Source organism: Aquiflexum gelatinilyticum (genome assembly GCF_024813435.1).
GTDB classification, from domain to species: domain Bacteria; phylum Bacteroidota; class Bacteroidia; order Cytophagales; family Cyclobacteriaceae; genus Cognataquiflexum; species Cognataquiflexum gelatinilyticum.
The window spans coordinates 346029-403699 of record NZ_JANAEZ010000004.1; the positions used below are offsets into that span (position 1 = coordinate 346029).

Sequence of the window (57671 nt, forward strand, 5' to 3'; positions counted from 1 at the left end):
ATGCCACAATATCCATTTCCTCTCTAACCTGTGTTCCAAACACAATTTGGACAAGCATCAATAAAAACCCTATGACCAAGATCCCAAACAGCTGGCTTGGTTTTTCTGTATTCACTTGAGTATCATAGATCAATTTATAAGATTGGAAATGAACATAAAGCAGAATACATACTATTACCAGAGCCAACATCATATGAAGGGTAATCATCCATGGCAATAAGTTGGTAGAAACAACTATAGACCCAATCCAAGCTTGAAACAAAACCAAAAACAGGTTGAATACAGACAGGATCGGGATGGATTTTTTGAGTGACCAAAGAGGAACTGATTTAACTACAGTAAAAAGGACCAAAATACCAATAATGGCACCAATCAGCCTGTTTACATATTCGATCCAGGTTTTTACAGGGTTAAATTCTTGCTCAACCAAAATGGATCTGTCATTTTTGATTTGGTAGGCTTTTTCTTGAAAACCTAATTTCTCAAGTTGGGTGGCAAACTTATTGTTCTTTTCTACTCTTTTTTTAGAATAGATTTCCTGATAATTAGATGGGAGCTGATCCACACTTGTTGGTGGAACCCAGCTCCCAAAACATTTAGGCCAATCAGGACATCCCATACCTGACCCGGTACTTCTGACTATCCCACCGACAAGTATCAGAAAATAAACAGCTACCACAGTAATCAAACTGATTCTTCGGAAGCTGTTTATTTGATTAAGATTCTTTTGATTCATTTGCTACAAGGACTTCCTCTTCGTCTGCAATGATTGCTTTTTCCAATTTCACCAATTCCTGCTCATGAGGTAGGTTGGATTCAGGAGTTGCAGACAGCGGAACAGTCTGTGGAATAAAATCCTCAGCCGCTCCAGGCTTTGAGTAGTCGTATGGCCATCTGTATACAGTTGGTATTTCACCAGGCCAGTTTCCATGCTTTGGATGAAGAGGAGTAGTCCACTCTAGAGTATTGGATCTCCAAGGATTCAAAGAGGCTACCCTTCCTCTATACATTGAATAGAAGAAATTGAACAAGAAGATCAATTGCGCACCAAAAGTAATAATGGCGGCTACTGAAACAAACATATTCAAGTCAGTATACATATTGGAGAACTCAAAGTTAGTCCAGCTATAATATCTTCTTGGGAAACCTGCGATACCGATATAATGCATTGGGAAAAACACCATATAAACACCGATAAAGGTTAACCAAAAATGGATATATCCTAATCTTGCATCCATCATCCTTCCAAACATTTTAGGGAACCAATGATAAACACCTGCCATCAATCCAAAGAAAGATGCTGAACCCATTACCAAGTGAAAGTGAGCAACAACAAAATAGGTATCATGCAATTGAATATCAATAGCAGAGTTACCAAGGAAAATCCCTGTCAAACCACCTGAAATAAAGAAAGACACCAAACCGATTGAGAATAACATTCCCGGAGTAAAGATCAAGTTACCTCTCCAGAGTGTAGTGAGGTAATTGAAAACCTTCACAGCTGAAGGAATAGCAATAATCAAAGTTAAGAACATGAATATTGATCCCAAGAAAGGATTCATGCCTGAAACGAACATATGGTGAGCCCAAACGATAAAAGATAAAATCGTGATGCCCAACATAGATATAATCATTGCTTTGTAACCAAAAATAGGCTTTCTTGAATTTACAGAAATAATTTCTGAGGTAATACCAAGAGCAGGCAACAATACAATATAAACTTCAGGATGGCCTAGGAACCAAAACAAGTGTTGGTAAAGCACAGGGCTACCGCCCGTGTTTGGAAGAGCTTCGCCCCCGATATAAATGTCTGACAAATAGAAACTTGTACCAAAGCTCCTGTCAAACACCAAAAGCAATGCAGCTGAAAACAATACAGGGAATGAAAGTAGACCAATTACAGCCGTCAAGAAGAAAGCCCATATTGTCAAAGGAAGTCTTGAAAATGACATTCCTTTTGTTCTCAGGTTGATCACTGTGGTTATGTAATTTATACCTCCCAACAAAGAAGACGCAATAAAGAATGTCATTGCAATCAACCATAATGTCATTCCCAACCCTGAACCAGGCATAGCTTGTTCTAGAGCTGATAAAGGAGGATAAACAACCCAACCTCCTGATGCAGGACCAGTTTCTATGAACAATGAGGTGAACATGATTACACCGGAAAGAAAAAAGAACCAGTAAGATAGCATATTCATGAATCCTGAAGCCATATCTCTTGCTCCGATTTGAAGAGGAATCAAGAAGTTGGAGAATGTGCCACTCAAACCAGCAGTCAATACAAAGAAAACCATGATGGTACCATGCATTGTCACGAGAGCCAAATAAAAATTAGGATCCAGTTTACCGGCATCATCTATCCATCCTCCAAGTAATGGTTTTAACCAATACAATTCCATATCCGGAAATCCGAGTTGTAACCTGAAAATGATTGATAACAAGCCACCAATAATTGCCCAGAATATACCTGTCACAAGGAATTGCTTGCCGATCATTTTATGATCAGTACTGAAAATATATTTTGTTATAAAATTATCGTGATGCTCATGTTCATCATGGTGATCATGAGTACTAGCACTGTGAGTAGCTGTATGAGCTGTTGCCATAATTATAATGTTTAATTACTTGTATTCGCTGATGGTTATTTCAGCTAATTCTTTCAATTCAGGAGATAAATTCTCAACAAGCGCAGGGTTATTGACAATATATGGTTTTTGTTCTGATAACCACTTTCTGTACTCCGCAGGCTCAACAACGTTGATGACTCTTCGCATAGAAAAGTGTCCTTTTCCACATACTTCGGTGCATGCAATCTCATATTCAAACTCAGGGTCATTTAATTCCGCTCTCATTTCTTCAGTAGTTTTGGTAGCGACAAACCAAAATTTCGTCGGCATTCCAGGAACAGCATCCATTTTCAACCTCATGTGAGGTGCGAAAACAGAATGAAGAACATCACGCGCTCTGATTTTGAAAAGAACAGGTTCACCTTTAGGTATAACAACTACTGGTGTATTAAAATCATCATGTGCATTTTTGTCAGAAAAATCCACACCTGAAACATTTGATGCATTGGTTAATCTATAATCGTTAGCCCCAAGCACATTGTCCATTCCTGGATATCTCACTTCCCAAGCAAACTGATAACCCAACAACTCTACAACATGCGCATTTTCGGGCGCAGGTTTGGTAATGTCAGACCAAGCTTTCCAACCTCCAATTACCAACAAAGCCAATACGATTGCAGGCACTACAGTCCAGATTACCTCTAGTTTATTGTTATCAGGATAAAAAGCCGCTTTTCTATCTTCTTTATACTGGTACTTGTATGGAAACCAGAAAAGAAGAATATGGGTAATAATGAAAATAACTCCGGTAACAGCCATCGTGATCCAAAATAACTGGTCTGTTACTGCACCATGCTCTGAAGCCAAAGGAGGATTATAATTATCAAATTCTTTGATAGAATACCAAAACATCAGAGCGCCTGAACCCAAAAGAAATAGAACGAACATGATTGCGTTCACCTTATTACTTCCAGAGGCAACTTTTTTATCACTACCCTTTACTACTGAAACAAGGGATTGTATTCTATATACCATCCATATTATGGATATGAGCAATAAAATACCAACTGCGATTAGAAATCCGTACATAATTATTAGTTTATCGGATAATTAAATATGATGATGATAACTTTCTTCCAACATTGGATGGTTTTTAGCAATGAGATTTCTTTTAGATAGGTTGTTTAAAACAACATATGTTACAAGAGAACCAAATACCAATAACATTCCTACTTCCATTAAGCCAAATCCACCATTGTGACCTAAAGTACCTGGCTGAACCATCAGGAAGAAATCAAACCAATGACCGATGATGATTAAGGAACAAATAAGCTTTAGAAATATTCCGTGCCTTTTTGCGTCTCTTGTCATAAGAACAAGGAAGGGAAGGAAGAAGTTTAGCACTAGATTTACAAAAATGAACGGGCTGTACACATCACTTTGAAGTCTCTCTATAAAATAAACTGATTCCTCAGGTATATTGGCATAATAGATCAACAAGAATTGCGAAAACCATATATATGTCCAGAAAATTGAGAATGCAAAAACAAATTTTCCAAGGTCGTGAATATGGTTTTCATTGACCATTTCCAAGTATCCTCTTTCTTTTAAGAAGACAGTCACCAAGGTCATTGCAGACAATCCGGCTACAAACCATGAAGCAAATACATACCATCCAAACATTGTGGAAAACCAGTGAGTGTCAATAGACATAACCCAGTCCCAAGCAGAAACAGAGGAAGAAACAGCAAAGAAAACAAGGAATAGCGCAGACCACTTTCTGATCTGAAACCAAGTCTGATTTCCAGGATTGAGATCTTCCTGATAAGATAATTTTCTTAATTTATTGAAGAACAACACCCATGCTGCGAAGAAAACAACCATTCTAATGATAAAGAATGCAGGGAACGTCCCTTTTTCAAGTGGCCAAAAGAAAAAAGCCCCTTTTCCATCGATAATTTTATCATATTCAGGACTGTTTACGTCAAAGAGCTCTTTATGTGTCCAATGGAATATATCATGACCTAAGATTGCATAACTAACTATCATGATAATGCCGGCAAACGGCAACCAATAGCCAAAAGAAAGGAAAATCCTCAATAATGGTGCTGACCATCCTGCCTGTGCAGCATATTGGATAGCAAAGAAGAAAACACCAATCACAGCAATACCTGTAAAATAGACATTATTAATCCAAAGATTGGCATAAAGTCTTTGGTACCAATGAAAGGCATGGCCTCCTTCAGCATGTGCATCACCATGGCCTCCGCCTAAAGCAGCTGTCAAGATACCTGCAGTTAGGATAACTGCACCTATGATCAAAATTGTAAATATTGTCTTTTTCAGCCCTGCTGTAAAATCAAATTTTTGATCCAAATTATAGTTTGTAGTACTGTGACCCATGATTATTGCTTCTGAATTTCTTGTTTAACATAGTGAACAATTTTCCAAATTCTTTCCTGAGGAATCTGAGAACCATGCGCCCCCATTCTACCTTTTCCTTTCATGACTACATGGAAAATATGGCCTTCAGGTAGGTTAATATAGGCACCCCCTTTAAGGTTGGCCACACCACCGATAACTTCTCCGGCTTTTCCGTCTCCCTCACCACCTTGTCCATGGCATGCTGAACAATATTGTGTATACAATACCTTACCTTCAGCTAAAACCTGAGGAGTAAGCGTTACTGGGTTTTCATTCAAAGCAGCAGCTTCTAATTCAAATTGCTTTAATCTGTATGGGAGAGAACCATCTTTGGACCTTGGCACAGTGTTGGCAACAGGTTCCCGCATATTCATTCGGTTGGGATTATTGATGTTACTATTGAAAAACTCTCCTTTTCCGTCTTCTCTAGTAGATAACCATGCCCCTTCATCCTCATTCACAATCTGTGAAAGTGGTTCGTATGCTATAGAATTATACATTTGAGGTGCATATTCATAACCGGGATCCTCACCGGAGGCACCACAGGAAGCAAGTCCTAAGACTGCTCCAAGAAATGCAAACGTGTATATAGAACGTGTAATTTTCATATATCTATTTACCTATTCAAAACTTTTAAAATTAACTTCAGAAGCACCGGAATTTTTCAAAACATCAGTTAATTGATTTTCTGCCATTGAAGAATTTACAGCTAAATCAATTGCCATAACATGCTTATCATCTGTGATTCGGATGTCAAATATTCTTGGCTGACCCCAAGGTTTTAGATTACTTGCTATCATGAAAACACCAACCATTCCAAATGCAGCCAATAAAACTGTAAGTTCGAATGTTACAGGAATAAAATCAGGCACTGCAGCATGGTCTTTACCACCAATGATCATTGGCCAGTCAAATTTCATCATATAAAACTGCATGGTCAAGGCAAGTGTAGTACCCAGCATACCAAATAAGAATGCTGCAATTGGAAGTTTACTCCTTTTGTATCCCAAAACATCATCAATACCGTGCACAGGAAAAGGTGAATAAACCTCATGAATTTTCACTCCGCTGCCTCTAACTTTTGATATTGCATCCAACAAAACATCCTCATCGTCATATACGCCTAGGATGAAATTTTTATCTCTTTCCATGCTTTATTTTGTTACTTTTTCTGAGGTTGATTTCACAATAGATTTAATTTCAGCCATGTTGATTACTGGGAAGAACTTCGCAAAAAGGAAAAATAATGTGAAGAACAATCCGAAGGTGAACAGATAAACCCCAACATCTGAGATGGTTGGATAGAACATTGCCCAAGATGATGGAAGATAATCTCTATGCAATGAAGTCACGATGATCACGAATCTTTCGAACCACATACCGATGTTTACAACTAGAGACAATAAGAAAGTGGCAACAATTGAAGTCCTGATTTTCTTGAACCAAAATAGTTGCGGAGAAATTACGTTACATGTCATCATAGACCAATATGCCCACCAATAAGGACCAAACATCCTGTTCATAAAGGCATATTGCTCTGCTGCAACCCCTGAATACCATGCAATGAAGAATTCAGTAATATAAGCAATACCTACAATGGATCCAGTGATGATAATGACAATATTCATCAATTCAATGTGGCCTATGGTGATGTAGTCTTCCAAATGGAATACTTTTCGGGTCACAATCATCAATGTCAATACCATAGCAAAACCTGAGAAGATCGCCCCTGCAACAAAGTAAGGAGGAAATATGGTGGTGTGCCATCCCGGAATCACGGAGGTGGCAAAGTCAAAGGATACAATCGTGTGTACTGAAAGTACCAATGGAGTTGCTAAACCAGCCAATATCAAAGCAACAGATTCATACCTGCTCCAAGTCTTGGCAGCGCCATCCCATCCAAAAGATAATGCACCATATATGGTTTTTCTGATACCGGATGCCCTGTCTCTTATTGTAGCAAAATCAGGGATCAAACCAATATACCAAAACACCAAGGACACAGAGAAGTAAGTTGAAATCGCAAACACGTCCCAAAGTAGAGGTGAATTGAAGTTTACCCATAGTGATCCAAAGGTATTTGGAAGTGGCAAAGCCCAATAAGCACCTAACCAAGGCCTACCCATATGTATAACAGGGAACATTGCGGCACAGATTACGGCAAAAATCGTCATTGCTTCTGCTGCCCTGTTGATGGCCATTCTCCACTTCTGCCTGAACAATAAAAGTACAGCAGAGATCAAGGTACCTGCGTGACCGATACCAACCCACCAAACGAAGTTGGTGATATCCCAAGCCCAGCCAACAGTTTTATTGAGTCCCCACATGCCGATACCTTCCCAAAGAGTTGCTACCAATGCAATGGATCCTAATAACAAAACCCCTACTGAAAATAAAAAGGCTAAAAGCCATCCCATACTGGGCTTAGCCTCTACTTGCCTTGATATATCATGAGTGACGTCTTTCAGAGTTTTACCGCCTGTAATCAGAGGCTGGCGTACGGATGAAGTAACATGCATATCTTATAAAATTATTTATTACGCTTCTGATTTATCCTTATTTCTGATTTTGGTAAAATACCACACGTTAGGGCTCACATTGATTTCTTCCAATACGTGGTAAGCTCTTTCTTCATTTACTTCTTTCATTGCTGAAGTTGTGTCTTCTTGAATTTTGAGCATTTGAGTGATTTTACTGTTGGCATCATTCATGTCTCCAAAAACAATAGCAGTCGTAGGACATGCCGAGGCACAGGCTACGTTGATTTCACCGTCTTTAACTTTCCTACCCTCTCTCTTGGCAGTCAATTTACCTGCTTGAATTCTTTGAACACACATAGAGCATTTTTCTATGACACCTCTTGCTCTGACTGTTACATCAGGATTCAATACCATCTTGCCCATGTCGTCGTTTTGTGCCACGTTAACAGCAGCAAAATCTTTGTTGTCATGATACTTGAACCAATTGAATCTCCTTACTTTATATGGACAGTTATTGGCACAATACCTTGTTCCAATACACCTGTTATAAGTCATTTGGTTTAATCCTTCTGAGGAGTGGGTTGTAGCAGCAACCGGACATACTGTTTCACAAGGGGCATTGTTACAATGCTGACACATCATCGGTTGGAAGGTAACCTCTGGATTATCTGCCGCAACTTCCAATTCTTTATTTGAGGTAGCTTCAGCTGGGGAGCTATAGTACCTGTCAATCCTAATCCAGGCCATTTCTCTTCGGTTAAGCACTTCCTGCTTTCCTACTACAGAAACGTTATTCTCAACCTGACATGCGATCGTACAAGCACCACACCCGATACAAGAATTCATATCAATTGCCAATCCCCAATGGTGTTGGCTATATTGGTGTCCTTTCCAAAGTGAAATTTTAGAAGGTTTGACAAACTCCCCTTCTTTGTAAATTTTTGGCTGATATCTGCCTGCAGATGCGTCTTCTTTATATTCACCTAAGGTAGCTTCTTGAATCACAAACTCTCTTCCCATGTAAGTTTGATGGGTTTGTGTTTGTGCAATTTTATAAACCTCAGAAGTCAATTCGATAGAAATACCGTTAGTTACATCGAAATTTGTAAAGCCTTTTGAGCTATCTACCAATTCATAGGCATTCACTCCGACTCCATCTGCTACCCTTCCTGCTTTGGTCCTGCCATATCCTAAAGCCAAACCAACTGTTCCGTCTGCTTGACCAGGCTGAACCAAAACCGGTACTATAAGAGATTTACCTCCTACTGTAATTTTTGCTTTCTTAGTCTCACCTTCAGACATCTTTAAGCCATTCTCATTGGCCCATTTTTGAGAAACGGTAAGATAATTATCCCATGTAGCTTTAGAAATTGGGTCGGACATTTCCTGAAGCCAAGGGTTGTTTGCAAATGTTCCATTGCCAATTCCAACTTTGGTATAAATGGCCAATTCTGTGCCTGCACTCTCTGCTTTGTAAGCTTTTGCTACATAAGAGGCTGCGGAAGCCAAATCAGCTACATTGGCAACAGGTGTTGATTCAGATGGAATAGAATACACCCCGTTGAATAGTGATCTATCCCAAAATTCCTGAAAATTTGCAGTTTCAGTTTGATCTGCAAAAAGGGTTGTATTCCAGTTTTGCTGCAAGAAATCATAATAATTGGTTGCAGCGCCTGCCCAAACTAAAAATGTATCCTGCGCTTGTCTCGAATCAAATAATGGAGAAATCGCAGGTTGGCTTAAGCTATATTCTCCTTTTCTTGGATAGAAATCATTCCATGATTCAAGATAATGGTGATCAGGAGCAATGTATTGTACCATGGAAGCTGTCTCATCCATAGTGGAGTTGGTGGCCACTGACACTTTCGCTTTGGCAATTCCTTCAGCTACTTCAGCCCCTTTGGCAAAATCATAAACAGGATTACAGTTGTAGAAAACAACTCCTCCTACCCTGCCTGCCTTCAAATCAGTCACAAATTGATTCATTTTGGAATCGTCTCCTTTTCTGAAATAGGATGGCTTGGAAAAATCTACGGTAACGCCATTGTTTTCGAGTAAGTCATTGATGGCGTTTACAACAACCTGCACATTAGGATCATTTGAACCTGATACCACGATGGACTTACCTTTGTTAGCCCAAAGTTCCTTTGCAGCTTTATCAAGGTGAGCGATTTCAATTGCACCACCTGAAACAGTAGCTGCTCCGGCTTGCTTTGCAATGGCATTGTATAATGCCAATACTGCAAGTCCGCTTTGAGAAGGTTTTATCGGTGTTCTATAATCCGCATTGGCACCGGTAAGGGAAAGATTGGATTCAAATTGGAAATGACGGGACATGACCGGCTTTTCTTTCGAAATTTTTCTACCCTGTCCATATTGCTTAGCAAACTCTATGGGAGAAATCCATGTTCCCAGAAAGTCAGCTCCAAAACTCACGATCACATTGGCTTTATTGAAGTTATAGCTTGGAAGCATTGCTGTTCCATAAGACGTTTCAGCAGCCTTGGTTATTCCATAATTGGAAATAGGATCGTAGGTGATGACTTCCGCGCTACCAAATACCTCGGCAAATTGCTGAAGAACTCTTTCAGTCGATGGAGAAATTACTGTATTGGTAACAATTTTAACTGTACCCGCTGATGCCAATTTGGCTTTTACTTCAGAATCGATAGTTGCCCAATCTGATTTCGTCCCATTGATGTATGGGCCAGCAAGTCTTTGTTTGTCGTACAAAGAAAGAACTGAAGCTTCAACTATGGCACTGATGCCTCCTTTGTTTATAGGAGAAAGTTCATTACCATCTATTTTGATAGGTCTTCCTTCCCGGGTTTTTACTACAATAGAGGCATAATCACCGCCGGAAGAAAATGTTGAAGCATAATAATTAGGAATGGATGGATTGACGTCAACAGGTTTGTTGACATATGGAATTGCCTTTCTCACTGGAGCTTCACAAGCGGCCAAGGATGCAGCCGCCAAACTAAAACCCATCAATTTTAGAAAATCCCTCCTAGATGCACCTTCTTCATTTCCTAAGATTGTTGGCATTTCAGGAAATTCCTTCTCTGCATTCTTAACAAATTCAGGATCATTTGTTAATTGCTCTAAACCTTTCCAATAGGTCTTTTTATTTTCTGTCATTGTATATTCAAGAAAAGTAAGTTCTGAATTATTTTTTAATTAATAATGGCACTTTGCACATTCCAATCCTCCGATATCTTTCACCTTGAGTGCTTCTTTGGAATTGCTGTGTAACTGTACCAATTTATCGTAATATTCATTCCCTTTGGAATTGATGTCTGTCTGCCGGTGACAGTCTATACACCAACCCATTGTAAGCGCACTATGCTGATAAACTACCTCCATTTCTTGAATTGGTCCATGACAAGTCTGACATTCTATTCCGCCTACAGCTACGTGCTGCGCATGGTTAAAATATGAAAGATCCGGAAGGTTATGGATACGTACCCATTCAATTGGCTGATTATTATCAACCGCTGCATAAATTTTTGCAATTTCAGGAGAGATACCTTCTTTACCGCCAACATTTTGAATATGTGTATGACAATTCATACAAATATTAGCAGACGGTATATTGGCAGATTTACCGATTTCAACACCTGTGTGACAATATTGACATTCAATCTCATATTGTCCTGCATGAAGCTGATGAGAAAAAGCGATAGGTTGCTTTGGACCATATCCCTGCTGAACACCTATAGTCAAAATCTCATCAAGAGCAGTTTTTACAGTAAATGCGATTACAAGTGTTGTGATTATAACTACAAAACCATCGGATTTGATCAGTTTCTTAAAATCAAATTTTTGGTTGATGTATTCTTCATCAGCAGCATCAAGTTTTTGGCTTCCCAAATATTTGGTCAAAATAGATATGATGAGCCCTAAAACAATCAAAATTAAAAGTAATACTACTACGAGTACAACCAATATTATGGTAAGGTATTCACTTGGAATCCCTGATCCTCCCGTAGCACCTGCTTGAACGCCATCGGCAGGTGCCGCAGCTGCAGCTGGGTCAGCTTTATCACCGTATTCAATATATGCCAACAAATTCATCAGGTCGGTATCCGAAAGGAATTCATGTGCCGGCATTACCAGATTATTGAATTGGCTTGAAATAGCGACCGCTTCGGCATCTCCTGAAGCGATCAGTGCTTGTGAATTCTTGATAAACTTTTTGGTCCACTCTATAGAATGCCGGTCGGTAACACCTCGTAAGGCGGGTCCCACATTCTTGGAATCAAGCCTGTGACAAGTCCTACAGTTTGCATTGAATACGGTCTTTCCTGCAGCAATCGCCTCCTCACTGTTGGAAACATCGGGATTTACCGCATAGACTTGTGTCCCTGACAACTGGAAGAATAGCAACAGTAAGAGGCTAAATCTTAAAGGAACACTTAATATTGAGCGATTGATCGACATATTTATTACTTATTAAACAGTTTAAAGCACGTTTTTTGATAAACACTGCAAATGTACTATCGCAATTCTATTTTTCAAACTTGAATCAATTTGAATTGACAACCATATTTTTATAATTATAATTAATTTAAGTATTTGTATTTCAGTGTATTAAACAGTATTTGCTTTAGGCGTATTCAATTTAGATTCATTATAAATAAAATTATATTTGGATTAATATTACCATGACTTAAGCCGGTTAAAAATCTTCAAGTTTCTTTTTCAACTTTTAATAATTCAAACTTTCGAAAATTTGAGTTTTTATTAAAAAAAAATTAAAAAAAGTTTGTCAATTTAAGGTTTAGTGATTTTATTTGTTTTTATATAAGGTCGAGTGGCCGAGTGTTAGGCGTTAGTCGGCAAGACTTTCTACGGTGGTTCAAATCCATCCTCGACCTCAAATAAAGAACGTTTTAATCACCCAAGATAAACCGTTCCATCAAATTTTATCATAAAGCCTTTTGGCCAACTGTGTTGGATTAAATTCTTTTCTCATTTGTCTGAAGGTCAATAGTTTTTATAAGGTCGAGTGGCCGAGTGTTAGGCGTTAGTCGGCAAGACTTTCCACGGTGGTTCAAATCCATCCTCGACCTCAATACAGGAATGGTTTTCAGTCCAATCAAAATTCCTTCCCATCTTTTAAAAAAGGCTTTTTAGCAAAGTTGTATTTCGTTTATTTCCGGATTCAGGTTTCTATTAAGTCAAATGGTTTTTACAAGGTCGAGTGGCCGAGTGTTAGGCGTTAGTCGGCAAGACTTTCTACGGTGGTTCAAATCCATCCTCGACCTCAGAAGCTTCCCACAATTGGGAAGCTTCTTTTATTTTATCAAAAAATGAAATTTTATTAGAACCAAAATTAGGTTAAACTCCGTTTGATTTAATTAGTAGAATCCCTACATTTGCATTCCGTAAAAAACGGTCGAGTGGCCGAGTGGCTAGGCAGAGGTCTGCAAAACCTTGTACAGCGGTTCGAATCCGCTCTCGACCTCACAAAAAAAGCATCCTTGAAAAGGGATGCTTTTTTGTTTTTCAACGTTAGGCATCCCCAATGTTCAATAAAATTGCAATAATGAATAATTCAACGGATGGTTTTCTATTTACCCACTAGTTGCACTTTATAAATCCTTAAATAATCTTCTTCCTCTTCCTCGTTTGGCGCTTTTTCCATCCAAAGAAACCCGCCGCCTGAAGCAAAACCGCTTAAATTAACTCCTCTGGGAAAATCAAGGTTTCCAATTACTTCCAAAGTCTTTTGGTCCAATATCAAAATTCCCTTATTGACTTCACTTTCAATTTTTTCATAGAGCTGTTCAGCTTCCGCTTCACTTCCAGAACTATAAAGCGCTTCTAATTCCTTCATTTTTTCCTCGGGAATTCCACCATAGTATTGAACCAAAATTTTGCCTTCTACAACATGTATGTTTCGAATAGCAGGTGTGCCACCTTTTATAATAACCGTACCTTCGGCAAATTCAGCCCTTGGCGTTACAGGCAGTTTGCCAAAGCCGGGTAAATCAAGCATGACCACCGTATCCAACTCTGCTCCCTCAGGACTCAGGTCATATACATTCAACCGCAGTTCCCCACCCAAGGAAATATAAAGTTTGCTTTCGGCAGCCTCTAATGCCGGAGCATAATCACTTTCAAAATAGCCATTTCCATCCAAAAACTGACTTCCTTGCTCAAAGGGTATAATTTCAATGAATTTCTCTTCCTCAATATCGATAAGTTCCAAAGCCCTGAAGCTGTCATAAAATTTTTGTTCTCCAGGAAAAGTCTCCCGAGTTCTGACAGATTTGCTAAGCAAATACTGCTTTCCATGAAGTATTGCCGTTTCCATTCCTTTACCCGAAAAACTCATAAATCCAGCACCTCCCAAAGACTCAGGATGCGCAAGTTTTTTAATCATATTGCCGTCTAAATCATATATAAAAATCCCATTCATCCCGGCCAGGGCGAGTTGATCTTCATTGACGAAACCGGGGGATTCCATCAGGAATCCATGGGAATCAGGGGTGTCTTCTTTTTTCGAAAACTGGCTCAAAATAGCTCCTGAGCTGTCCGTGATAATAAATTCGCGGTTGGCAAAATCATAGAAGACAATCCGATCCGCTTTTGGGCTGACATCAACAATAAGGGGATCTCCCAAAATATTTAGATCCAACGAATCAATAACCTCAAACGAATAAGTGGTAGGAATTTCTTGCTCCTTTTTTTCTGGGTCCGAACAGGAGCAAAAAATTAGGAGGACGAGCGTATAAAGTTGGAGATGTTTCATAACTCAATTTTAAAAAATAATTTTTAAAAATCAATTTTATTTTTAGTTCATTTTATTCGAATTTGATCTATCCATCCTTTTGCTCCAAATTCAGACCAAGCAAGAAATTGTGATGGGCATAAAAAAAGTGTCCACCTTTCGGCAGACACTCTTCTATATTTAAGAATGAGCTAAGATCTCATGTCTTATATCTCATATCTCAAGTCTTACTTCTTTCCGCCTTCCATCTTCTCCTTCAGCTCAGCCAAAGCATCGATGTCACCGAAAGTTGATTTCTCTGCAGCAGCAGGAGCCTCAGCTTTTGGTTCGTCAGCTTTTTTCTTGCCTTTCTTATCAGCTGCTTTTGCTGCTGCAGTTGCTGTAGCTTTAGCATCTTCCTTGAAAGTAGCAGTGTGGGAAAGGACAATTCTCTTATCGTCTTTAGAGAATTCGATCACTTTGAAATCCAAAGATTCACCGACTTCAACTGTAGATCCGTCTTCTTTCTCAAGGTTTTTGGAGGTTGCAAAACCTTCAAGACCATAAGGAAGCTCAAGAACTGCACCTTTGTCATTTTTGGAATTCACAGTACACTTATGTACTGATCCGATAGGGAATACTGTTTCGAAAGTATCCCAAGGGTTTTCTTCCAATTGCTTGTGTCCAAGTGCCAATCTTCTGTTGTCAACATCAAGTTCCAAAACAGCAACCGCCAATTCGTCACCGACTTTTACAAACTCAGATGGGTGTTTGATTTTCTTGGTCCAGGAAAGGTCAGATACGTGTACCAGACCGTCGATTCCTTCTTCCAATTCAAGGAACAAACCGAAATTGGTCAAGTTTCTTACCACTCCTTTATGTTTGGTTCCAACAGCATATTTGGCAGCCATGTCACCTTTAGTCCAAGGATCTTCAGTCAATTGCTTGATACCAAGAGACATTTTTCTTTCGTCTTTGTCCAAAGTCAACACAACAGCTTCGATCTCGTCACCGACTTTTACGAAGTCAGCAGGATTTCTAAGGTGCTGTGACCAGCTCATTTCAGAAACGTGGATCAAACCTTCAACGCCAGGAGCCAATTCCAAGAATGCACCGTAATCAGCCACATTGACAATCTTACCTTTCACTCTTGAACCAACTTCCAATTCAGCTGACAAGGCATCCCAAGGATGTGAAGTCAATTGCTTCATACCCAAAGAAATTCTCTTCTTGTCATCATCGAAGTCAAGCACAACAACCTGAACTTTGTCGTCAAGGTTAAGTACTTCTTCCGGATGGTTGATTCTACCCCAAGAGATATCAGTGATGTGAAGCAAGCCATCAACACCACCCAAATCGATGAATACACCGAAGTTGGTCATGTTCTTGATGACACCTTCCAATACCTGACCTTTCTCAAGGTTGTTGAGGATTTCTGCTTTTTGTTTCTCAAGGTCTTTTTCGATCAAGACTTTGTGCGAAACAACTACGTTATCGTTGGTGTGGTTGATTTTAACCACTTTTACTTCCATTTTCTTACCTACATAGATATCAAAATCCCTGATAGGCTTCACGTCGATCTGAGAACCAGGCAAGAAAGCCTCCACACCGTAGATATCCACGATAAGACCACCTTTGGTTCTTCTTTTTACAAGACCTTCGATCACGCTGTCATTGGTAAGGGCATCTTCGATGTCAGTCCATGCACGTACCATTCTTGCTTTTTTCCTTGAAAGGACAAGCTGTCCCAAGGCATTTTCCTGCTCTTCGATGAAAAGTTCTACCTGATCACCGATTTTAAGATTAGGAAGATCACGGAATTCAGATACGGGAACCAAGCCATCAGATTTGAAACCGATGTTGATGATCACGTCCTTGTCATTGATACCTACTACGGTGCCTTTGATGACTTCTTTTTCTGTGATCGTGTTCAAAGTTCCGGCATACATGGCTTCCATGTCGGCCTTTTGTTCTTTGGAATATCCGTCACCAAAACCTTTGGTGGAGAAATTATCCCAGTTAAACTCTTTTTGATTAGACATAATGTGTGATTGACCCTGACATTCCTCCATCCTAGGGTCATGGGATTGAGGCTTTTAGTTGATGAAAAGTCGCTGAGAATCAGTCTCAGAGACCCCGTTCACCCGAACGGACTGCAAATGTAAGGTTTTTTTGGAAAAGGAGAATTATTGAAAGGAAAAATGTATTTGGTTTGCGATCAAGATTCTTTTAAAAACGAAACCTCTGAAATCTCTCAGGGGACGAAGAAGTAGCTTACTTTTTTAATTTATACTTGGCCAAAATCAAAAAATCATCTCTAGTGATCTGCATGGCAAGTTTTGTGAAATTATTGTCTTGGTCTTTTAATTGATCAATGTTCTTTTCATAATGTTGGAGGATTTCTTCCGGTTCAAAAAATGAATAAAAGTAATCGTCATCCATCCTTTTGATAATACCAAATCCTAGCCCACCATCCACGTCATTCACCGATTTTGAAGAAAGATAAGGGATCTTGTCTTTCATGTCATATACAAAAAAATCAAATCCGGTTTTTTTCCTAAAAGCAGATGTCAGGTATCTTGAATTCCCAAATAGATGAGGCATGTGTATCGATATATTTTTAAATGCTTCTCCATTAAGTACTTTCACCAAATCAGGAATGGATAGTCCATATAACTTTGACAAATCATTTTGTTCAGAACCAAAATCAAGGAAAAACTTTTTTTCGATGCCATCTTTTGAGAGCATATAAATTGTATCACAAAAGTTCGAAGAAAAAAGAACCGTTTCTCCCAATTTAAAAAGATTGTTTTTTTCCCCCATACCATTTATTTTTTCAAGAAAAACCGGATCAAAAATAGGTTCTAAACTATCTAAATCAGTTGAGTAATTGTATAGAATTGCTCGGTCAATTCCTGCTCTTAGTTCCGGTGCCAAGACCTCCGGAAAATAAAACAAATACTTTTCACCATCCAGTTTTAAAAATTTATAAGGCCTGTTCCTTAATTCAATTTCATCAATAAATTCATCTTCTATACTGTACGTGATTAGGTGATTTCGTGAAACAACAATCAAATTATTGTTTGCCTCATCAAAGTCGACATCTGTAATCTGAACATATTCACCCGGTCCTTCACCGAATCTACCTATGGGATTGATAAATTTACCATTTTGGTCGTACCTCAATAAGGTATGGTTGCTCCAGAAGTCCGCCAAAATAATTCCCCCGTCAAAAACAAATAATTTGTCGGCTTTAACAAAAGGCTTATTGGGGTTTTCAAAAACTATATACTCGATATTATCTATGATTTTTGAAAGGAATTGAGGTTCTGAATCTCCGACGAGAATTATTTCTACATTTTTGTCTATTGGTTTGGAATTGCATCCGAAAAGTAAGGATCCGCAAAAAACAATGTGAAGGAGGAGTTTAAGTTTGTATTTCGACATAAAATTTTATTAAAATCAAAATGGCATTAATACCAAGAGTTTATTAACTAAAAGACAATGTACAAAAAAAATTATAAAGTCAATTCTTTGAAAATCAAAAATCTTCCTTTGGTTTTTTCCCACTCATACCTCACTTTCTAAAAAAACGAAACCCCTGAAATCGCTCTCAGGGGTTGTTTGCAAGTAAAGAGTTAGTAAATTTATTTAAGGATTGCCAAAATTACCCAAACCTTTTCGGAAATGAAAATCATTCAGTGGATTTATACCATCTATGCTTTAGCATTGTTTATCGTGTTAATGTTGGTCTTTGGATTGTTTATAGTCATTCCGCTCTTGGTCAGTCCGAGGGGTGGCAAGGTTTCCTTTATTTTTATCCGTTTTTGGGCAGGGATTTGGTCATTTTTGGTTGGCATCCGCTATGAAATCCACGGTCGGGAACAAATTGACCCGAAGCAGGCATACATCTATATTTTCAACCACAGGTCTTTTATCGATGCTCCGGTGATTCCGATGGCTATCCGTCAGGAAGTGCGGGCTATCGGCAAAAAGGAACTTTCCAAGATCCCTGTTTTCGGATTTGTGGTTTCCCGGGTGGCGGTTTGGGTAGACAGGAAAGATACAGCTTCGCGAAAAGCCTCTGTGGAGAGGCTGATGGAAATTCTCAAAAAAGGCATCTCTATAGTTGTATCCCCGGAAGGAACAAGAAACGATACCGGGCAAGCTTTGCTACCCTTTCAAAAAGGGGCTTTTAGGATGGCGATAGAAACAGGGACACCCATAATGCCGATGGCGGTCATCGGTGCGGACCGTATTATGAAGCGGGGCTCAATCTTGTTGAGGCCGGGAAAAGTCCAAGTCTATTTTTCAGCAGCCATTCAGCCCGGTTCATTCTCGGGAGAAGATGGTTTTTTGAAGTTGGCTGACAAATGCTACAACAGGCTAGAGGCAATGATTCTGACCCACGAATAATATTAGTCGACTAAAATCGCCTCCTGAGGGCCTTGAATTTTTTAATTATTGGAATAATCTTGAAATTGATTTTTCCAATTTCAACCCAATTTTTAAGACATGAATTTTCAGGAAGACTTCCTTCAAACGGTGTGGAAATACCAGTATTTTGACAAAAATTCCCTGCAGACCACCGAAGGACTTCCGATCGAAGTAAAAAAAATCGGTTACCACAATTTCCATGAAGGCCCTGATTTTTTGGAAGCCCACATCAAACTTGGCAAATTGGATCTTTTCGGACATGTGGAAGTGCACCGCAAAGCTTCAGACTGGAAATCCCACGACCACAATGCCGACTTAAGGTACAATTCTGTCGTGCTGCATGTGGTTTGGGAAGAGGACAAAACCATACTCAGAAATGACGGAAGCAAAATTCCCACTTTGGAGCTGAAGGGAAAAATCCTGCTTGATGTCATCCGCAATTATGAAAGGCTGACAAGTAACATGGATGAAATCCTTTGTGGTAATTTATTGGAAAAGATCCCTCCCATCATCCAACTTTCAATGTTGGAAAAAACCCTTGTAGAGCGGTTGGGAAATAAGTCTGCGGTACTTGTCAGGATATTGGAATCCACCAACAACAATTGGGAGGAAACCGCTTACCGCTTGCTTTTTCAGTGCTTTGGATTCAAGACCAATGCCAACACCATGCTTAAATTGGCAGAAAGCGTACCTTACAAAATTCTGCAAAAACACGGTAACCAACCGCAGGTCATCGAAGCCATCCTTTTTGGACAAGCTGATTTAATTCCCATAGAACCATTAGATGATTACAGCCTTTTCCTCCAAAAAGAGTATGATTTTTATCAGAAAAAGTACCGCCTTCAAAAAAACATCCACCACCATGAATGGATCATGATGGGCGTCCGTCCTCAAAATTTTCCTCCGCTTAGAATTGTCCAATTGGCACAGGTTTTCAACAAAAACCCAAATCTGTTTTCATCCGTCATCCACCACAATGAGCATTTTGAGCAGTTCAAAAAAGTCTTCGATATTGAGACACCTGAGTATTGGCTTTTCCATATCAAAGTCGGCATACCTTCACAGAAAAAATTAGCCAAAAAACTCAGCAAAAATACTTTGTCCCTTCTTACCATCAATTTTGTCATCCCGCTTTGGTATACCTATGGGCAGTACATCGAAGAGAGCGATTGGAAAGAAAAATGCTTTGACCTCCTTCAGGAAATACAGGCAGAAGAAAACTTTATCATCCGCAAATATGGCATCCACCAATGGCGAGCAAAAACCGCTTTTGACAGCCAAGGGATGATCGGACTTTACCATGACTATTGTAAGCCTAAAAAGTGCCTAGACTGTAAAATCGGTCAGAACCTTCTCAAACCGGAAAGGAAATGATTTTTGTTTAAAACCTGATTTGCGTACTTTTGCGATCCGAACAGGAAAAAAATGGAGAAACCAGTTATCATTCTTGGAGCGAAAGGCATCGCCCATCCAGCATTAGAGATTTTCAACAGCAACAAAGTCATTGTCTATGGCTTTTTGGATGAAGATGAAAAACTCCATGGCACAGAAATCAATGTCGTACCCGTATTGGGGAATCCTGAAGATGACGGTTTTCTGAAACTCATCGGACAAAAGTGTGAAGCATTTGTCGCCGTAGATGACAATAAATACCGTCAGTTTCTGGTCAAAATGCTCAATGAGCGTAGGAAGGTCCAACCGATCAATGCCATCCACGAGTCTTCCTATGTATCGACAGATGCGGTTCTTGGACATGGAAATTTTATCAACGGCAGGGTGAATATCGGCGCAGGCACCAAAATCGGAAGCCATTGCATATTCAATACCGGAGCAATTGTAGACCATGAATCAGTCTTGGAGGACTTTGTTCAGATCGGTGCAGGTTCTATTGTCAACTCAGGCGTTACGATCAAAGAAGGTGCATTTATCGGTTCCGGAGTCACCTTGGTATCCGGCATCACTGTTGGTAAAAACGCAAGAATCGGAGCCGGATCGGTCGTGATCTCCAATGTCAAAGATGGTGAAACCGTATTCGGGAATCCTGCAGCACCCATCAAAAAGTAATTATTGAATCTTATTAATAAACCAAAACACCCTGCCGAAACAGGGCTCAAGTTATGGAAAATCAACCCTACAGCATTCTGCTTTATTATTGCTATGCCACTATCGAAGACACGGAGGCATACCGCGAGGAACACCATCTTTTTTGTATTGAAAACAACATCCGGGGCCGGATCATCATTTCGCCTGAGGGACTGAACGGGACTGTTTCAGGATTGAAAGTAGATTGTGAAAAGTACATGGCCTATATCCATGCCGATCCGAGGTTTGCCAAAACGGAATTCAAAATTGAAGCCTTTGACAAGCATGCGTTTGCAAAAATCCATGTCCGCGTCAAGCCTGAGATCGTTCACAGCAGCCTTCGCCACCTCGATCCCAATGTCAAGACAGGTAAACACTTAGCACCTGAAGAATTCAAAGCACTTAAAGACCAAGAAGACGTGGTCATCCTCGATGTCCGGTCCAACTATGAGCATGAACTTGGAAGATTCAAAGGTGCCCTTACTTTGGACATCGATAATTTCCGGGATTTTCCCGAAAAGGTAAAAGAACTTGAGCACCTCAAAGGCAAAAAAGTTTTGACTTATTGCACAGGTGGCATCAAGTGCGAAAAAGCTTCGGCTTTTCTTTTGGAACAAGGCTTCCAAGATGTCTATCAACTCCATGGTGGCATCATCAAATACGGCATGGAAGCAGGAGGCGAGGATTTTGAAGGCAAATGCTATGTGTTTGACAACAGGATCGCGGTCGATATTAACAAAGTAAATCCAAAGGTGATTTCAACCTGCCATGTTTGCGGTACCGAATGCGACCGCATGGTCAACTGTGCCAATCCAACCTGCAATGCCCACCTTCCGATCTGTGAAAAATGCGGATGGGAAATGGAGGGCGCCTGTTCTGTTGAATGTAAAGAAAATCCTGAAAAAAGACCTTACGACGGATCGGGATATTACCAGAAAAACACCAACGGCTACAATCCTTACAAAGGCCTGATAAGACGACAGGACAAAGCAAAACAACCTCTCCATGAGCAAAAGGATCCCGGAATCAGAGTTGATCATCAATCCTGACGGAAGCATTTATCATTTGAACCTGAAGCCGGAGCATTTGGCTTCGACGGTTATTGCGGTGGGTGATCCCGAAAGAGTCTCTAAAGTCTCCCGGTACTTTGACGAAATCGAATATTCGGTCAGCAAAAGGGAATTTGTAACCCATACAGGTTATTACAAAGGAAAAAGACTCACCGTGATGAGTACCGGAATGGGTACCGACAACATCGAAATCTTTATGACCGAATTGGATGCTTTGGTCAATATTGACCTGCGAACAAGGATCCCAAAGGAAAATCATACCACACTCAATATCATCAGGGTAGGAACTTCCGGCAGTATGAGGAAGGAAATTCCCGCAGGTTCCATGCTTGCTTCGGAATATGGCATTGGGCTTGACACGTTGATGGCTTTTTACAATACAGAATACTCTCAATTGGAACAAAAAGTCGGAAGGAAAATCCAAGAAGACCTGGAACTTTCATTTACTCCCTATTGCGTAAAGGGTTCAAAAAAACTGCTGGATCTCTTGGGAGAAGGACTTTTGATAGGAAATACCGTTACCTGTCCGGGATTTTTTGGCCCTCAGGGAAGGGAAGTGAGAATAAAACCTGCCATTCCTGATATCATTGAAAAATTAGGAAATATAGACCTGGATAGTTTTAAGCTTACCAATTTTGAAATGGAGACTTCGGGGTATTATGCGATGGGAAGACTTTTAGGCCATGAAGTTTTGAGCCTCAATGCTATCATTGCCAACAGAATCACCCAAGAATTTACAAAGGATGCCTACGGAATAGTAGACAAGCTGATCCAACATACCTTAAAAAAATTGGCGGACAATTAGTCCGCCAATTTGTAGTTAGGCATTACTTTTCAAATAATAATTGTCTTTTTCAAGCTTCAAGTGATCCCAATCCCTGTAATCGATGTTTTTGATCATCTTGTTTACCGCTTCAAGGCACTCTTTTTTACCTAAATAAACACCGAAAACGGAATCATTGTTATTTACCATAAAAATCCTGCTTGCTTCAAACAACCTCTTTAAACTTTCCCATTGGGATAGTACCAAAAGCTCGTCCTCGTTACTGACTGATTGAATTATTTTAAACATTCCAAAAGTACAATGAATATTCATTTTTATGTTATTAAATAATTTGTCCAAAAATAAGTTAATATTATTATAATTTCAATACGTATTAATACTTAATTTTATGGATAAAACACTTAAAAAACCATTTTAGTATATTATTTCTTTATTTTTTTGTGCCCACAACAACAAGGAGTTATGTTTTTTGTCAAGGTCAAGTTTCTTTATAATGTTGCTGCGATGCTTATCAACGGTCCTTTCGGCTATGAATAAAATACCGGAAATATCTTTAGTAGTCAAACCATCTGCTATGTACCTGATGATTTTTATTTCAGTAGGAGTAAGGTTCACGGGTTTGTCATTTAGCTTACCACTTAAATTTTCCGGTAGGATTTTTTCATTCAAATAAGTTTCGTTTTTTGAGACCAGATCGATACAATCCAACAATTCTTCCAGATCAAAGTCTTTAGTCATATACCCTGAAATATTCAAAGATTTTGCCTGCTGATATATGTATGACTCCTTGTGGAAAGTCAGAAGGATTATTTTCGTTTGGATTTCTTTTTCATGACACATTTTAGCCACCTCCAAGCCACTCAAACCTGGCATATCCAGATCTAAAATGGCTAAATGGGGTTCTATTTCCTGAATAAATTTCAATGCCAATTCCCCGTTTGGGGCCTCTCCGATAACATCAAAATTATTCTCCTCCAAAAAACCTTTCAAGCCTTTAAGAAAAAGAGGATGGTCATCAGCAATAAAAATCTTTTGTTTCATAAAAACAGTAAAAGTTAAACTCTGATAAATGAAATTCAAAACGAGTGAATCAGTAGATTATTTGGCCGTTTTGAGAAAAATTGGTCTTTGTATACCTTTCAAATATATCAAAAAAAATGCCTAAAATCCTTTAACCTCAGAGATTCATTAGAATTTATCCAAATAATTTCAATGAACGAAATAAAATTTACTTCCAATGATTCATCCAAGAGAAATTTGGAAGGAATTGAAATAAAAAAACATCAAATTAAAGTCTCCAAAATGTGTATTGAACTATGAAAATTAAAGATCAAATCGAGGAAGCACTCCGGCAAAAAGCAATTCCTGAAAAAGCCGCTTTTTTCCCAAGGTTTTTCAAAACAGGAAAGGGTGAATATGGAGAAGGCGACCGGTTTTTAGGCGTCACAGTTCCAGAGCAAAGAATAATCGCCAAGAAATATTGGAAAGATTTGCCTGACCAAGAGCTAGAGATTATGATCAAAAGTCCCTTTCATGAGGTCAGATTGACATCTATCCTCATCTTGGTCCTGAAATTTCAAAAAGCAACCAGGAAGGCAGAAAAGAAGTCATGGGTTGATTTCTATCTCAAAAACAGGTCTTGGGTCAACAATTGGGATTTGGTTGACAGTTCGGCCCATCTCATCCTCGGGGATTACCTCTTTGACAAAGACAGAAGCATACTTTATGATTTGGCAAAGTCGGGCATATTATGGGATCAACGGATAGCAATCATGAGCACTTTCTATTTTATCAGAAAAAAAGATTTTGGAGACACTTTAAAAATCGCTGAAATACTGCTCCATCACCCTCATGACCTTATCCATAAGGCTGTAGGATGGATGATCCGTGAGGTTGGCAACCGTGATTTCGAAACTGCAAATCAGTTTTTGCTGAAGCACTATCAATCCATGCCACGAACCATGCTGCGGTATGCGATTGAGAAGTTTGACGTGGATGCAAAAGCATTTTTCATGAAAAAGGATTAAATCAGACCTAAATCCACTAACTTAGTGCAACAACAAACCCTGTCAACCATGAAAACTTCCCTCCTATTTTCGGTTCTTTTTCTTATCGCTTTCTCTTCCTTTGCCCAATCTATTCCCACAAAGGAAGTACAAATCAAAACAGCTTTGATGGCCGCTCCTGAGGATAAAAAAGAAGGGGCGACGGTTTATGGATTTGACGAAAAAGGGGAATTTGCCATTTTGAGAAAGGGGACCAATGAAATGATCTGCCTGGCTGATGACCCAAACAGCCCTGGATTCAATACTTCCTGTTACCACAATACTTTGGATCCTTTTATGGAAAGGGGACGACAGTTGAAGAAAGAAGGAAAAACCGCCAAAGAAATTTTTGACATCCGTGAGGAAGAAGCCAAATCCGGCAAACTGATCATGCCCAAAGATGGCGCGACATTATTCGTTTTGAGTGCCGATGCAGCTGATTACAATCCCGAAACAGGTGAAGTAAAAGACCCCTACCTGCGCTATGTGGTGTATATCCCTTGGGCCACAGAAGCGAGTACAGGTTTGCCCCTGAAGCCATCAGGTCCGGCTATGCCTTGGATTATGGATCCCGGAACGCATAGGGCGCACATTATGATCAATCCGCCAAGGAATTGATTTTATTACCTCTCTGGGATTTTATCCGAAGAATATTGATTCTGGAAAATCAACCCTTCCTTTCTAAGTGCCGTGAAAGAGGATATTTTCATTTTCTGGTCATCCAAAAGGTAGGCAAAAACAAAATTTTGTAACAAAGAACCCTCTTTGACAGCTAACATGGCATGACCATCATTTACCATAAACAATGTACTTGTAGGATAGAACTCTGCCAATGCTTCAAAAGATTTTGGATGAATAAGCCAGTTTTGGGCGCTTCCAATGATTAAGATTTTCCCACTATAAATCTCACCTTTATCATAAAAAACTCCAACAACAGAAAAAGGTATCTGAGAATGGGATAGCCAAAGTGGTCTGCTTTCAATATACATCCAAGAATATAATGAGTTTTTACCCTCTTCAGGCATTGTTTTATTTTCCTGAAGATTATATGTGTGTTCAAAAAACCTAACTTTTAATGCTAAAGACCTACTCCTTTCATTTGTAATCTGTTTGTTGAAAAATAAGTAAGAATAGGAGTTAAAAGTGAAAAGGCTTTGATGGTAGAAGTTGTTTTTTTCCTCAGCATTAATGTTTTTTTCAATAAAATAGGCGTAGTAGCCAAATTTAAAAAGTGATTCGGGCGAAGTGTTTTTATAAAACAAAGGATCATCAATTTCAAATTTTTTAAAACTGAGGTTCTTCTGTAAATCAAAAAGTAAAGGATTGATACAGATAACAGACTTAACTTTTTCAGGAAACATCGAAAGGTACTGGAAGATCGCAGTTGCGGAGGAGGAACCGGTAATAAAACTTACTTTATTCTCCTTCATTAAAGTGGCTCTTACTGTTTCAATATCCATTGCTATTTGGTATTGATTGAAAATCATGTAGGATCTAGACCAGTTAATTTCTCCGGCCTTTGAGACATTTTTAAAAAAGGAATCAAAATTATGCCTTCCAATAATTTTTACTACGTTAAATTTTCCCCTTAATATTTCAGACCAATCAACCTCCGGAAAATAATCATCAATAGGGTCCGAATAAATTAATATTGTCTCTATTGAAGGATCAAAATCACTCACTATCTGGTATTGAATAAAAGAATATCCTTCCGAGAGATTGTTATGGTTTAGCGGGACTCTTAATTCAAAGGATGAAAAAGCGTAAATATTGAAAAATGAAAAAAAGAAGCACAAAAACAAAATGTTAGTCTTAATTTTCATCTTCATAATTATTTGAAAATTTATATAAATGAAAACTTAAAAAATCATCTGACAGATTTGGATTTTTGGGATGAGCAGCATAGAACAATCTTAATTCCATACTTTTTAATGGGATTAAGATTATAAAATGAATCCAGCTTAATTGTCGTGCCAGTGGAACGACAATTTCAAAATCAGGAAAATTCTCTGCAAATTGAATCATCCTACGCACATTTTTCTCTGTAAAATTCCTCCCGTATTTTACCTCCAACAAAGAAGAAACAGTGGAAACTATTTGTTTGCCATATGCTGACCTCTCATTTTTGAGAATTTCATTGTTGATACGATTTCCGACTTCCCAAAACAATAAAGTCAAAGTACTATTTGCCACAATAGCAACATGCTTTTGACTTTGTTCTATAAGCCTTGACAAGTCACTGACTAATATTGAATGTTGGAAATCTTGGAGATCTTTTTTCATAATCCATCCATATTAAGGGCAATTGTTAAAAAAATCATTACTAAAGATTGTGTTTGTAAGATATAAAGAAAGGTATGTTTTGCAAAATGTTAATAACAAAGGACTATGCGAATCATGTGATGTAGAACCGGTAAAACTTGTAAAACTTATGAATTCACCCAATCAAATAATATCCTTCCTATAAAATTCTAACCTGATCAATTGCTACATTGGTGAAGGGGATAAATAATTTCCAACCAAGGAATTGGAAAACAAAAAGCCTCAGAATTTACTCAATTCGGAAGCTTTTAATTTAGAGCATTTCAATAACGCAGAATAGTCTTAATCACTTCTTCCACTTTGCCTGCGTCTTCATTTGGTTTCTGTTTCTTTTCGCTTTGGAGTTTTTGTTGCCACGCTTCTTTTCGACTTTATTGGGATTGGCTTTGGGAATGGCTTTTTTCTCGTGGAAACCGCCTTTGAAATCCGGATTCATTTTCCTCTTCTGCCCATCGATTTCCCTTTCGTAAGCCTGTTTTTCTTCAAAAGGTGTTGCCACAATCTCCACTTCTACCGGAATCTGCACAGTCGGCACTTCCATGCGGATGATTTCTTCTATTTTCTCAAAATGATATTCTTCCGCAGGATTGACAAAGGTGATGGCAATCCCTTCGTTTTCTGCCCTTCCGGTCCTTCCGATGCGGTGTACATAATCTTCATAGATCAGCGGCACGTCAAAATTGACCACGTGGCTGACCATACTGATATCAAGCCCTCTTGCTGCGACGTCTGTCGCTACCAAGATCCGCACATCCCCGGCTTTGAAATCCTCCATAGAGTTGATCCGGGTATTTTGACCTTTATTGGCATGGATGACACGCATGGACCCGAGTTTCTTTTTGTCCAGATAGCTATAGACCAACTCGGCATTTTTCTTTGACTTGGTAAACACCATGACCCTTTTGACATCATGGGCTTCCAGAATATGGATCAAAAGGTTGGTTTTGGTTTTGATATTGGGGATCAAATATTTGACCTGATGGATGGTCTCGGCGGTCGTAGCCTGAGGAGATACTTCTACCCGCTCTGGAAATTCCAGAAACTCGTAAGAAAACTTCTCTACCTTTTGGCCAAAAGTGGCCGAGAAAAGGAGGTTTTGACGTTTGGTCGGAATGATCTCGAGTATAGATCTGATCTGTGGCATGAAACCCATGTCCAGCATTTTATCAGCCTCATCCAAGACCATGGTTTTGATCTCTTTGGTGACGATATCTCCTTTTCTATATAAATCCAAAAATCTTCCCGGTGTGGAAATAATGATATCCACACCTTTTTGAAGCTTTTCGATCTGGGTTTTTGGCCCAAGCCCACCGTAAAGGGAGACGAATCTCAGGTCTGTATTTTTTCCAAAAACGATTACCGCCTCTTCGATTTGCATGACCAATTCGCGGGTTGGCGCCAATATCAATGCCCTTGGAAGCATTCCTTGGGCATATTTGATTTTCATCAGGATGGGAAGGATATAGGCGGCTGTTTTGCCTGTTCCAGTTTGGGCGATGCCCAATACATCATGCCCTGCAAGGGACAATGGGATTGCCTTTTCCTGAATCGGAGTTGGTTTGGTATATCCGGCCTCCTTGACAGCGTCTAGGAGCTGTTTGTTTAATTTAAAATTTTCGAAACTGTGAGGGCTATCGGACATGTTTTGTATTTTTGAAAGGTAAGAAACGCCAAAAATGAAATTTAATAGCTTTGATTTTCTTTAGTTTTTGAAAAATCAGCTGTTTAGGATTGGGGTTTCTTGGATCAAATTTCCCATCTCATAAAGAATATTCATGAAAAGTATTTTAATCACCGGTGCAAATATAGTGAATGAAGGCAAGATAACCCTCGCCGACATTTTTGTTAAGGACGGAATGATCTATAATGTAGGCACGGATCTGTCAGATTTTGAAGCGGATATACATATTGATGCTACTGGCAAATATGTTTTCCCGGGACTGATCGATGATCAGGTTCACTTTAGAGAACCAGGATTGACCCACAAAGCGGATATTTATACCGAAAGCAAATCCGCCGTAGCAGGTGGCGTCACCTCCTACATGGAAATGCCGAATACCGTCCCCCAAAGTACCACTATCCCACTTTTGGAGGAAAAATATAATATTGCTTCCCAAAAATCGCTGGCCAATTATTCCTTCTTCTTTGGTGCCACTAACGACAACATTGCCGAAATCCTTAAAGTCGATCCTGAAAATGTCTGTGGCGTCAAAGTGTTTCAAGGTTCCTCGACAGGAAATATGTTGGTAGACAATCCTGAAAGCCTCGAAAGAATATTTGCGGAGTGTAAATTGCTGATTGCAACTCACAGCGAAAATGACAATATCATCAAAGCCAATCTAGAAAAGTACAAAGCCGAATATGGAGAGGACATTCCTGTAAAGTTCCACCCAAAAATCCGGTCTGCAGAGGCTTGTTATGATGCATCCAAGAAGGTGGTCGCATTGGCAAAGAAGTACGGCAGCAAACTCCATGTTCTTCATATCAGCACTGCCCAGGAAGTGGATTTGTTTGACAATTCCATTCCTTTGGAACAAAAGCGCATCACAGCAGAGGCTTGTATCCACCATCTTTGGTTTTCGGAGGAAGATTATGAAGAAAAGGGAAATCTGATCAAATGGAACCCTGCGGTAAAGACTGCCAAAGATCGGGAGAGAATCCTTCAGGGTGTATTGGAGGACAGGATAGATGTCATTGCTACCGACCATGCCCCACATACCTTGGAAGAAAAATCAAGGACTTACAGCTTGGCACCCTCAGGAGGCCCATTGGTTCAGCACAGCCTTGTAGCCATGCTTGACCTCTACCATGAGGGTAAAATCGAGCTTGAGCAGATCGTACAGAAGATGTGCCATAATGTTGCCATCCTTTTTGAAATTGACAAAAGAGGCTATTTACGTCCTGGATATCATGCGGATCTGGTGATCGCAGACTTGGACAGTCCCTGGAAAGTTGAAAAATCCAACATTCTTTCAAAATGTGGATGGTCTCCATTTGAAGGTCATGTCTTCAAATCAAAAGTCACACACACAGTGGTTTCCGGACATTTGGCCTACGAGAACGGTGTTTTTCATGAGGAAAAAAAAGGTGACCGCCTAAAATTTTCAAGAAAAATTTGAGAAATGTTATTGCTTTAGGAATAGCGAAATATTACCTTTGCAGTCCAATCTGATAAAAGATCAGAATAAATTAAAATGGTGGTTGTAGCTCAGCTGGTTAGAGCGCTGGTTTGTGGATCCAGAGGTCGCCGGTTCGAACCCGGTCTTCCACCCTCAAACCCCTGTCTCGGATAGGGGTTTTTATTTTTTACTACTTTCAATGAACCCAAATGGCACAAATTTTGTATTAATGGTCAAAATTAAATTTGAAAGGCAATGTTCACATTATTCAACTCCTCGCCAAGATTTCCTAAAGTCAATCCGGTAAATCTCAAATTCGTACAGCAGTATATTATCAAGTTTGAGGAATCCCTCCGGAACTTTGAGGAACTGCAAAAGGAAGGGGCACTCTCTTAATTCAAGAATAATTCAAGGTTATGGAAACATAACCTTTATTTTTGTCCCAATAAATTTTTCTTTCGCATGCAAAAAAGTATTTTTATAGAAATCTCAAACTTTTGACCAAATGAGTTATATCCACTTTGACAAAACCCAATTAATTAACCTCAATTACTCACTTGACAGGGAAATAATTCGAACAAATAGAGGCGGATGTTATACAAGCACCACGATAATCGGCTGTAATACAAGGAAATACCATGGATTATTGGTCGTTCCGCAACCACAGATCGACGAACAGCTTCACGTCATGTTGTCCACTGTCCACGAGACAGTCATTCAAAGAGGTGCAAGCTTCAATTTAGGGATTAGTAAGTTTCCAGGAAACTATTCCCCAAGAGGCCACAAATATTTAGAGGATTTCGACACAGAACCAATACCGAAGCTCACCTATCGGGTCGGAGGAGTCTTGCTTCAAAAAGAACTCATTCTCGATACCAATAGGGATCGTGTGATGATCAAATACACTTTGTTGGAAGCCCATTCTCCAACCAAAATCAGGATCAGTCCTTTTTTGGGATTCCGAGGCTACCATAATCTCTCAAAAGAGAACAACAGGATCAACAAGGAATTTGAAAAAGTTCCAAATGGGGTAAAATTTCAACTTTATCCGGAATATTCCCCTCTTTATCTACAGCTTTCCAAAAAGAATGAATATATCTCCAAACCAGAATGGTATTTCAATATTGAATATATCATGGAAAGAGAAAGAGGATATGAATATCAGGAAGATTTGTTTGTTCCAGGGTGTTTTGAATTTGACATTGCAAAAGGTGAATCCGTAATTTTTTCTGCAGGTCTTACCGAAGCAGACCCAAGCACCCGCCAAAGGGCATTTGAGAAAGAACTTGCAAGAAGGATTCCAAGAAATAATTTTGTCAATTGCCTCAAAAACTCTGCAGGCCAATTTATCCAAAAAAGAGATGGCAAAACACATGTCATTGCCGGATACCCTTGGTTTGGATGGTGGGGCAGGGATACTTTCGTATCGGCACCTGGCTTGGTGTTGACCCAAGGTGACAAAGACACTTTCCTCGAAATCATGGATACTATGGTGGCAGACCTGCATGGCCCATTGTTCCCCAATGTGGGTAGCGGTGTGATGAGAAATCTGGCATCCATGGATGCGCCACTATGGTTTTTTTGGTCATTGCAGCAATACATAAGATTTACGGGAGATACCAAAACAATCAAGAAGAAATATCTTGATAAAATGAAAGGGATCATTGATGGATACCGTAAGGGGACAGATTACAATATCCACATGCTTGAAAATGGGCTGGTATATGGCGGTCAGGAGGGTGTGGCGCTTACTTGGATGGATGCAGTGAATTCTGATGGACCTGTTACTCCACGTATTGGATGTCCTGTAGAAATTAACGCATTGTGGTACAATTCACTTTGCTTTTACCATGAATTGACCAATGATGCTGAAATCAAAGATTTGGCTGAACAGGTTAAAAAATCCTTTACAGAGGTATTCTGGGACGAGAAAAAAGGCTATTTGGCAGATTATGTGAGCGAAGATTATAAAGATTGGGCGATCCGGCCAAATATGGTTATTGCTACATCTTTGCCGTATTCTCCATTGGAAGAAAGCCAAATGAAAAGTATATTGGAAATTGCCAAATCAAAACTTCTTACTCCAAGAGGATTGAGATCACTCGCACCTGATGATCCGGGATATAAAGGCTATTACCATGGAAACCAATATACTAGGGACATAGCCTATCACAACGGAACTGTTTGGGCTTGGTTATTGGGTCACTTTGTGGAAGGATACCTCAGGCTACATGGTAAAGCAGGGAAACATTTTGTAGAAAAAATAGTGCAGGCATTTGACGATGTCATGCCGCAATACGGTATAGGAACTGTCGCAGAGATATACGATGGAGATCCTCCACACAGACCAAAAGGTGCCATATCTTCGGCATGGTCCATCGGTGAGTTATTAAGAATGATGTATATTTTGGAAAAAGTTTAATTCGGTTTTATGAAGATATTGATGTTCGGTTGGGAATTTCCCCCACATATTTCCGGAGGCTTGGGCACCGCTTGTTACGGGTTGGTGAAAGGCTTGAACCACCACAATCAAGAAGTTATTTTTGTGGTGCCGAAATTATGGGGTGATGAAGAACCATTGGCGGATTTTGTCAATGCAAGTGATGTTGTAATTGATTATCGGGAAAGGAAATTCAAAAAGATCTGGAAAAATCTTACTTACCTTGAAGTCAGCAGTTTTCTTGTGCCATATCTCGGTCCTGAGGAATTCAAAAAGTACACTGACTTCACCATCCACGACAGAACAGATGTCGATGAAAGCGTTTTTTCTAATAAGTTTGAGTTTAGCGGAAAGTACGGAAAAGACCTAATGAAGGAAGTTTCCAGATATGCCCTTGTGGCCGCACAGATCGCAAAATCCAAAGAACATGATGTCATTCATGCACATGATTGGCTTGCATATCCCGCAGGAATAGCTGCAAAAGAGATCAGTGGCAAACCACTAGTAGCCCATATCCATGCCACGGAATTTGACCGTTCCGGGGAATCGGTCAACAAACCCGTCTATGATATTGAAAGGGCCGGAATGCACGCGGCAGACCATGTGGTGGCAGTCAGTCATTTGACCAGAAAAGTAGTAATTGAAAAATACGGAGTCCACCCTGACAAAGTCAGTGTTTTGCACAACGCTGTATTGGACGCTAGCATCATAAAATCAGATACAAGGAAGCATGTTCCTGAAAAAATTGTAACCTTCCTTGGCAGGATTACTTTCCAAAAAGGTCCTGAGTACTTTGTGGAAGCAGCCAAAAAAGTAATCGACAGGGATCCAAATGTCAGATTTGTAATGGCAGGAAATGGCGATTTACTCAATAGAATGATTGAGAGAGTGGCGGAATTAGGCATGGGTACAAAATTTCATTTTACAGGATTTCTAAAAGGCAAAGATGTAGATGACATGTATGCCATCAGCGACGTATATGTGATGCCTTCGGTATCTGAACCATTCGGCATTGCACCCCTCGAAGCTGTAAGACATAATACCCCTGTAATCATTTCCAAGCAATCAGGTGTAGCCGAGGTGTTGGTCAACGCAATAAAAGTGGATTTTTGGGATGTGGATGCAATGGCAGATGCGATTTTTGGATTGCTTCACTATGAAAGTATTTCCAAAATGTTCAAGGAACTTGGTAGCGAAGAATTGAAAAAACTGAAGTGGGAGCATGTTGCCGCCAAACTAGTAAAAGTATACGAACAGATGACCTTAAAACAATAGCCATGAGAACAATATGTTTTTACTTTCAGGTACACCAGCCTTTAAGAATCAAGCCTTATCGCTTTTTTGATATCGGTGATGACCATTATTATTGGGATGATTATAGCAATAAAAGCATTATCCGAAAAGTAGCCCAAAAATGCTACCTTCCTATGAATGCCCTCCTGCTTGATCTCATTCATCAATATCAGGGAAGGTTCAAAGTGGCTTTTTCCATTTCGGGTGTTTGCTTGGATCAATTTGAGGCCTTTGCTCCTGATGTATTGGAGAGTTTCAAAAGATTAGTCGCCACAGGTCATGTTGAAATCCTCGCTGAAACTGATGCTCACGCTTTGTGCTCGTTGAAAAGTAAAGGGGAATTCACAAGAATGGTTGGAAGACATGCCGAAAAAATAAAAAGACATTTCAACGGGTACACCCCAAAAGTATTTAGAAATACTGAATTGATATATTCTGACAAAATTGGTGGAATGGTAGCAGAGATGGGCTATGAAGGAATGCTCACTGAAGGTGCCAAGCACATATTGGGCTGGAAGAGTCCAAATTTTGTATACCAGAATTCCATAGATCCAAACCTTAAAATCCTACTCAAGAACTTCCAACTAAGCGATGACATTGCCTTCAGGTTTAGCAACAAGACTTGGGCAGACTATCCTTTGACCACAGAAAAGTTTGTGACTTGGCTCAATGCCGTGCCAAAAGAACAAGAGGTAGTGAATCTGTTTATGGACTATGAGACATTCGGTGAACACCAATGGGCAGAGACCGGGATATTTGAATTCATGAAAGCGCTTCCAAATGCGGTATTTAAGTATACTGATTTCGGATTTTCAACTCCTTATGAGGTGGTTAAACATGGAACTCCAGTAGCTAAAATCCATGTTCCTACACCAATCTCATGGGCAGATGAGGAAAGGGATTTGACAGCCTGGTTAGGAAATGACCTTCAGAATGAGGCTTTCTCCAAGCTATATGAAATGGAAAGTAGGGTCAAAAACATTGAAGATGAAGAAATCCAAAGAGATTGGAATTACTTACAGACTTCCGATCACTTCTATTACATGTGTACAAAATTCTTTTCTGATGGCCACGTCCATTCTTATTTCAGCCATTACGACACACCATACGATGCATTTATCAACTACATGAATGTATTGAGTGATTTTATCCTCCGTGTCAAAATGAAAGAAAGTGAAATGACTGAAGCAGAAGAATAAAAGAAATATTGAATCAATAATTAGAGGCTTGGTAACACAAGCCTTTTTAATTCCAGAAAACCAAAAATTATGATAAGATTACTGCTCCTATTTTCATTATTTGCTTTTTTTGGATCTTGTGTTGTTTCTACTGAGGAAAAAAAGGTTGCCGAAGAAAAAGAAGAATACATCGTCCGATACGACAGACCTGATGCGGCAATTCTCCGTGGGGTGTACATTCCAAAAAACAAAGAATATTTCTACACTTCGGGTTTGGTTGCTCCTGTCAAAGACGAGAATGCGATTCCGGGCACATATGGTCGGTATGGCAACACTTATGACCAAAGTATCGGAATATTGGAAAGAATTAAAGAAACCATTGGGGAAGGAGGATTTACTTTGGAAGATGTGGTTTTCCTTAGGGTTTATTTAGCGCCTGACAAAGATGGAAAAGTAGATTGGGACGCTTGGTTCAAAGCATATGGAGAGTTTTTTAACAATGAAGAAAACCCAAACAAGGTTGCGCGATCTACAATCGCAGTCCATTCACTTGCCAATCCAGAGTTATTGATTGAAATAGAAGCTGTAGCAGCAAAATGAGAAGAAAAAATCTGATTTATATATTTCTGATTTCTCTGTTAGTCAGTTCCTGCGCCTGCGACGGAGAGACAATAGTTAAAGGTATGATGTGGGGATTTAGCCAAATCGCAGGAGAAGGCTACATTCCTTCAGCAGAAATTATTGCTTTGGGGGAATTTGAAAGTGTAGAAGTCAATGTATCCCAAGAATACACGGATGGCGAAAACCAAGGAACAATCGAACTCAGGCTATTTAATGGAAAGAGTCCTGAAATGAGAATGAGTGAAGAAAATGTTGCCAGAAAATGTGCTGAATTGTATTCCCAAGGATATTCAAAAATTGAGGATTACAAGACCATCAAAATCTCTTTTATACAAACTGATCCTTTCAATGCTGAAAATTATGCCATCAGCGAATATACATTTGAAGTAAAAGATTTGTTAACCTCTCAAAACTCCCAAGAAAATGGAATTTGACTACAATGCGGAATTCCAGCATCCGCCTGTAAAAACAAGCGATTGGTTTTTGACAATACTGATAGCAAATATTCCCGTCATTGGTTTTATCATGCTCATTGTATGGGCAGTCGACAAAACCGGAAACACCAACAAAGCCAATTGGGCCAAAGCCAAATTGATTTGGTATGCCATCGGATTCGGATTGTTGGTTCTGTTTTTATTGATGATTGGATTTGGAACGGTCTCAGGAGTATTTGATGAAATCGACTGGAACGATTTCCAATAAATCCATCACATCAACCCGTCTCCGCTATCCGATTCATCTATTGCGCGAGAAAGAAAATCATGGAATGGCTTCATCAATTTGAAGCCTTCCACTGCTTTTTTCTTAAAACTTCCTGATGAAATTTCCACATCGGAAATCGGATTGGATACTATAAAACTCTTATGCTTGAGCAATTCAATGTAAGGGTGATCCATTTCATAACCCTTTGGCATATTTTTGAGTTTGTCTCCTTCCAATCCTGAAAAAGTCTTTTTGAACTTCGGTTCATTCAAAATGGCATCCAATTCCTTGCCTGAATAGTCAATCTCCTGTCTTATTTTTTTCAGGCTTTCGGATTCCGGCATCCATATTCCCCCTGCCAAAAAGCTATTGCCAGGCTGTACATGAACATAGTATCCCGGGCCTAGGGATTTCTTTCCCCCAACAGAGAAATATGCAGCAAAATTGGTTTTGTAGGGGTCTTTGTTTGCTGAAAATCGAACATCCCTGTTTTGTCTAAAAACACAGTCTTTTGCTTTGAAAGAAGATAAGGCCGGTTCCCAAACAGAAACTTCAGCGAGCATTTCGCCCACATCATTCAAAAATTCCTCTTTGACAGCAAGGTACCACGCTTTGTTCTCATCCATCCATGATTTATGGTTGTTTTGAGAAAGTGCCTCTAGAAATTTCAAGTATTGATTTGCCATATTCAAATTTAGCTAATAACAAGGAAGCTAGGCATAAGTTTTCCAAAAAATCAGTTAGCCAAAAAGCCTGAAAGGTAAAGTCAGGCTTTTTGGTTTAGTTTTCAATTACTTCAACATATTCTTATTAACCCAATCAATCTCCTCTTGACGGATGGTATGCTGCGTATCGGCAAAAAACAAGGTTTTTACTTCTGCGCCAAGATTTTTTATCAATTCCGCTGAAGCTTCAATCCTGCTTAATGGAACATGCATATCCTTGAGACTTGATCCGATAAAAACAGGAGTTCCGAGAAAATCACCTTTGTACTTAGCGGGATTTAATTTTTCCCCAATCAATCCTCCGGTAAATGCTATCACCCCGCCGTACTTTTTGGCGTTTTGAGAAGCATATTCCAAAGAAAGACATGCTCCCTGAGAAAATCCGATAAAATAGATTTGATCCGATCGGAGTCCTTTTTCAAAGAGATCTTGAACAACCTTGTTGATTATCTCAATAGAATTTGAAAATGCAGGTTCATTATTTGAATCCGGTGCGATAAATGAATAAGGATACCAAGTCCCTCCAGGTGCCTGAGGAGCCAATAAGGCAAATTCATCCAGATTCAAATATTGCTTCAAACCTAAGATACTTGAAGTATTTGCTCCTCTGCCATGAATCATGATCGCAACTTTGGAGGATTCATCCAAAGGTTTACCTGATCTTATTATCTCAGCCATATTGCTCAGGTTTCAGTTCAACTTTAGCCAATCTAGATTCTAGCCTTGACCTTTGTGGCTCAATCCACTCCGGCAATTTCAACAATTCCCCCAAATGTGCTTCATCTTCATCAATTGCAAATCCCGGTTCATCGGTTGCGATTTCGAACAACACTCCTCCCGGCTCGCGGAAATAGATGGATTTGAAATAATTTCGATCCTTCACTTCTGTCACATGGTAGCCATTTCGCAATAAGATTTCCTGTATCTCCAATTGGCTGTCAACGTTTGCAGTTCTAAATGCGATGTGGTGAACAGTTCCCGCACTTTGCACTCCCTGTCTCCCATTTGGATCAATGACGATGTCTACGATATCACCCGGTTCTCCCTTTGTTCCATATCGGAATCGACCGCTTTCATCCCCAATAAAACGATAATCCATAAATTGAGTGAGCAAATTCGCTGTCAGTTCTTTTGCTTTCAGATTTAATGTTGCACCGTAAAATCCTCTTATGGAATATTTCAATGGGATATTTCCATAAGTCCAACCCTTTCGATCGTCATTGTCATTGGCGATCAATTCGATCCCCATGCCGTCATGGTCTTTAAACCTGATCAATTTGTCACCAAATCTTGTCAAAGGGGTGGAAATTGGAATGTTGAATTTTGCGAGTCTATCCATCCAAAAACCCAATGCATCCACAGAAATTGAAAATGCCGTATAGGTCAATTCTCCGGTTCCTTTGGTTCCTTTTCTAGCTCCCTCAAACGGGAAAGTCGTGAACACAGTCCCGGGCGCACCCAATTCATCCCCAAAATAGAAATGATAGACATCAGGCGCATCAAAATTGATGGTCTTTTTCACCAACCTCAAACCCAAAATTCCTGTATAAAAATCCAGGTTTTTTTGTGGATTGCCTGCAATTGCGGTGATATGGTGGATTCCGGAAATTAAAGGGGACATGGCGTAAGGGTTTTTAGGTTATATTTTTTTGTTATTTGGTTAATGGTTATTGGCAATAAACCAATAACCATTAACCATTTACTAAATTACTGCTTAACTATCTGAATGTTTGCCAGAATTCTGACTTGATCACTTACTACTACACTTCCTGCTTCGGTTACGGCATTCCAAGTCAAACCGAATTCTTTCCTGCTGATTTTTCCTTCCAATTCAAATCCGGCTTTGGTCTGCCCGTAAGGGTCCTGTACAATTCCTCCAAAATCTGCGGAAAGTTCAACATCCTTGGTTGTCTCTTTTATTGTCAATTCACCTTTCAGCTTGTCGCCTTCCAAAATTCCTGTGAAAGTCATTTTCGGATATTTTTCAGCATCGAAGAAATCAGCAGATTTCAAGTGATTGTCCCGGTCTGATTGGTTGGTATCAATACTTGCGATGTGGGCTGCGAAAGAAATCTCTGCTCCTTGAAAATCATCTGAATCGCTTTCTGCTCCGCCTTCAAATGACTTGAAATTACCAGTCACGGTAGAAATCACCAAGTGCTTAACTTTGAACGATACTTCTGAATGTGTGGGGTCAATTGCCCATTTGGTTGCTGTTACTGTTGTAGTACTCATAGTTTTGTTTGTTTTATTTTTTGTTAGGTAAATATATTTTTTGAATGAAATTCATATACATTAAATGTCTATACATGTTTTAAATGAAATTTTTTTATCCCCTGAGTTTATCAAGCAAGAAATTCAACTGATCAACTTCTGATGCATCCAATTTGATCAGATTTTGATTTTGATTAAGGATTTCTTGTTGTAGTTGATTCAATAAATCCAAGCCTTTGTCAGTAATGATAATATCCACTTGTCTTCTGTCTGCGGGACATTCATTCCTAATCACCAATCCTTTTTGTTTAAGTTTCTCTACTAACCGTGAAGCATTGGACATTTTGTTGAGCATACGGTCTTGAATGGATGATACTGTAATGGGATTCCCATTCTGTCCTCTTAGAATTCTAAGGACATTGTATTGCTCAGGGGATAGTCCAAATGGTTTAAGAAAACTATTCTGTTTAGTGACGATGTAGCTATGTGTAAATAGGAGGTTGACAGTCGCTTTGTTATAAGCATCCTTAAACTCCTTTTGCTGAATCTCGTCTTCTAACCTCATTTGTATAAAATGTCTTTGTATTAAATGTATATACATACAAATATAATAAAAGGTTTCATACAACCTCAATTTTTTTAAAAATATTTTCCTTGGCTAAATAAAATCAAAACTGTTTCATCCAGTCTCCAATAAGCCTGTTGATTTCTTGGGGTTTTTCAATGCAGCTACTATGACCTGCTCCCGGCACCATGTGCAAGACCGAATTAGGGATTGACATTTGGATAAATTTCGCTTTTTCCGGTTTGGTGGCTACGTCTTCGTCCCCTACCACGATCATTGTAGGACTTTTGATTTGCCGGATTTCTTCCTCTATCCCTTTTCTGTAGATTACTGCCTCTACGGATTTGGTGATGGTTTTTTTGTTGGACTGAAGCTCTTTGATCCACTTTTTGTAAGAATCCGCATTTTTCGGATTTTCAAGCCAGCTCTGTGCAAACATAATCTTCATCACTGTTCCGGCAACAGTTGGAATAATCCCAAACCATTTGACGATTCCAGTCAATAATTTATACTTAGGCAAATTTTCTACAGGCTCTGGACTAGCTGAGGTTTCCAATAGAATCAAACTTTTAACATATTCAGGAAACCTGGCAGCAAGGCGCATCCCAACAAACCCTCCCATGGAAAGCCCTACAAAATGTACCGGTTTCCCAACCATCTTGTCAATCAATTCCATGGCATCCAAGGCAAGCATATCCATGTCATACGGTCCTGAAGATACTTCAGATTGACCTTGTCCTCGATGGTCGTAGGCGATGACTGTATAATCCTTTTTCAAAAAATCAATCTGACTTTGAAACATCTTATGACTCCAAAGCAAACCATGGGAGAAAACAATTACTTCCTCTCCTTGACCCTCTTGGATATAAAATAGCTTGGCAGAATTAAGTTGAATGTGTGGCATATTTCTATTGTACGAAGTATTGTGTCCAAAGTACCATGTATTAGACAAAAGATTTGGTTTTCCTTATTATCAATTTGCTGACTCTTTCTATTATCTATACTTTTTAACGAGTCCTGGGTCTTGGTACTTTGTACTTGATACTTTTTTCACCAATCCAATCCCGGCTGCTTTAATTTCCTGGACTCTTCCCTGTGTTTATGTTGTTGTACTAAATTACGGACGTCAAGAAGCAGTTGTTTGGCATCATATACTATTCCATCCTTCACGGTATACTTTACCCCGCCAACTCTGATAGGCTCATTGTTTTCATCTATCCGGATGGCACCAGTCCCATACAATACCTTGAGGTTTTGAAGTGGATTTTCTTCCAAAATCACAAAGTCTGCCAACTTCCCGACTTCCACAGTTCCTATTTCATTTTCCATTCCCAAAGCCTCGGCAGCGTACATTGTGGAAGACCTAATGACTTCCAAAGGATGAAATCCAGCTTCCCTCAGCAATTCCATTTCTCTGATATAGGCAAATCCATACAATTGATAAATAAAACCAGAATCAGAACCTGTGGTTACCCTTCCTCCACGGTTTTTATATTCATTGACAAAAGTCATCCAAAGGTGGTAATTTTCTTTCCATTGGATCTCCTCTTCTGTAGTCCAATCAAACCAATAGGATCCGTGGGACTCGCGGCTCGGCTTATAAAATCGCCATAAGGAAGGAAGCGTATATTCCTCATGCCACTCTGCCCTTCTCGCCCGCATCAGGTCCCGGTTTGCTTCATAGATATTGAAAGTGGGATCCAAAGTAAAATCCAGGTCCAACAGCTCCTGCATCACTTTGTTCCAATGCTCTGAATACGGCGGTGCAGCCTGTTTCCAAAGCTTTCCTGCTTCCGCAAATCTGTGCTGTTCATTCTGATAATTATAATCCAGCCTGTAATCCTGAATGGTCCTGTCAGCAAAAAGTGCTTCAGGAAGTCCATACCAATGCTCCATGGTAGTCAGTCCTGCCCTTGCAGAATGGAGAACATTCCATCTCGCCACGTCCATCTGCGCATGATGCATCGATGACCTCAAGCCGATTCTTTTGTTTTCTTCCAATGCTGCCTGCATCACTTCCGGTTTTGCACCAAAGAATTTGATACCGTCCGCTCCTTTTTTGGCGTTTTCGTTTACCCATACTTTTGCCTCTGCGGCGTTGGTAATGGGTTTTTCAGAACCTTGCCCAAAACTCGTGTAAGCCAACAGCCTCGGTGCGGTGATGGTGTTGGCTGCGGATTTTTTCTTATGGTCAAGCACCCAACCCAATCCATTACTTGCAGAGGGGTCTTTTACAGTAGTGATGCCATGCGACATCCAAAGTTTGAAAACATATTCAGCGGGAGTGCCCTGTCCTGAACCTCCTATATGCCCGTGCATATCGATAAATCCCGGCAAAAGGTAATGTCCTGCAAGTTCCATCACTTTGTCATTTGGCCCGGCCTTTGGCCTTTTATCTTCCTTGATGGGAATACCGGGATAACCTACGACTGTTATTTCAGTGATCCTGTTCTTTTGTACCACTATATCGACAGGACCGATTGGCGGTGAGCCTGTCCCATCGATCAATGTTACTCCCCGAAGGATCAACTTGTCATATGGGCCTTCCCCTTCTTTTCTGTTAGGAGAAGGCATGATCTGGGAAAAAATCTCTGAGGCAAATAAAAAGAAGCTGAAAGCAAATAGAATCAATGTTTTTTTCATGGCTGGTGGATTTGACAGGATCAAAATAATCTTTTTCCACCCAATAAAAAAACCGACCATCCCAATGAAGAGGATAGTCGGTTCTGTCAAATAGGAGGTCTATGTTTTATTCTTTTTCCTTCCTGAAAGTGTAGCGCAGACCGATATTTCCTCTAAACCCAACCATTCCAATATCAAAATTCACATTGGGTGTAGCTTCAATTAGAATTGAAAAATTCTTATGTTCTTGTATGGGTTTAAAAGTCAACCCTAAAGGCAATCCAACTCTTGCTCCTCCATTTTCAAATACGCCTAACATAACGCCTGCATGTAAATTAACCCAATCTGACCTCTTAAAATTTCTATGAAACATTCCTTCAACTCCAAGAGGAGTATCAAGTAGGTCCGTTGCGAGGAACCTTAATTCACCAAAATACTTTTTCTCATTATCTGTTCCAACTCCGATTTGACTAAATAGGCCACTATTGTACACTCCAACATGGACTTGGGCATGAGCCTGAATTGAAATAAAAAGGCCAAAAATTAAAATAATGGCAAAGGATCTGATTTTATTCATGTTTTTTATTGGTTTGATTTATATAAGACAAAAATAGTTTTTAATTCCAATCTACCAAAAAGAAAGTTGATCATCCCAACGTGGACAAAAAAAGGCCTTTGAGAATTTTATTCCCAAAGGCCAAATTTGTCTTCCGTCCCGATAAATAAAGAATATTCTGTTATTGGCAAGATTGCTGATAACTCCCGAAACTATCCCCTCAAAATCTCCATAGGAGGCATCTTCACGATTTTGCGACCATTGAGCCAGCCTAACAAAATTGTCAATGCTGTAATGGCTAAATAGACTATCAACGCTTCAGTGTATGCACCTCTAAATGGTAATTCAAATACAAACTCACTTAGCAACCATGTTGCCAAAAAGGAGAGTAAAATTCCGCTCAATGAGGCTAATGACCCTAAAAAGAAATATTCCAAGGTATTGATCTTGCTGACCAAACCGCTGTCTGCACCTAGTGTCCGTAGCAAAATACTTTCCCGCATCCTTTGGTATTTGCTGATGATCAGTGAACTGATCAAAACCAAAATCCCGGTAATGATACTGAAGAACGCCATGAATTGGATCACAAAACTGATCTTGCCGAGAATCTCTTCCAAAGTCTCTACTATCGCCCCCAAGTTGATCACGGAAATATTTGGAAACTCTCTCACAATCTCCGATTGCACATCCGCGGCCTGTCGGTCATTTTTGGTCTTGGTGATTACCACATGGAATTTGGGTGCATTGTTCAGTACATTTTCAGGAAAAAGCACAAGAAAATTCGTCGAGACTTGATTGAACTTCACATCCCGGAAACTACCCACATAAGTCGTGATGGGCCTTCCCTGTACATTGAAGATAATTTCGTCGCCTAACTTGATCCCAGTCCTCATGGCATATCCTTGATCAAAGGAAACAAATATGGAATCTTCAGGATTGGTTACTTTCCTAAGTTCACCACTTAACAATCTTTCCGAACTGATCAAAGTGTCTCTGTAGGTCACCCTAAATTCTCTATTATACAATCCTCTGGAACGTTTTTCTTCCTCAGGCAAAGTGTCATTTCCTTTTTTGGTCAATCCATTGATAGATTCCAATCCCATGGTCACAATGGGAACCTGCTGCATGATCGGAAGATCCTTGCTTCGAATCTTATCCGCGACAGCCTCCACCTGATGGGTTTGGATATCAAAAAGCAGCATATTTGGCTGATCCTTTTTGTCTGCGAACTTTGCTTCATCCAACAATTGGTTTTGGACAAAAAACAAGGTACTGATCATGGCTGTACCCAAACCGATTGTCGCAATCAGGGAAATGGTTTGGTTGTTTGGTCGGTAAAGGTTTGCCAACGATTGTCTAATTGGATACTGCAGTGAGATCGGAAGGAACTTCCGGATCAGCCACATAATTCCAATTGCTACTGACCAAAGGATCAAAAAAGCAAAAACAACAAATCCCGTAAAGCCTAGAGCTGTTTGCCAACCATTGAGCAAGTAAAAGCTAAAGCCATAGACAAACAATAGTATTCCTACGACAACTGCCCATCTCAATGGGTCTTTGTTAATCTTGGTTTCTCCTTCTTCCGGCCTTAAAGTAGCCATCGGAGATACTTTTCTGATTTTCAACAAAGGCAACAAGGCAAATAAAATAGATACCAACAATCCCGTGATTACACCAAAGCCAATACTTTTCCAAGAAATTGCAATGGTAACATCCACCGGAAGGAAGTCCGCAAAAACAGCCGGTAAAATAAACTGCAAAATGCTCCCTAAAAGTGATCCAAACAACGCCCCTGCCAAACCCATAATCACGATCTGAACCAGATAAATTTTCATCGCAGTCCAAGCGGATACGCCCAGACATCTCAGCACTGCCACTGAAGCCAATTTCTCTTTTACAAAAACATTGACTGCACTCGCCACTCCCACACATCCGAGAAGAAGAGCGATAAAAGCAACCAAACTCAGGAAATTGGATAGGTTTTCAAATGAACGGCCTGTCTGTCTTTTCCGGTCTTCAACAGTATCTGCATCCACTTTCTCTTCTTCCCATTGCTCCTCATATTTCTTCACCAAGTCATCAGGATTGGTCAAATCATCCAATTGATAATACCTTACATATTCAAGCCTACTGCCGTATTGGATCAGTCCGGTAGCCTCCACATATTCCATCGGAATATAAACCGCAGGAGCGACAGTGGCTGTAATCCCGGTTTGTCCCGGAACTTTCTGCAATTCGCCTTCTATATAAAAAGAAACGTTACCCACTTTGATGCTGTCCCCAATTTCAGCATTGAATTGTGCCATGAGGAGTTTTTCTACCAAAGCCCTTTTTCCACCCTTTCTAAACGAAGCTTCTGCTTCGGCAGGGATGGTTTCTAATTTTCCATAGAAAGGAAAATCTCCTTCCAGTGCCCTAACCTGCGTTAGACGGCTTGCACCTGTGGAAGGAAATGCGACCATACTTGCAAAGTTGATTTCCTCAGCGGTCGCAATTGCCAAAGAATCGGTAGGCTGCGGCCCAAGTGGTTTGTTATTTTCCAATACCAAATCAGCACCAACAAGCTCTTTGGATTGTTGGTCGATTCCTTTTTTGAGATTTTCACCAAAGGAACTGATGCCTACCAAGGCAGCAATCCCAACAACCATGGAAGAAACAAAAAGCAGTAGCCTTGAGAAATTTTTCCTAAAATCCCGGAAGGCCATTTTCAAAACCCAAGAAAAATCAGACATGGCTGCCCTCCTGGATTCTTCCGCCTTTGATGTTGATGATGCGGTTTGTTCTCTTCGCTAATTCCGGATCATGTGTCACTAAAATAAGTGTGGTGCCTTGTTCCTTATTCATATCAAAAATCAGGTCTTCGATCATCTCACCAGTTTCGGTATCTAGATTTCCTGTAGGTTCATCGGCAAAAAGTATTTTTGGTTCATTGGCAAAAGCCCTTGCTATAGACACACGCTGCTGTTCTCCACCCGAAAGCTGAGATGGATAATGGGTAACCCTATCTCCCAATCCAACTTTGGTCAGTAACTCTGTAGCTTTTGCTTTGGCGTCTTTTCTTTTTTTGAGTTCAAGGGGAACCATGACATTTTCCAAGGCGGTAAGGGTAGGCAGCAATTGGAAATTCTGAAAAATAAATCCGATGTTTTTACTCCTAACCTCTGCACGTTGGTCTTCAGACAGCTTTTCGAAGGCATTGCCTGCCAACACCACAGATCCCGTACTCGCAGAATCCAATCCTGCACACAACCCAAGCAATGTGGTCTTTCCGCTTCCCGAAGGCCCGACTATGGAGATGCTTTCCCCAGCTTGGATATCAAAATTAACCTGATCTAAGACAGTCAGTTTTCGTGTGCCGCTTTGGTAGGTTTTGGACACATCCTTTACACTTAATATGCTCATAAAAATCTTTGTGGATTGGTTTTGACAATAACACCATCAAACGTGCTAATGGTTTGAATCGTTGACTTTAAATATAAAAGGAAAGGTCGGGCTTTGAACAAAATTCGAAGAAAATAGTAAATTTGAAGAAAGGAGAAAAATGAAATATCAAAATCGCATCACCATTGAGCCGGAAATTTGCCATGGGAAGCCCTGCATTAGAGGGATGAGATGGCCAGTTGAAGTCTTATTGGATCTATCAGCGTCAGGCATGAGTATGGAAGAAATAATTTTGGATCATCCTGAGTTGGAAAAAGAAGATTTCTTAGCTGTGTATGAATTTGCAAAACTGGCCATCTCAGGAAATTCAATCAGAGAAGTTGCATGAAGTTTTTATGTGACGTACATATCTCATAAAAATTCATAAGATTCTTGAATTCGCTAGGATATGAAGCAACCCATGTCAACAACATTTTGGAAGGATTTTATTCAACCGATGCCTCGATTGCCCGATAGGCTGATGAATTTGGATTAATTGTTATTTCAAAAGACATAGATTTTAAGAATGACCTATTCATAAAAGGATCACCAAAAAAATTAATAAAAATTAGTTTAGGTAACATTCCAAATAAAGATTTCCAAGACATATTTCTTAAAGAAATAAAACAAATTGAATCGATAAGTCAATCTGAATCATTCATATTAGAAGCGAATCCAAAAGGATGGACTTATATTATTTTAAAAAGTTAACATGAATCAAATGAACCAAGCATTTATACATATTCTTTTCCTAATTATCATTCTTTTTTCATCTTGTAACACTAAAAACGAAAACACAGCTGAAACAGAATCAACCTCAAAACCTGAACCGGCCCCTTCAAAAAAACTTATTCTATTTTTTGGAAATAGTCTTACAGCTGGGTATGGAATCGAAGCCGAGGATGCATTTCCGGGTTTGACTGCGGCGAGGATTGACAGTCTTGGTTTGGATTATAGGGTCATCAATGCCGGTTTGAGTGGAGAAACAACAGCTAGCGGTTTGAGCCGTTTGGATTGGTTTTTGGAAGAAGAACCGACGATTTTTATCTTGGAATTGGGCGGAAATGATGGGTTACGGGGAATCACCCCATCAGAGACCAAGAAAAACCTGAAAGGGATTATTCAATTGGTCAAAAGTAAATACCCTGAGACTGTAATTATATTGGCAGGAATGCAGATTCCACCAAATATGGGTCAGGAATACACCAAAGAATTTTCAGAATTATTCCCGGAGGTAGCTGCTGAGGAAAATGTCGAATTGATCCCGTTTTTATTGGAAGGTGTAGCAGGGAACCCTGACCTCAACCTACCCGATGGAATCCATCCTACTGAGGAGGGGCATTTAATTGTATTTGAGACTATTTGGAAAAATATTGAGAGCTTACTCTAGAAAAATTGTTTGATTCTTATTCGGATTTGAAGGTTGTTTTAAAAAAAATATTACCTAATCGGAATTACATATTTCCCTGCCTTTTGATTTTCTAATAAAAGGCATCCTCAAATTGCCTGAAATTCAAATTTCCTTTTTGATCTCGATAAACGCCGACGATGTCAAACCGAATATCCTTGTGCCAATCGCGTTCATACACAAAATTATCAGCAGCTTTGATCAACAATTTCCTTTTGGTACCGTCAACAAATTCCTCGGCATAGCCAAAACCGGTACCACTTCGGAATTTGACTTCCACAAAAACCAAAATCCCTTTATGCTTAAAAATAAGGTCAATTTCAGCATGTCCACTCCGGTAATTGGCCTCCACAAATTCATATCCCCTACCAATCAACCAGTCTTTAGCCAAGTTCTCAGCTTCCTTTCCTTTATCATTGTGCTCCGCCATAAGATATTTGTTTATTTTTGGGTTATCAAAGAGAACCATCATTTTATGGTTGCTGTTCTCATTTGGATTTAAAGAAAAACTGTGAATCAAGTTATCAATAAAAAAGTTAAGTTCATCGATCTCGGCATCAAGGATTACAAAGAAACTTGGGATTTCCAGGAAGAGCTTTTTGCAAAGACCGTTTCACTTAAAATCCAAAACCGTCAAACTGGCCCGGAATCGCAAATTTCCACTGACAACTACTTGATTTTTGTCGAGCACCCACACGTCTATACTTTGGGAAAAAGCGGTGAATTGTCCAATCTCTTGTTGGATGAGAAGGGATTGAAAGATAAGGATGCTACTTTTTACAAAATCAACAGGGGAGGTGACATCACTTATCACGGTCCCGGACAGATGGTGGGATACCCCATTATTGATCTCGATAATTTCTTTACCGACATCCACAAATACCTGAGACTTCTCGAAGAAGCTGTCATTTTGACTTTGGCTGAATATGGGATCGAAGCAGGAAGAATCGAGGGATTGACCGGAGTTTGGCTGGATTACCTCGAACAGAAAAACCCAAGAAAAATCTGTGCACTTGGCGTAAAATCAAGCCGATGGGTAACTATGCATGGCTTCGCTTTTAACATCAATGCAGACATTGGCTATTTCAACAACATTGTACCTTGTGGCATAGCGGACAAAGCAGTCACTTCTATGCATCTAGAACTTGGACACAACTTAGACGAAACTGAAGTAAAGGAAAAAGTCAAAAATCATCTTGTTGAATTATTTGAGATGGAGTTGGATTAAAATTTTCGAAATACAGTAGAAATAGGTTGAAATACGGTAAATATAAAATTGAAATAAATCAGAAATAGGATTGAAATAAATTTGATATTAAGATTAGCATTCACAGTTGATTTAAATTGTCTTGTGTCTCATATCTTATGTCTCACATCTTGAAAAAATGAAAAAAGACATCGACTTTCACCCTGTCACGGGAGTCAAGCTTGCCATTGCCAAAGAAGAAACCAACGGCAATACCGAATGGTCGGTTTACATCATCAATCTCAACCTGATTGAATTGAATACTGTGATGATTACCTCAAAAGGCTATGGCCAAATCGGTGGAGAAGAAAAGAAAACCTCGGTTTTGAGACATATGATCCAAGAACTTGGATCAGAATCCATTGCCAAAATCGAACCGATTGACCCTACCCTTTTTGCTTTGACCAATGAATATTGGGTAAGTTATTATATCCTAAATCAGATTTTTGACAAAAAATTCATTTTCGCAGAAGGGAGTATGGATCCTTCCAATCTGAGCTTTATCCCTGAATTGGGATTGGAAGGTGTTCTCCATTCATAATGGCAGAATTGAATTTATATGATTTTTTGATTTTTAGTTGAATATTAACTAATATCCCAATATCTTAATGAGTAATTGGATCAATTCCGGAAATAGGATTGCCCAATGTTTATTTGGAAGATAGAAAGGAAACAATCTAAAAATCATTTATATGGGAAATTTTTTGAGTGAATTAGGGGATGTCCTTTTTTTGGATATCGAGACTGCTTCTTTGGAATCCGATTTTAAGGAATTACCACCGCGGCTACAGGAAGAATGGCTTAAAAAAGAAAAGCATATCATGCCCAAGGAGGAAGAAGGAGAACCGGGAAGTTTATTTTTCCAAAAAGCAGGAATTTTTGCTGAATTTGGTAAAGTCATCTGCGTGGGAGTCGGATACTTTCATTATTTGGAGGAAGAAAATAAATTGGAATTCCGGACCAAAAGCTATGGGGAAGAATTGGAATACGACACCCTGACTGCCTTTTGTGAATTACTCCAAAAGAAAAAATGGGTCCTGTGTGCCCACAACGGAAAGGAATTTGACTTCCCTTATCTCAGCCGAAGGATCTTGATAAATAGGATTCCCCTTCCTGAACCATTGCAGATCGCAGGCAAAAAACCTTGGGAAGTCCGTCACCTTGATACTTTGGAACTGTGGAAATTCGGGGATTATAAGCATTACACAAGGCTCGAATTGCTTGCTGCCATTTTTGACATCCCTACTTCCAAGGAGTCCATCGACGGTTCTCAGGTCAATGAAGCCTATTATATCCAAAAAGACCTGGAATCGATAAGAAAATATTGCCTGCGTGATGTGGTGGTGACAGCCCAGATATATTTGGCTTTTCAAGGACTGCCGCCTGATATCGAAATGGAAGTGATTAATAAGGACAATGAAAGATGATCCAAATCAGAAACTAAATAAAGCGAATAAGCCCAAATTGACTCTTTTCGAATATAGAAAAACTAATAGACCACATGTAAATTCAAAATTAAACGTATGTAATTTCAAAATTTATGTCGTGTTATTTCAAAGTTTATGTCATGTAATTTCAAAATTATATCCGTGTAATTTCAAAATTGAACCTGTATAATGTCGAGCTCAACAAGTTCGAAGAAATCTCACAAATCAAAAACCTGAAAAAATTCTTGGTATATGGCGGCAAGGAGTCACAAATACGCAGCAGCGGTAAGTTGCTTTCTTGGAAGGATTTTGGTTAATAAAACCAAATTGGAACCAATTCTGCTTTAAGTTTTTTATTAACTTTAGAAAAAGTAACAACACCTTTTGAGAAAATCCATTTTTGATACGGTTACAATTATTCATTTTTTTGAGGATGAAGAAAAAACATCTCGAATTTTAAGTAATATATCCCTTAATCCGGAATTGACTTTCTCGGAATTTAAAAAAAACAACACAGCCCATTTCGCACAGATTCAGGGCTTATCATTACACAATTGGAAATAAACTTTCATGGGAAGAAAATCAAATAATCAGGGCCAAAAGGGCAAAAAAAGCGGAAAGGTGATAGATGCCGCCCAACTGGCCAAAAAAGTACTCAATTTTTTGGATAACAATTACGGCAAAGAATTCAATGCCAAACAGATTATCAAGAAACTTGAAATCCGCGACTCTATCGCCAAAGGCGGTGTAGAACCGATGTTACATAAACTTGCCGCAGCAGGCAACATATCCAAATCACCGAGAAATTATTTTGCCTCGGTCAAAGAACCTGAGTTCATCGAAGGAGAAGTGGATTTTGTCAATCCGCGGTTTGCATTCATCAAACCTGACGCAAAACATGGATTGGAGGAAGATGTTCTCATTAAAGAAGCCGATCTAAAACATGCTTTGGATGGTGACCGTGTCAGAATCATGGTATACCCCGTCAAAGGAAGTACCGGAAGGCTGGAGGGAAAAGTATTGGAAATCGTAAGCCGAAGCAGGGATGAGTTTGTCGGTAGGGTAGAAATATCCCCGAGATTCGCCTTTGTCGTGCCTGATTTCAAGAAGATGCATTATGACATTTTTGTCCACAGAGGTGACCTTGGCGGTGCCGAACACAACCAAAAGGTAGTTGTCAAACTCTCCGACTGGCGCGAAGACGACAAAAATCCGACAGGGAAAGTCACCCGTGTTCTCGGCAAAGCCGGAGAACATGAAGTTGAGATCCATTCCATCATGGCTGAGTTTGGCTTGCCCTTCGAATACCCACAAGAGGTCGAAGATGAAGCAAACCTGATCCCCGAGGAAATTTCACCTGAAGAAATCAAAAACCGCCGCGATATGCGGGACATTCCCACATTTACCATCGATCCGGCTGATGCCAAGGATTTTGATGATGCGATATCCTACAGGGTATTGGAAAACGGAAACCTTGAAATAGGTGTCCATATCGCTGACGTGACCCACTATGTCAAGCCAAAAACCAAATTGGAAAAAGAGGCCTACGAAAGGGCTACTTCGGTTTATTTGGTGGATAGAACCATCCCGATGCTTCCAGAAAGACTCAGCAATGGACTTTGCTCGCTGAGACCAAATGAGGACAAATTGACTTTTTCCTGCGTTTTTGAAATGGATGAAAATGCCGATGTACTCAATAAATGGATCGGCAGGACCGTAACACATTCCGACAGGCGATTTGCCTATGAAGAAGGACAGGAAAATATCGACAAGCAGGAAGGTGATTTCTATCAGGAACTCACACTTTTAAATGACCTTGCAAAGAAGCTGCGAAAAAGAAGATTTGATAAAGGAGCGGTCAATTTTGAAACTGTGGAAGTCAAATTCAAACTAGATGAAAAAGGAAAGCCACTTGGTCTCTTTGTCAAAGAGCGAAAGGACATTCACAAGCTCATTGAGGAATTTATGCTATTGGCAAACAGGACCGTTGCAGAATTTGTCTTCAACAAAAACAAAGGCAAGGATACATTTGTATATAGGATTCACGACCATCCGGATGCGGAGAGGTTGGAGACCTTTGCCAATTTTGCCAAGAAATTTGGCCATGAAATGAAAATAGGGGAAGGGACAAGGATTTCGATGGCCTTGAATAAACTCATGGAGGAGATTCTCGGGAAACCTGAACAAAATGTCCTTGAGCAACTTGCAATCCGAAGCATGGCTAAGGCAAAATATACAACAGAAGCAAAAGGCCACTTTGGTTTGGCATTCCAACATTATACCCACTTCACCTCGCCTATCCGAAGGTATCCGGATATGATGGTGCACCGATTGTTGCAGCATTATCTTGATGGCGGCAAGTCGCCTGAGGCAGAAACTTGGGAAGACAAGTGTCTCCATTCTTCCGAAAGGGAAAAAAGGGCTGCTGATTCAGAGAGAGCTTCCATCAAATACAAACAAGTGGAATTCATGTCCCTTGCTGAGGAAAAGGATTATGACGGTATCGTTACCGGAGTGACAGAGTGGGGAGTTTTTGTGGAAATCACCGAAACCAAGTGTGAAGGAATGATCAGGGTTCAGGATATGAAGGACGATTATTACCAATTTGATGAAAAAAATATGCGTCTCATTGGGACAAGAAATAAAAAAATGATCACTTTGGGTGAAAAAGTAATGGTACGTGTAGTAGCCACGGACATTGATAGAAGAACTATAGACCTGGAATTTGCAGATAATGAACCAAGAAATAAGCGTAGATAAAATCTTACAGGATTTAGAAAAACATATCCAAAGACATTCTTACGGACAATCACCCCAAGAACTTTACGAGCCGATTTCATACATCATGAGCCTGGGCGGAAAAAGAATCCGCCCTTTGCTTACCCTGATGGCTTATTCGCTGTATAAGTCTGACTACCAAAACATCATGAATCCCGCGTCGGCAGTGGAGGTCTTTCACAACTTTACCCTGATGCATGACGACATCATGGATGATGCCCCGCTACGAAGGGGAAAAGCTACTGTCCATGAAAAATGGAATGCCAATACGGCGATTCTTTCCGGGGATGTGATGCTGGTCAAAGCTTATGACATGCTCCTGGACATTGAACCCGGTAAATTCTGGGAATCCATCCGCCTGTTTAATCAAACAGCTGCCGAAGTTTGCGAAGGGCAGCAGCATGACATGAATTTTGAATCCCAAAATTCTGTCACGGAGGAAGCCTATATCGACATGATCAGGCAAAAAACAGCTGTTTTGCTCGGATTTTCACTTCAGTTTGGGGCGATTTTGGCCGATGCTTCGATCGAAGATGCACAAAAACTCTATGATTTTGGAGTCAATATCGGTATAGGTTTTCAACTCAAAGATGACTTGCTCGATGTCTATGCCGACAAAGACAAATTCGGCAAGCAGGTCGGTGGCGATATCATTTCGAACAAAAAGACTTTCCTGCTTATCAAAGCCAACGAATTGGCTGAAGGAGTTGCTAAAATGAAATTGGAGTACTGGCTGGAGGCTAAGACTTTTAACAAAGAAGAAAAGGTTGCTGCTGTTACGGCCATTTATGATTCTCTGGGGATTAAAAGCCTGACCGAAGCAAAAATGAAAGCATACTTCGGCAAAGGATTTGAGCAATATGCTGCTCTTGAAGTTCCCAACAAGAAAATCTATATATCCCTTCTTCAACTCACCCAAGACCTGGTGCACCGGGAAAAATAATCAAACATTGCTTCATGGAATTATCTGCAACGGTCATAATCATTGCGCTGACAGTCTTGTCTTCATACTTAGCTTGGCAAAAGCCCAACCTGTTGGAAAGATGGATGTTTACACCCTACCAAATCCAAAAAAGGAACCAATGGGATCGTTTTATCCTTTCAGGCTTTATCCATAAGGACGGGACTCATTTACTCTTCAACATGTTTACTTTCTATTTTTTTGGAAGGGTAGTTGAAAGTTTTCTTACGATCAAATTCGGACAAGCAACAGGGATAGGATTGTATATTCTATTTTATATCGGGGCGATTGTAATTGCAGATATCCCGACCTATTTCAAGCATCAATCCCACTCCTACTATCGGGCCCTAGGCGCATCCGGTGGGGTCGCGGCTACGGTGTTTGGCAGCATTATCTTGATGCCTCTGTCTGACATTTGTCTTTTTGGTTTGCTTTGTCTTCCGGGTTTTGCGCTGGGGGTCTTGTTTTTGATTTACAGCATCGTGCAATCCAAAAAAAGCGGCGATGGCATCAACCATGATGCCCATTTGTATGGCGCATTATTCGGAATTGCTTTTATTCTGATCGTGTCCCCACAAAGCGCTTTGAATTTTATAGATCAAATAAAAAGCTTCAGGCTTTTTTGACCTGAAGCTTTTAAATAAATTTTCTGAAAAGATTCCTATTTATCTTTTTGAAGCATACGGATATTTTTGTCAGTGACACTCCTTAGCATCGTATTCCATCTCTCCTTTCCTTTTTCCTCAGAATAAACATCCGGGCCGGGAACACCAACCCTCATACCTAAAATTCTTTCAGCTGTTTTTCCTTTTCCTGAAATATTAAAATAGATATCTACAGCATTGATATTGTCGGTGAACCTAGAGATTTTGTCAATTGATTTTCTGATTTGGGCCTGCAAACCTTCCGGCAAATCTACCTGTGGTGCCTGCACATCAATTTTGATTCCGTTATAATTTTCCGTGTAATTCATGGTACAGTATTTTGAGTTTATAAACGTGATTCTTTTACCTTTTACAGTAATTAAAGCTAGTCTAAATTTCTATTTCAACCGAATTTTAGGACACAAAAAACATGAAATTTTTAACCAAAATACATTAACAAACCTTCCAAAAAATCAGATTATCATCCAATATCCAAGTACACAGAAACATTCCTTTTTGGTACAAATAATTACTGGAATAAAAAAAACCTCAGACCTGAACGGCCTGAGGTTATAGAATCAATGTTTCATTTTTTTTTACTTCACATCCTCAAGTGTATTGTTGATGACCAATTTCAAATGGTCTTTGTGCGCCTTTGACGAAACATTTCCTGAAGAATTATTCACTTTGGTTTTGATATAGTTCAGGTTATACAATGCCGCAGACTTGGCAAAGTTGTTATACCTACTACTCTGTGGTCCTGTTACCATTCCTTTTAAAGTATTGACATATTCAATCTGCAGGTTTTGTCTGAAAGTGTTGACATTGCCATTGATGTCCGCATCGAAGATTGCTTTTGTCAAATCACTCATGTAGGTAGCCATGTTGTATTCATTGCCATACAATTCTGAATCTACCATTCTTTGTAGTGTATTTGGATGTGTCATATGGGCCAAGACGCTTCTTTGGGAATTCAAGACCTGCTGGTGAATTTTTGGATCTTCCGGTCCACCAAAAAAATTGAAGCCCCTTCTTTGCCTTGCTAGGTAATTGATCAGGTCTTCAGGGATTTGATATGCATTTGGGGCCAACATGTATTTACTGATCGCATCCAATGCCCTTTTCTGGTCTTTAAGACTTACCGGAGTATAAGGCTGGGTAGCACCTTCCTGGCCTGCCATGGCACGGTCTACATACACACCACCAATATACCTTGACATCACGCCTCCCGCTGTAGTATAAGTACCCATCAGGACACTATATGCCTGTGTCAACTCTTGGTAGGACTGGCCTTCTTTTGAATATTTTTCTTTGATCCCTTCCATAAGTTTCTTGGAAGTTTCCATCATGTGAATGGAATAGGCAATCTGATCATTGGAAAGGTCACCGATCATCACTCTTGGATCAATGGCTTTGCCCGGTGCTCTCATGTCATCTGCATCATTGCCAAATGTAAGTTCGGGCTTTGTAGAAAGTGCCAAAATTGCATCCAGCTCAGCTTGCGATTTGACAGGTGTATATCCTGCCTGAATCGCCCAAACATCGTATGGCCCTACTGTAGTGGAGAAATAATGACCTTGGGTGTTCTTATCAGGAGAAAGATTGATTGCAAGATAATCCATCACAGAACCTGAAAGGGCTTTCCCTTCTATAACATTCTTGTCAGCCAATTCTTTTGGTGAAAAAAGCTGGGAAGCTTTCATGTTATGATTCAAGCCAAGGGTATGGCCAACTTCGTGCATCAGCAATTCAGCCATGGCTTCTTTTTTCATGCCTTCCATCTCCAAGTCGGAAGCTCCATGTGCTCTCAAAAAAGCTTGACCAAACATCATGTTGTTTTGAAGGTGTGCCCCTACAAAACAAAAATGTGGTTGGTTACCAAGAGAAGTGTGAGTTTCCAAAGCTGCTTCTTCCCCGAAGAGCTTGTCATAAACAACCCTGTTGGTATGGTATACAAATTCCAACATGATGTCCGCACCTAATATCTGTCCTGTTCTTGGATTGACAAAGCTAGGTCCATAACCGCCAAAAGGAGGATTTGGTGAACTTGTCCATCTTAATACATTGTATCTGATATCACCTGCGTCCCAATCTGCATCATCAGGCTGAATCTTCACCTGAACAGCGTTTTTGAATCCTGCTTTTTCAAATGCTTTGTTCCATTCCAATACCGCATCCATGATTGTTCCTCTCCATTCCATCGGAGTGGAATTTTCTATCCAAAAAACTATAGGCTCGACAGGTTCAGATATAGCCGCATTTGGATCTTTCTTTCTCAAATCCCACCTGTGAATCAAATCCCGGAAAGGAGTTGCACTTGCAGAAGTCATGTCTGTCACTTCAGTAGTGAAAAATCCTACCCTCGGATCATCAAATCTTGGTTCATAGCCATTGTCAGGCAATTCGATCAAACTATGGAACACTTTGATACTCACATTTCTTCCGTCAGTTACTGCTGAAGATCCACCGTTTAGGACTGATGGATTATTGTACACATATTCGACCGCGAGGTCTGTGTTTTTCTCATAACTTCTGACTGCAAGGACTTTTGTTTTTTCACTGTCAAGGTTACCCAGTCTAAATGCCATTGGGGACTCACCTGGAAATGGCGGATTTTTGATTTGAGAGAAAGTTTCCTTTAGGAAAAGGTTATCTGCTTTGATAAGGATTGTTCCCTTTTCGGCATCTTCAGCTTCGATTTTGGCGCTTGCCATGATTCCCGGACTGATATTGGCATCCGCTGATCTGCTCAGAGGATTGGAAGGATCGAAATAGTGGGAAACGTTTTGCTTTACAAATTCGACGCGGTTGAAATACCTG

General features: G+C 39.8%; 53 protein-coding genes, 3 tRNA genes and 1 pseudogene (2 of these 57 cut by a window edge). 27 read left to right on the forward strand and 30 right to left on the reverse strand.

Features of this window, described 5'->3' with window-relative positions; genetic code table 11:
• The 9 genes in view from NK987_RS11870 to NK987_RS11910 are tightly spaced (at most 39 nt apart) and all read right to left on the reverse strand, a layout consistent with a single transcriptional unit that may run on beyond the window.
• A protein-coding gene (locus tag NK987_RS11870) for a COX15/CtaA family protein (protein WP_259264003.1) crosses the window boundary here: on the reverse strand, nt 1-736 show its 5' portion. It extends 347 nt beyond the left edge of the window; the window shows 736 of its 1083 coding nt (coding positions 1-736); the start codon lies at nt 734-736; its stop codon lies off the left edge, out of view.
• Nucleotides 717-2609, reverse strand: coding sequence for a cytochrome c oxidase subunit I (locus tag NK987_RS11875; RefSeq protein WP_258424212.1), 1893 nt, complete (start codon nt 2607-2609; stop codon nt 717-719). The genes NK987_RS11870 and NK987_RS11875 overlap by 20 nt, the downstream gene beginning before the upstream one ends.
• Before the next feature lie 15 nt (nt 2610-2624).
• Nucleotides 2625-3659: a cytochrome c oxidase subunit II gene (locus NK987_RS11880; protein WP_259264004.1), complete on the reverse strand. Its 1035-nt coding sequence runs from the start codon at nt 3657-3659 to the stop codon at nt 2625-2627.
• 21 nt (nt 3660-3680) lie between these two features.
• Nucleotides 3681-4973 carry a quinol:cytochrome C oxidoreductase gene (locus NK987_RS11885; protein ID WP_259264005.1) on the reverse strand — a complete coding sequence of 431 codons (1293 nt, stop codon included), beginning with the start codon at nt 4971-4973 and terminating at the stop codon, nt 3681-3683.
• 2 nt (nt 4974-4975) lie between these two features.
• A complete protein-coding gene (locus tag NK987_RS11890; protein WP_258424209.1) occupies nt 4976-5602 on the reverse strand; it encodes a c-type cytochrome in 627 nt (208 codons plus the stop codon).
• 12 nt (nt 5603-5614) lie between these two features.
• Nucleotides 5615-6145, reverse strand: coding sequence for a DUF3341 domain-containing protein (locus NK987_RS11895; RefSeq protein WP_258424208.1), 531 nt, complete (start codon nt 6143-6145; stop codon nt 5615-5617).
• 3 nt (nt 6146-6148) lie between these two features.
• On the reverse strand, nt 6149-7513 hold the full coding sequence (gene nrfD, locus NK987_RS11900) for an NrfD/PsrC family molybdoenzyme membrane anchor subunit (RefSeq protein ID WP_258424207.1): 1365 nt from the start codon (nt 7511-7513) through the stop codon (nt 6149-6151).
• 18 nt (nt 7514-7531) lie between these two features.
• Complete coding sequence (locus NK987_RS11905; RefSeq protein WP_259264006.1) at nt 7532-10615, reverse strand: TAT-variant-translocated molybdopterin oxidoreductase; 3084 nt, start codon at nt 10613-10615, stop codon at nt 7532-7534.
• A 39-nt stretch (nt 10616-10654) separates the two neighbouring features.
• Nucleotides 10655-11917 carry a c-type cytochrome gene (locus NK987_RS11910; RefSeq protein WP_258424205.1) on the reverse strand — a complete coding sequence of 421 codons (1263 nt, stop codon included), beginning with the start codon at nt 11915-11917 and terminating at the stop codon, nt 10655-10657.
• Nucleotides 11918-12284: 367 nt separating this feature from the next.
• Here NK987_RS11910 and NK987_RS11915 point away from each other — a divergent pair.
• Both NK987_RS11915 and NK987_RS11920 read left to right on the forward strand, forming a co-directional pair.
• A tRNA-Cys gene (locus NK987_RS11915) sits at nt 12285-12354 on the forward strand.
• 519 nt (nt 12355-12873) lie between these two features.
• A tRNA-Cys gene (locus tag NK987_RS11920) sits at nt 12874-12944 on the forward strand.
• Nucleotides 12945-13049: 105 nt separating this feature from the next.
• On the opposite strand, the gene NK987_RS11925 is transcribed toward NK987_RS11920, so the two are convergent.
• The 3 genes from NK987_RS11925 to NK987_RS11935 form a co-directional block, all read right to left on the reverse strand.
• The gene (locus NK987_RS11925) at nt 13050-14234 is read right to left on the reverse strand and encodes a hypothetical protein (protein ID WP_259264007.1); all 1185 of its coding nucleotides are present in this window, start codon (nt 14232-14234) and stop codon (nt 13050-13052) included.
• A gap of 206 nt (nt 14235-14440) precedes the next feature.
• Complete coding sequence (rpsA, locus tag NK987_RS11930) at nt 14441-16234, reverse strand: 30S ribosomal protein S1 (RefSeq protein WP_259264008.1); 1794 nt, start codon at nt 16232-16234, stop codon at nt 14441-14443.
• A 232-nt stretch (nt 16235-16466) separates the two neighbouring features.
• Nucleotides 16467-17639 carry a 6-bladed beta-propeller gene (locus NK987_RS11935; RefSeq protein ID WP_259264009.1) on the reverse strand — a complete coding sequence of 391 codons (1173 nt, stop codon included), beginning with the start codon at nt 17637-17639 and terminating at the stop codon, nt 16467-16469.
• A gap of 240 nt (nt 17640-17879) precedes the next feature.
• Here NK987_RS11935 and NK987_RS11940 point away from each other — a divergent pair, with 240 nt between their 5' ends.
• The 5 genes from NK987_RS11940 (at nt 17880) to NK987_RS11960 (ending at nt 22586) form a co-directional block, all read left to right on the forward strand.
• The gene (locus NK987_RS11940; RefSeq protein ID WP_259264010.1) at nt 17880-18608 is read left to right on the forward strand and encodes a lysophospholipid acyltransferase family protein; all 729 of its coding nucleotides are present in this window, start codon (nt 17880-17882) and stop codon (nt 18606-18608) included.
• Between the two features lie 99 nt (nt 18609-18707).
• Nucleotides 18708-20003, forward strand: coding sequence for a DUF2851 family protein (locus NK987_RS11945; RefSeq protein WP_259264011.1), 1296 nt, complete (start codon nt 18708-18710; stop codon nt 20001-20003).
• A gap of 51 nt (nt 20004-20054) precedes the next feature.
• Nucleotides 20055-20693 (forward strand): acetyltransferase, encoded by a 639-nt coding sequence (locus NK987_RS11950; protein ID WP_113925235.1) that lies wholly within the window; start codon nt 20055-20057, stop codon nt 20691-20693.
• A gap of 53 nt (nt 20694-20746) precedes the next feature.
• Nucleotides 20747-21760, forward strand: coding sequence for an oxygen-dependent tRNA uridine(34) hydroxylase TrhO (gene trhO / locus NK987_RS11955; RefSeq protein WP_259264012.1), 1014 nt, complete (start codon nt 20747-20749; stop codon nt 21758-21760).
• Entirely contained in the window at nt 21717-22586 is an 870-nt protein-coding gene (locus tag NK987_RS11960) for a nucleoside phosphorylase (protein ID WP_259264013.1), read from the forward strand. The genes trhO and NK987_RS11960 overlap by 44 nt, the downstream gene beginning before the upstream one ends.
• A gap of 15 nt (nt 22587-22601) precedes the next feature.
• Here the strand turns inward: NK987_RS11960 and NK987_RS11965 are convergent, their stop codons facing one another.
• Nucleotides 22602-22877 (reverse strand): hypothetical protein, encoded by a 276-nt coding sequence (locus NK987_RS11965; RefSeq protein WP_259264014.1) that lies wholly within the window; start codon nt 22875-22877, stop codon nt 22602-22604.
• A gap of 102 nt (nt 22878-22979) precedes the next feature.
• On the reverse strand, nt 22980-23606 hold the full coding sequence (locus NK987_RS11970) for a response regulator (RefSeq protein ID WP_259264015.1): 627 nt from the start codon (nt 23604-23606) through the stop codon (nt 22980-22982).
• Between the two features lie 275 nt (nt 23607-23881).
• Between NK987_RS11970 and NK987_RS11975 the strand changes: the two genes are divergently transcribed.
• Nucleotides 23882-24592: a DNA alkylation repair protein gene (locus NK987_RS11975; protein ID WP_259264016.1), complete on the forward strand. Its 711-nt coding sequence runs from the start codon at nt 23882-23884 to the stop codon at nt 24590-24592.
• A 48-nt stretch (nt 24593-24640) separates the two neighbouring features.
• A complete protein-coding gene (locus NK987_RS11980) occupies nt 24641-25228 on the forward strand; it encodes a hypothetical protein (RefSeq protein WP_259264017.1) in 588 nt (195 codons plus the stop codon).
• Nucleotides 25229-25233: 5 nt separating this feature from the next.
• On the opposite strand, the gene NK987_RS11985 is transcribed toward NK987_RS11980, so the two are convergent.
• The 3 genes from NK987_RS11985 to NK987_RS11995 all read right to left on the reverse strand — a co-directional run bounded on the left by NK987_RS11985 (nt 25234) and on the right by NK987_RS11995 (nt 28574).
• Nucleotides 25234-26097, reverse strand: coding sequence for an alpha/beta fold hydrolase (locus NK987_RS11985; RefSeq protein WP_259264018.1), 864 nt, complete (start codon nt 26095-26097; stop codon nt 25234-25236).
• A 325-nt stretch (nt 26098-26422) separates the two neighbouring features.
• Entirely contained in the window at nt 26423-26893 is a 471-nt protein-coding gene (locus NK987_RS11990) for a DUF1016 N-terminal domain-containing protein (RefSeq protein ID WP_259264019.1), read from the reverse strand.
• A gap of 325 nt (nt 26894-27218) precedes the next feature.
• Entirely contained in the window at nt 27219-28574 is a 1356-nt protein-coding gene (locus NK987_RS11995; RefSeq protein ID WP_259264020.1) for a DEAD/DEAH box helicase, read from the reverse strand.
• A gap of 133 nt (nt 28575-28707) precedes the next feature.
• Between NK987_RS11995 and NK987_RS12000 the strand changes: the two genes are divergently transcribed.
• From NK987_RS12000 to NK987_RS12040, 9 genes are all read left to right on the forward strand, one after another.
• Entirely contained in the window at nt 28708-30051 is a 1344-nt protein-coding gene (locus tag NK987_RS12000) for a dihydroorotase (RefSeq protein WP_259264021.1), read from the forward strand.
• A 77-nt stretch (nt 30052-30128) separates the two neighbouring features.
• Nucleotides 30129-30204, forward strand: a tRNA-His gene (locus NK987_RS12005).
• A gap of 102 nt (nt 30205-30306) precedes the next feature.
• Nucleotides 30307-30447 (forward strand): hypothetical protein, encoded by a 141-nt coding sequence (locus NK987_RS12010; protein WP_259264022.1) that lies wholly within the window; start codon nt 30307-30309, stop codon nt 30445-30447.
• A gap of 109 nt (nt 30448-30556) precedes the next feature.
• On the forward strand, nt 30557-32473 hold the full coding sequence (locus NK987_RS12015) for an amylo-alpha-1,6-glucosidase (RefSeq protein WP_259264023.1): 1917 nt from the start codon (nt 30557-30559) through the stop codon (nt 32471-32473).
• 9 nt (nt 32474-32482) lie between these two features.
• Nucleotides 32483-33766 carry a glycosyltransferase family 4 protein gene (locus NK987_RS12020; protein WP_258424191.1) on the forward strand — a complete coding sequence of 428 codons (1284 nt, stop codon included), beginning with the start codon at nt 32483-32485 and terminating at the stop codon, nt 33764-33766.
• A 2-nt stretch (nt 33767-33768) separates the two neighbouring features.
• A complete protein-coding gene (locus NK987_RS12025; RefSeq protein WP_259264024.1) occupies nt 33769-34983 on the forward strand; it encodes a glycoside hydrolase family 57 protein in 1215 nt (404 codons plus the stop codon).
• Between the two features lie 69 nt (nt 34984-35052).
• The gene (locus NK987_RS12030; RefSeq protein WP_259264025.1) at nt 35053-35562 is read left to right on the forward strand and encodes a RidA family protein; all 510 of its coding nucleotides are present in this window, start codon (nt 35053-35055) and stop codon (nt 35560-35562) included.
• On the forward strand, nt 35559-36017 hold the full coding sequence (locus NK987_RS12035) for a hypothetical protein (protein ID WP_259264026.1): 459 nt from the start codon (nt 35559-35561) through the stop codon (nt 36015-36017). The genes NK987_RS12030 and NK987_RS12035 overlap by 4 nt, the downstream gene beginning before the upstream one ends.
• A complete protein-coding gene (locus NK987_RS12040; RefSeq protein ID WP_259264027.1) occupies nt 36007-36285 on the forward strand; it encodes a hypothetical protein in 279 nt (92 codons plus the stop codon). Before NK987_RS12035 ends, NK987_RS12040 begins: the two co-directional genes overlap by 11 nt.
• A 5-nt stretch (nt 36286-36290) precedes the next feature.
• Here NK987_RS12040 and NK987_RS12045 read toward each other — a convergent pair whose 3' ends face one another.
• The 10 genes from NK987_RS12045 to NK987_RS12090 form a co-directional block, all read right to left on the reverse strand.
• Complete coding sequence (locus tag NK987_RS12045; RefSeq protein ID WP_258424186.1) at nt 36291-36971, reverse strand: DUF2461 domain-containing protein; 681 nt, start codon at nt 36969-36971, stop codon at nt 36291-36293.
• 105 nt (nt 36972-37076) lie between these two features.
• The gene (locus NK987_RS12050) at nt 37077-37688 is read right to left on the reverse strand and encodes an alpha/beta hydrolase (RefSeq protein ID WP_259264028.1); all 612 of its coding nucleotides are present in this window, start codon (nt 37686-37688) and stop codon (nt 37077-37079) included.
• Nucleotides 37681-38631: a ring-cleaving dioxygenase gene (locus tag NK987_RS12055; protein WP_259264029.1), complete on the reverse strand. Its 951-nt coding sequence runs from the start codon at nt 38629-38631 to the stop codon at nt 37681-37683. Before NK987_RS12055 ends, NK987_RS12050 begins: the two co-directional genes overlap by 8 nt.
• An 86-nt stretch (nt 38632-38717) precedes the next feature.
• Entirely contained in the window at nt 38718-39245 is a 528-nt protein-coding gene (locus tag NK987_RS12060; RefSeq protein ID WP_259264030.1) for a YceI family protein, read from the reverse strand.
• A gap of 94 nt (nt 39246-39339) precedes the next feature.
• Complete coding sequence (locus tag NK987_RS12065; RefSeq protein ID WP_258424182.1) at nt 39340-39789, reverse strand: MarR family winged helix-turn-helix transcriptional regulator; 450 nt, start codon at nt 39787-39789, stop codon at nt 39340-39342.
• A gap of 103 nt (nt 39790-39892) precedes the next feature.
• On the reverse strand, nt 39893-40693 hold the full coding sequence (locus tag NK987_RS12070) for an alpha/beta fold hydrolase (RefSeq protein ID WP_259264053.1): 801 nt from the start codon (nt 40691-40693) through the stop codon (nt 39893-39895).
• Between the two features lie 146 nt (nt 40694-40839).
• On the reverse strand, nt 40840-42432 hold the full coding sequence (locus NK987_RS12075; RefSeq protein ID WP_259264031.1) for an amidohydrolase family protein: 1593 nt from the start codon (nt 42430-42432) through the stop codon (nt 40840-40842).
• Nucleotides 42433-42538: 106 nt separating this feature from the next.
• Nucleotides 42539-42988, reverse strand: a complete 450-nt coding sequence (locus NK987_RS12080; RefSeq protein WP_259264032.1) for a hypothetical protein — start codon at nt 42986-42988, stop codon at nt 42539-42541.
• 191 nt (nt 42989-43179) lie between these two features.
• Entirely contained in the window at nt 43180-45699 is a 2520-nt protein-coding gene (locus NK987_RS12085) for an ABC transporter permease (RefSeq protein WP_259264033.1), read from the reverse strand.
• The gene (locus NK987_RS12090; RefSeq protein WP_259264034.1) at nt 45692-46369 is read right to left on the reverse strand and encodes an ABC transporter ATP-binding protein; all 678 of its coding nucleotides are present in this window, start codon (nt 46367-46369) and stop codon (nt 45692-45694) included. Before NK987_RS12090 ends, NK987_RS12085 begins: the two co-directional genes overlap by 8 nt.
• A 139-nt stretch (nt 46370-46508) precedes the next feature.
• Between NK987_RS12090 and NK987_RS12095 the strand changes: the two genes are divergently transcribed.
• The 3 genes and pseudogenes from NK987_RS12095 to NK987_RS12100 all read left to right on the forward strand — a co-directional run bounded on the left by NK987_RS12095 (nt 46509) and on the right by NK987_RS12100 (nt 47777).
• Nucleotides 46509-46736, forward strand: coding sequence for a DUF433 domain-containing protein (locus tag NK987_RS12095; protein WP_259264035.1), 228 nt, complete (start codon nt 46509-46511; stop codon nt 46734-46736).
• Between the two features lie 140 nt (nt 46737-46876).
• Nucleotides 46877-47098: pseudogene (locus NK987_RS21475) on the forward strand (DUF5615 family PIN-like protein); the annotation flags it as partial.
• 10 nt (nt 47099-47108) lie between these two features.
• On the forward strand, nt 47109-47777 hold the full coding sequence (locus NK987_RS12100; protein ID WP_259264036.1) for an arylesterase: 669 nt from the start codon (nt 47109-47111) through the stop codon (nt 47775-47777).
• Between the two features lie 91 nt (nt 47778-47868).
• Here the strand turns inward: NK987_RS12100 and NK987_RS12105 are convergent, their stop codons facing one another.
• A complete protein-coding gene (locus tag NK987_RS12105; protein ID WP_259264037.1) occupies nt 47869-48225 on the reverse strand; it encodes a YraN family protein in 357 nt (118 codons plus the stop codon).
• Nucleotides 48226-48306: 81 nt separating this feature from the next.
• On the opposite strand from NK987_RS12105, the gene lipB reads away from it, so the two are divergent.
• From lipB to NK987_RS12135, 6 genes are all read left to right on the forward strand, one after another.
• Nucleotides 48307-49023: a lipoyl(octanoyl) transferase LipB gene (lipB, locus tag NK987_RS12110; protein WP_259264038.1), complete on the forward strand. Its 717-nt coding sequence runs from the start codon at nt 48307-48309 to the stop codon at nt 49021-49023.
• Nucleotides 49024-49180: 157 nt separating this feature from the next.
• The gene (locus NK987_RS12115) at nt 49181-49582 is read left to right on the forward strand and encodes a hypothetical protein (protein WP_258424172.1); all 402 of its coding nucleotides are present in this window, start codon (nt 49181-49183) and stop codon (nt 49580-49582) included.
• A gap of 151 nt (nt 49583-49733) precedes the next feature.
• The gene (locus NK987_RS12120; protein WP_259264039.1) at nt 49734-50468 is read left to right on the forward strand and encodes a 3'-5' exonuclease; all 735 of its coding nucleotides are present in this window, start codon (nt 49734-49736) and stop codon (nt 50466-50468) included.
• A 570-nt stretch (nt 50469-51038) separates the two neighbouring features.
• Nucleotides 51039-53228 (forward strand): ribonuclease R, encoded by a 2190-nt coding sequence (gene rnr / locus NK987_RS12125; protein WP_259264040.1) that lies wholly within the window; start codon nt 51039-51041, stop codon nt 53226-53228.
• Nucleotides 53203-54189, forward strand: coding sequence for a polyprenyl synthetase family protein (locus tag NK987_RS12130; protein WP_259264041.1), 987 nt, complete (start codon nt 53203-53205; stop codon nt 54187-54189). Before rnr ends, NK987_RS12130 begins: the two co-directional genes overlap by 26 nt.
• A gap of 14 nt (nt 54190-54203) precedes the next feature.
• Nucleotides 54204-54833, forward strand: coding sequence for a rhomboid family intramembrane serine protease (locus NK987_RS12135; protein WP_259264042.1), 630 nt, complete (start codon nt 54204-54206; stop codon nt 54831-54833).
• A gap of 35 nt (nt 54834-54868) precedes the next feature.
• Here NK987_RS12135 and NK987_RS12140 read toward each other — a convergent pair whose 3' ends face one another.
• Both NK987_RS12140 and NK987_RS12145 read right to left on the reverse strand, forming a co-directional pair.
• Nucleotides 54869-55180: an HPF/RaiA family ribosome-associated protein gene (locus NK987_RS12140; RefSeq protein WP_258424167.1), complete on the reverse strand. Its 312-nt coding sequence runs from the start codon at nt 55178-55180 to the stop codon at nt 54869-54871.
• 267 nt (nt 55181-55447) lie between these two features.
• Nucleotides 55448-57671, reverse strand: partial view of a zinc-dependent metalloprotease gene (locus NK987_RS12145; protein WP_259264043.1) — the 3' portion only. The gene runs 362 nt beyond the window's last position; 2224 of the gene's 2586 nt are visible here — the last part of the coding sequence; its start codon lies off the right edge, out of view; it ends in the stop codon at nt 55448-55450.

Excerpts from the sequence above, each read along its gene's own strand:
- NK987_RS12095 (WP_259264035.1), top strand. The coding sequence starts at position 46,509 with ATGAAATATCAAAATCGCATCACCATTGAGCCGGAAATTTGCCATGGG.
- NK987_RS12120 (WP_259264039.1), top strand. The coding sequence starts at position 49,734 with ATGGGAAATTTTTTGAGTGAATTAGGGGATGTCCTTTTTTTGGATATC.
- NK987_RS12140 (WP_258424167.1), bottom strand. The coding sequence starts at position 55,180 with ATGAATTACACGGAAAATTATAACGGAATCAAAATTGATGTGCAGGCA.
- NK987_RS12055 (WP_259264029.1), bottom strand. The coding sequence starts at position 38,631 with ATGTCCCCTTTAATTTCCGGAATCCACCATATCACCGCAATTGCAGGC.
- NK987_RS11940 (WP_259264010.1), top strand. The coding sequence starts at position 17,880 with ATGAAAATCATTCAGTGGATTTATACCATCTATGCTTTAGCATTGTTT.
- NK987_RS12075 (WP_259264031.1), bottom strand. The coding sequence starts at position 42,432 with ATGAAAAAAACATTGATTCTATTTGCTTTCAGCTTCTTTTTATTTGCC.
- NK987_RS11975 (WP_259264016.1), top strand. The coding sequence starts at position 23,882 with ATGAAAATTAAAGATCAAATCGAGGAAGCACTCCGGCAAAAAGCAATT.
- NK987_RS12020 (WP_258424191.1), top strand. The coding sequence starts at position 32,483 with ATGAAGATATTGATGTTCGGTTGGGAATTTCCCCCACATATTTCCGGA.
- NK987_RS11995 (WP_259264020.1), bottom strand. The coding sequence starts at position 28,574 with ATGTCCGATAGCCCTCACAGTTTCGAAAATTTTAAATTAAACAAACAG.
- rnr (WP_259264040.1), top strand. The coding sequence starts at position 51,039 with ATGGGAAGAAAATCAAATAATCAGGGCCAAAAGGGCAAAAAAAGCGGA.
- NK987_RS11985 (WP_259264018.1), bottom strand. The coding sequence starts at position 26,097 with ATGATTTTCAATCAATACCAAATAGCAATGGATATTGAAACAGTAAGA.
- NK987_RS11885 (WP_259264005.1), bottom strand. The coding sequence starts at position 4,973 with ATGGGTCACAGTACTACAAACTATAATTTGGATCAAAAATTTGATTTT.
- NK987_RS12065 (WP_258424182.1), bottom strand. The coding sequence starts at position 39,789 with ATGAGGTTAGAAGACGAGATTCAGCAAAAGGAGTTTAAGGATGCTTAT.
- NK987_RS11980 (WP_259264017.1), top strand. The coding sequence starts at position 24,641 with ATGAAAACTTCCCTCCTATTTTCGGTTCTTTTTCTTATCGCTTTCTCT.
- NK987_RS12130 (WP_259264041.1), top strand. The coding sequence starts at position 53,203 with ATGAACCAAGAAATAAGCGTAGATAAAATCTTACAGGATTTAGAAAAA.
- NK987_RS11990 (WP_259264019.1), bottom strand. The coding sequence starts at position 26,893 with ATGAAAAAAGATCTCCAAGATTTCCAACATTCAATATTAGTCAGTGAC.
- NK987_RS12100 (WP_259264036.1), top strand. The coding sequence starts at position 47,109 with ATGAACCAAGCATTTATACATATTCTTTTCCTAATTATCATTCTTTTT.
- NK987_RS12115 (WP_258424172.1), top strand. The coding sequence starts at position 49,181 with ATGAAAAAAGACATCGACTTTCACCCTGTCACGGGAGTCAAGCTTGCC.
- NK987_RS11970 (WP_259264015.1), bottom strand. The coding sequence starts at position 23,606 with ATGAAACAAAAGATTTTTATTGCTGATGACCATCCTCTTTTTCTTAAA.
- NK987_RS11910 (WP_258424205.1), bottom strand. The coding sequence starts at position 11,917 with ATGTCGATCAATCGCTCAATATTAAGTGTTCCTTTAAGATTTAGCCTC.
- NK987_RS11905 (WP_259264006.1), bottom strand. The coding sequence starts at position 10,615 with ATGACAGAAAATAAAAAGACCTATTGGAAAGGTTTAGAGCAATTAACA.
- NK987_RS12135 (WP_259264042.1), top strand. The coding sequence starts at position 54,204 with ATGGAATTATCTGCAACGGTCATAATCATTGCGCTGACAGTCTTGTCT.
- NK987_RS11960 (WP_259264013.1), top strand. The coding sequence starts at position 21,717 with ATGAGCAAAAGGATCCCGGAATCAGAGTTGATCATCAATCCTGACGGA.
- NK987_RS12040 (WP_259264027.1), top strand. The coding sequence starts at position 36,007 with ATGGAATTTGACTACAATGCGGAATTCCAGCATCCGCCTGTAAAAACA.
- NK987_RS11950 (WP_113925235.1), top strand. The coding sequence starts at position 20,055 with ATGGAGAAACCAGTTATCATTCTTGGAGCGAAAGGCATCGCCCATCCA.
- NK987_RS12060 (WP_259264030.1), bottom strand. The coding sequence starts at position 39,245 with ATGAGTACTACAACAGTAACAGCAACCAAATGGGCAATTGACCCCACA.
- NK987_RS12025 (WP_259264024.1), top strand. The coding sequence starts at position 33,769 with ATGAGAACAATATGTTTTTACTTTCAGGTACACCAGCCTTTAAGAATC.
- NK987_RS12045 (WP_258424186.1), bottom strand. The coding sequence starts at position 36,971 with ATGGCAAATCAATACTTGAAATTTCTAGAGGCACTTTCTCAAAACAAC.
- NK987_RS12030 (WP_259264025.1), top strand. The coding sequence starts at position 35,053 with ATGATAAGATTACTGCTCCTATTTTCATTATTTGCTTTTTTTGGATCT.
- rpsA (WP_259264008.1), bottom strand. The coding sequence starts at position 16,234 with ATGTCTAATCAAAAAGAGTTTAACTGGGATAATTTCTCCACCAAAGGT.
- NK987_RS12035 (WP_259264026.1), top strand. The coding sequence starts at position 35,559 with ATGAGAAGAAAAAATCTGATTTATATATTTCTGATTTCTCTGTTAGTC.
- NK987_RS12105 (WP_259264037.1), bottom strand. The coding sequence starts at position 48,225 with ATGGCGGAGCACAATGATAAAGGAAAGGAAGCTGAGAACTTGGCTAAA.
- NK987_RS12080 (WP_259264032.1), bottom strand. The coding sequence starts at position 42,988 with ATGAATAAAATCAGATCCTTTGCCATTATTTTAATTTTTGGCCTTTTT.
- trhO (WP_259264012.1), top strand. The coding sequence starts at position 20,747 with ATGGAAAATCAACCCTACAGCATTCTGCTTTATTATTGCTATGCCACT.
- NK987_RS12000 (WP_259264021.1), top strand. The coding sequence starts at position 28,708 with ATGAAAAGTATTTTAATCACCGGTGCAAATATAGTGAATGAAGGCAAG.
- NK987_RS12085 (WP_259264033.1), bottom strand. The coding sequence starts at position 45,699 with ATGTCTGATTTTTCTTGGGTTTTGAAAATGGCCTTCCGGGATTTTAGG.
- NK987_RS11895 (WP_258424208.1), bottom strand. The coding sequence starts at position 6,145 with ATGGAAAGAGATAAAAATTTCATCCTAGGCGTATATGACGATGAGGAT.
- NK987_RS12070 (WP_259264053.1), bottom strand. The coding sequence starts at position 40,693 with ATGCCACACATTCAACTTAATTCTGCCAAGCTATTTTATATCCAAGAG.
- NK987_RS12090 (WP_259264034.1), bottom strand. The coding sequence starts at position 46,369 with ATGAGCATATTAAGTGTAAAGGATGTGTCCAAAACCTACCAAAGCGGC.
- NK987_RS11945 (WP_259264011.1), top strand. The coding sequence starts at position 18,708 with ATGAATTTTCAGGAAGACTTCCTTCAAACGGTGTGGAAATACCAGTAT.
- NK987_RS12015 (WP_259264023.1), top strand. The coding sequence starts at position 30,557 with ATGAGTTATATCCACTTTGACAAAACCCAATTAATTAACCTCAATTAC.
- NK987_RS11890 (WP_258424209.1), bottom strand. The coding sequence starts at position 5,602 with ATGAAAATTACACGTTCTATATACACGTTTGCATTTCTTGGAGCAGTC.
- NK987_RS12050 (WP_259264028.1), bottom strand. The coding sequence starts at position 37,688 with ATGGCTGAGATAATAAGATCAGGTAAACCTTTGGATGAATCCTCCAAA.
- NK987_RS11935 (WP_259264009.1), bottom strand. The coding sequence starts at position 17,639 with ATGTCGAAATACAAACTTAAACTCCTCCTTCACATTGTTTTTTGCGGA.
- NK987_RS11925 (WP_259264007.1), bottom strand. The coding sequence starts at position 14,234 with ATGAAACATCTCCAACTTTATACGCTCGTCCTCCTAATTTTTTGCTCC.
- NK987_RS11875 (WP_258424212.1), bottom strand. The coding sequence starts at position 2,609 with ATGGCAACAGCTCATACAGCTACTCACAGTGCTAGTACTCATGATCAC.
- NK987_RS11880 (WP_259264004.1), bottom strand. The coding sequence starts at position 3,659 with ATGTACGGATTTCTAATCGCAGTTGGTATTTTATTGCTCATATCCATA.
- NK987_RS11965 (WP_259264014.1), bottom strand. The coding sequence starts at position 22,877 with ATGAATATTCATTGTACTTTTGGAATGTTTAAAATAATTCAATCAGTC.
- nrfD (WP_258424207.1), bottom strand. The coding sequence starts at position 7,513 with ATGCATGTTACTTCATCCGTACGCCAGCCTCTGATTACAGGCGGTAAA.
- NK987_RS12010 (WP_259264022.1), top strand. The coding sequence starts at position 30,307 with ATGTTCACATTATTCAACTCCTCGCCAAGATTTCCTAAAGTCAATCCG.